Raw genomic sequence first — 57,671 nt, forward strand, 5'->3', positions numbered from 1 at the left:
TGAGCAGCGCGGAAGCCGTCCGGCGCGCAACAAGGCGCAGCAGGATGCTGGGCGCGTCCGCCGTTGCGAAGCCGGAGGCGGATTGGGCCGTCATCAGCTTTCCAGCCAGATGTGCTGGGAGAACTGGTAGCCCATGAAGCCGCCGATGGGGATCGGCTTCAGGCCGCGGATGCGCTTGTCGTAACCGTCGATCAGGCTGATAAATACCGGGATCGCGGTGCCGCCCCGGTCGTGCACGATCTGCTGCATCTCGCCGTAGAGTTCCTTGCGCAAGGCCTGGTCGGGCTGGGACCGGGCTTCCTTCAGGAGGCGGTCGAAGCGCTCGTTCCGCCATCCGCTCTCGTTCCAGTCCGCGCTGGACTTGTAGAACAGGCTGAACAGCAGGTCGGGCGTGGGCCGCGGGTTCACGTTCCCGAAGGTGAGCGGGTGGCGCATCCAGTGCGTGGACCAGTAGCCGTCGGCCGGTACGCGGTTCACCGCCAGTTCCAGTCCGGCTCGTGCGCCGTATTCCTGGAGGATCGAGGCCATGTCCACCGAACCCTCTGCGGCGGGCGAGCAGTAGATCGGGATGCGCACGCCAGTCAGTCCGGCCCGGGCGATGTGCCAGCGGGCGCGGTCGAGATCGAGCACGGTCTGCGGCACGTTCGGGTTGTAGTACGGGTGGAAGGGGGGGATCGGCTGGTCGTTGGCGATCGTGGCATGGCCGCGAAACAGCGCCCGCTTGACGAGCGGCCGGTCCACGAGATGCTTCACGGCCTGAACGAAGTGCGGGTTGCCCGTTGGCATCCCGTCGGCGCGCATGATGAGGTCGGTGTAGAGCCCGGAGGGTGTCGCCATGACCGCATGGCTGCCGCTCTGCTCGATACGGCGAATGGAGCGCGGATTCACCGCGTTGATCATCTGGCAGTCCCCGGCAAGCAGCGCGTTCACGCGGCTGACCTCGTCGGGAATGGCGATCAGTTCGATGCGGTCGAGATAGGGGCGCCCCGGCACCCGGAAGTTGCGGTTCCGTTCGACCACGGTTCGCACGCCGGGCTGGAAATGGGTGATCCGGAACGGGCCGGTGCCGTTCCCGCGCGGGTGCTTCTCGCCCTTGCGGACGATGGCGAACTGCGGCTGCGACAGGATTGCGGGCAAATCGGCATTGGCATCCGTCAGTTCCAGCGTGACTTCGTGGCGGTCGCTCGCCCGTACCGAGGCGAACTGCGCGGCGATGCTGGCGAGTTTCGATCCCACGGCGGCTTCCTTGTGGCGCAGCAGCGACCAGACGACATCGGCGGCCGTGAAGTCGCCGCCGTCGTGGAAGGTCACGCCCCGGCGCAGCCGGATCGTCCAGATGCGGCGGTCGGCGCTTTCGAGGCTCTCCGCCAGCATGGGGACGGGATTGAGCGCGGCATCGGGGCAGGTCAGGCCTTCATAGACCATGCCGAGCCGGACATAGTCGGTGGCGAGCGCGGCCTTCGCCGGATCGAGCGTGTCCGAGGTGGAGCTGGACTGGGTGGCGATGCGGATGCTGCCGCCGCGCCGGGGCACGGCCAGCACGTCCTGCGTCCGGCCCAGGGCCAGCAGCCCGGCACCGGCCAGACCGCCAGCGATCGCGGCGCGCCTCGACAGGGGGCTGGCGCTCAACGCCATGCTCCCGGCGCGCCGCTGCATGGTCCCGCTTCCTGGCGGACCGGCATTTCGACGCGACTGGAGCAGAAATGGGCCATGGGCGTGTTCGTCTCTCTCTCGTGCTGCGGAGGGAAGAGGGCAGAGAGCCGACTTCACCTCCTAGAGCATCACGCATCGATCGACAGGTGCCTTCGTTTGTGCGCCGCCAATTGGACGGATCGGGAACTTTCCGTCCCATCTCACGGCACAGTCTGCCGCCGCTTGTCCGCCCGGCTGCCGCCTGTCTCTATCGGCTAGATGCGCGGGTGCCTGCCCGTGCGCGCCGTTGCGCCGGAAATGCGCGCGATCGGACGCCGCGCCGCGAAGACAGGGGATTGGAAGGCGCGGCACTTTGTTCCATGGGTTGCCGGAAATTTATCACAAAATCCTCCGCGCGAGGGAAAAACGGAGTCTGCATGGGTCTCTACTCCTGTCCAATGCTCCAAAAGGAGCTTCAGGATCATGGCTACCATTGCTCGCAGTGAGCCCTTGCGCTCGCCGGCACCCATAGCGAAGCCCGCCAGCAGGCGGCTGACCAGCATCGATGCCCTGCGCGGGCTGGTCATGGTCATCATGCTGCTCGACCATGTGCGCGAGACATGGTTCCTGCACATGCAGGTGTCCGATCCCATGGATGCGCGAGCGGTGATGCCGGCGCTGTTCCTCACCCGCTACCTGAGCACCATCTGCGCGCCGGTCTTCGTGGGGCTGACCGGGCTTTCCGCCTTTCTCTACGGACGCACGCACAGCGCGGCGCAAGTCTCGCGGTTCCTGGTCGAGCGGGGGCTGTTCCTCATGTTGCTGGAGCTGACGTTCATCAATTTCGCGTGGACCGGGGTCTATCCCCCGCAGACGATCTGGTTCCAGGTGATCTGGGCGATCGGGGTGGCCATGATCGCGCTGGCGGCGATGCTGCACCTGCCGCGCAAGGCGATCTTCGCCATCGGGTTCGTCATCGTCTGCGGGCACAATCTGCTGGACGGGCTCCATGCCGCGCCGGGCAGCGCGCTTTTCGCCCCCTGGGCCATGCTTCATGAGCGTCAGGCCTGGGAATTCGCCGGGATCACTTTCAAGACCACATATCCGGTGCTGCCGTGGATCGGCCTGATCGCGCTGGGCTATTGCATGGGGCCGTGGTTCGCGAACGAGGTTCCCGCAGGGTTGCGGCGCCGGCGGCTTGTGCTGACGGGCTCCGCGATGCTGGCGGCCTTCTTCGTGATGCGGGGCCTGAACATATATGGCGACGCCCCCCGGTTCGTGGTTGAGGGCGATGCCCTGCGAACCGCGATGAGCTTCATGGCGCTGACCAAGTATCCGCCCTCGCTGTTCTACCTCCTGTTCAATTGCGGGCTGGGACTGGTGCTGCTGGCCGGGTTCGAGAAGATCGACGGCGGCCGCCTGTCGCAGTGGCTCTCGGTCATGGGCGGGGCGCCGATGTTCTTCTATCTGCTGCACCTCTACGTGCTGAAAGCGCTCTATGTGATCGCTTTCGCCATCTGGGGGGCGACCCAGGGCAAGTACTTCGGCGTCGACAGTCTTGCGTGGGTATGGGTCTGGTATGTCGGGCTGATCGTGCCGCTCTACTTCCCCACGCGCTGGTTTTCGAACCTCAAGAAGCGCCGCCGGGACATCTGGTGGCTGAAGTACCTGTGAGCGCGGGCAGGCTGGTGCGGCTGGCCGAAACAGGCCGCCGTAAGGTGTCGCTTTTCGTCGACGGCGATCAGATCGAGGCGCTGGAGGGGGACACCCTCATGGTGGCGGTGCTGGCGTCCTGCCCGGTGCTGCGAACCTCGGAGTTCTCGGCAAGTCGCCGTGCGGGTTTCTGCCTGATGGGCGCCTGTCAGGACTGCTGGATGTGGACCGAGGACGGCGGACGGATCAGGCCGTGCTCCACCCCGGTGGAGGAAGGTATCAGGGTGCGCACGTCGCCAGTCGGGGAAGAACAATGGCCCAACCTCGCGTAATCGTCATCGGGGCCGGCCCCGCCGGTGTCCGCGCCGCACAGACCTTGCTGGCCGCCGGGGTGCGGCCCACCGTGATCGACGAAGGCAGCATGGCCGGCGGTCAGATCTACCGCCGCCAGCCTCCCGGCTTCACCCGCAGCTACGAGACGCTCTACGGGCCGGAGGCGGACAAGGCGCGCGCGGTCCACCGCGATTTCGATGCGCTGGCAGGCCGGGTGGATTATAGGCCCGAAACGCTGGCATGGGCGCTGCGCGAGAATACGCTTCACGTGATGCACGGCGGCGTGGCCGAGGCGCTGGAGTTCGATGCGCTGATCCTTGCGACCGGGGCCACCGACCGCCTCATCCCGATGCGCGGCTGGACCCTGCCGGGCTGTTTCAGCCTCGGCGGCGCCCAGATCGCGCTCAAGGCGCAGGGCTGCGCGATCGGTGCGCGGCCGGTGTTCATGGGAACCGGTCCGCTGCTTTACCTCGTGGCGTATCAGTACATGAAAGCCGGTGCGAAACCCGTGGCCGTGCTCGATACCTCTCCCGCTGCCGCCCAGCGCGCTGCCTTCCCCAGGCTGCTTGCCAGACCGGCCCTCGCGCTGCGCGGCGCGGCGATGCGCCTGCGCCTGCAACTGGCCGGGGTCCGCATCGAGAACGGGGTGGAGCCCGTGGCGATCGAGGGCGACGAGGGCGTGGCGGGCGTGCGCTACCGCAAGGTGCGGGGAGGCGAAGAGGCGCTGTCATGCGACGCGGTGGGCCTGGGCTACCATTTGCGCAGCGAAACCCAGCTTGCCGACCTTGCCGAGTGCGAATTCGTCTTCGACGAGACCATCGCCCAGTGGAAGCCCTGGACCGATGCCGATGGTCGCAGTTCGCGACCGGACGTCGTGATCGCGGGGGACGGCGCGCGTGTTCTCGGCGCGGATGCCGCGGAGGCGGCCGGGCGGCTGGCGGCGCTTGCCGTCCTGGCCGATTGCGGATTGCAGGATACGGCGGCGGAACGGGCGCGCCTTCGCAAGGTGCTGGGCCGCATGGAACGGTTCCGGCAGGGACTGGCGCAGGCGTTCCCTTGGCCGGCGCATCTGGCGCGCGCGGTGGAGGACGATGTCGTGGTCTGTCGCTGCGAGGAGATCACGGCGGGCACCCTGCGCGCGGTTTCGCAGGAGAAAGGCGCGCCGGAGCTCAATCGGGCCAAGGCGCTGTCGCGCGTCGGCATGGGGCGCTGCCAGGGGCGCTACTGCGGCCACGCCGCCGCCGAGATCCTTGCCGGTTCGCGGGGCTGCCCGCTCAAGGATGTCGGAAGGCTGCGCGGGCAGGCGCCGGTCAAGCCGCTGTCGCTGGCCACGGTGGGCGCGCAGGCGCAGCCAGACTGATCCGCCGCGAACGGAATCCCGCAAGGGTCGCAAGCGAAAGGGCCGGATCGTTCGAACGATCCGGCCCTTTTATCGTGGTCCCTTGGCGGTGCGGCGATCAGGGACGCAGGATCGCGAAGAGCTTGCGCGTCGGGCCGATCCCCCGCCACGATGCGACCTGCCCTTGCGGAACCACGATGAAATCCCCCGGCCCCACGAGCGTCTCGTTGCCCTCGGCATCGCCAAAGGCGACTTCGCCTTCCAGGAGATACATCGCTTCCCAATGCCCGTAGGTCATCGGCAGGCGATGGTAGGGCGACGAACTCCAGGTGCCGCAATAGAACCCGCCATCGGCGCTGCGAAAGTCCACATGCTGGGCGCAGAGCGGCAATTGCTCTCCTGCCAGCAATCGCGGATCGGGCGTGGCGGAGGGTTCGTGCGGGGCATCCGGCGCGATCCGGACAAGGCGCGCGCCCTGGGGCCCCGGCCGGTCGGCCGAGATCGTGACCGCGCGGACGGGCTCATCCGCGCGCCAGTGAAAATCGCTGCCCATCGGCAGGATCGCGGCCTCGCCCGGCCCCAGCCGGATGGTGGCAGTGTCGGCGGTGAGGGACAGGGCGCCCTCCAGCACCAGCACGATCTCGCTGCCGGTGGCGGAGGCGATGCCGTGGCCCGGTTCGAGCAGGAGCGCCGCGATGCCGAGGCCGCCTCCGGGGACCGGCGCGGGCACGCGGGCCGTGGCCCAGTTCCCGCCGTCGCCGCTGCCGGGTGCAGGGGCGGCTGCGGCTGCGGCGGCGAAAGCGCGCAGGTTAACGAACGGCGCCGGGGGCGCCGTTTCCGTCACGGGTGCCGCATTCACAGGCCGAGCAGGCCTGGCAGCCTGGAGATGTCGGGAATCTCGTTGACCTCGTAATAGGCATTGAGCGGTTCGTGGCCGCGATTGACGAACGCCTTCATCTTCACGCCCATGTCATAGGCGGTCAGCAGGTCGTAGCGGAAGCTGGATGAGCAGTGCAGCACGTCCTCGGGATTGCAGCCGAGACTGTCGAACATGAACTCGAAAGCCTGCATGCGCGGCTTGTAGGCCTGCGCTTCCTCGGCGGTGTAGACCGCGTGGAACGGCGCCTGAAGCGCTTTCACCGCGTGGGGGATGAGATCGACCATCGAGTTCGAGAGGATCACCAGCGGAAATTCCTCGGCGACGCGCTTGAGCGGCTCCACCACATCCGGGTGCGGGCCCCAGTTCGGGATATCGCCGTAGATGTATTCAAGGTCGCTGTCGCGGTACTCGATGCCGAGCTTGCCGCAGGAGCGCCTCAGCGCGCTTTCGATCACGTCGCGATAGGGTTTCCACGCGCCCAGCACTTCGTCGAGGCGGTAGGCGGAGAATTCCCGCACGAAGGCCTCCATGCGGTCGGCCTCGGGGAGGCGGTCGGCGTAGGCGCGGCGCGCGGCCGGCGCCATCTCGAAGTAGATCAGCGTGCCGTAGCAGTCGAAGGTGATGTATTTCGGGCGCAGAGCCATCTTCGCATTCCTTGTTGCGGGTCGGACAGGTCCATGATGTGTGCGGCAGGCGGGGCGGGCGATGGCACCGGCTTTGGCGCGGATCGCCGGCCCTGAAACCGTATCTTCTCTTTCGCGCGGTATATCCTGCCGCCTCGAGATCAGGCCGGACGATAGCCTGCGAAGCGGGTGATCGAATAGGGCGCCAGCGGGGTGTCGGTGGCGCCGGTGGCGATGAGCTGCGCCATCACGTCACCCACGCCCGGCCCCACTTGGAACCCTGCGCCGCAGAAACCGAAGGCATAGAATAGTCCCGCGGTCGTACCGCTTGGGCCCATCACCGGCACGTCATCGGCAAAGTAGCTTTCGACGCCGCTCCAGACGCGGATGATGTTGACCCGCGCGAATGCGGGCATCATCCGCCTGATCTGTTCCATCTGGCCGATGACGTTGCCGGGGATCACTTTCGCGCGCTTGCTGTAGATGGAGGCCGGGCCGCGCGTGGAACCGCCGATGACGATATTGCCCCGTTCGACCTGGCGGAAATAGACCGTCTCGTAAGTCGTGCCGACCGCCATCGAGATGCTGGGTTCGATCCGGTAGGGCAGCGGTTCCGTCACCGCCATGCCGGGCCCGGCCACCTCGATCGGCACGGGCTCTGCGAACATGGTCGAGAGGCGTCCGCCCCAGGCCCCGGCGGTGACCAGCAGGACCGGCGCGCGAAACTCCCCCTTGCCTTCGATCTCGACGATGAAGTCCCCGCCGTTTCGCGTCACCCCCGTCACCTCGGCGTTTTCCATCAGGTCCACGCCCTCACGCACGGCGGCGCGCCCGAATGCCGGGGCGGTGAGGCGGGGATTGGCATGGCCGCCTTCGCGGTCCCATACCCCGGCGGTGATCTCCGGCCCGAGATAAGGGAAACGGTCTCGCAGCATGTTGGTGGACAGCACCTCGAGATCGAGCCCGCAATCGCGTGCGTCGCGCGCGTAAGTCTCGATCTTGTCCACGAATTCCGGCGTATAGGCGGCGCGCAGATGGCCGCGCTTCACATATTCGCAGTCCTCGCCGATCAGTTCGGGCAGGCGCTGCCAGATCGCGTGAGCGCGCAGGGAGAGCGGGAGCTGATGCAGCCAGCGGCCCTGGCGGCGGACATTGCCGAAATTGGTGCCGCTGGCCGCCTGGCCGACGAGATCGCGCTCGATCAGCCGGACCGAAAGCCCCCGGCGTGCCAGGAAGAACGCGCTCGACGCACCCATGATGCCGCCGCCGACCACGATGACGTCGCTGTGCCGGGCTTCGGGTTTCTTCATCGCGGTGTCTCCGGGCATCCGGTTGTGCGGGGTAGGGCAGGCATCCTAGGAACGCCAGTCGAGGAAGCGGTACCAGGCCCCCACAAAAGGCAGGAACCACGGCGGCCCGATGTGCCCGGGGATGGGCTTGAAGGCCTTGCCGTCCAGCGGGTTGGCATCGGCTTCGCCGGCGATGAGGCGGGCCATGCGGTCGCCGATGAAGCCGGAGAACTGCGCGCCGTGTCCGCTGAGACCGACCGCGTAATGCAGCCCATCGTGGACGCCCGCGCGCGGCAGGCGATCGGGAGTCATGTCCAGCACGCCGCCCCAGGTATAGTCGATCCCGATTTCGGCCAGCGCAGGAAAGATCTTGGCCAGCGCGCGGCGCAGGATCGCGCCGCTTTTCGCGTCGCTGGCGGGGTCCGACAAGGCGAAGCGGGCGCGGCCGCCGAAGATCAGGCGGTTGTCGGCGGTGAGCCGGAAGTAGTTGCCGATGTTCTTGCTCGTTACGCAGTTCCGCCGTCCGGTCATGGTTGCGGCGACCTGCGTTTCGGAGAGCGGCTCTGTGGCGACGATGAAGCTTCCCATCGGGATCGTGCGGCGCCGGATCCAGCGGAACGGGCCTTGCAGCGAGGGGCCGGTGGCAAGGAACACGGCATCGGCGGTGACATTGCCTTTCGGGGTCGTCACCCGGTGGCGGCCGCCGGCAAGGCGTTCGATCCCGGTTGCCGGGGCATTGTCGAAGATCGCGGCGCCGTGGCGCGCGGCTGCTTCCGCGAGACCGACGCCGAAGCGGCCCATGTGCATCTGCGCGCCGCGCGGCATGACGATCCCGGCGTGAAACGCATCGGAGCGCACCTCGCCTTGAAGCGCCGCCCGGTCGAGGAAGACCAGGTCAGGCTCGACATGGCGGGCGAGAAATTCGCCCGCCCGCTTGAGACCATCGACATGGCTGGGCTTGGCCGCCAGCTTGATCTTGCCGTTGCGCACGAAATCGCAGTCGATCGCTTCGCCGCGCACGGTCTCTTCGACGAAATCCACCGCGCTGTCGTAAAGGCCGTAGAGCCGCTTTGCCTCTTCCAGCCCGAGGCTGGCGGCCAGCCCGGCAAGGTCGCTCGCCGTGCCGTTGTTGCAATGCCCGCCATTGCGGCCCGAAGCCGCCGCCGCGACTTCGCCGGCTTCGACCAGCACGGTGTCGATCCCGCGCATGGCCAGGGTGCGCGCCGCCGAAAGCCCCGTAAAGCCGCCGCCCACCACGACGACCGAGGCCCGCGCCGGAACCCGACCTTCCCGCGCAGAGGAGAAAGGTGTCCGGGTGTCAGTCCAGTATGGCTTGATCTGCATGTCTCGCATTTGCTCCGGAACGTGGCCCTGATGTTTGCGGGGCCGGTCAGGCGGCGAAGTCGATGAGGGCGGTCTTGATCTGCTGTGCCGCCTCGAAGGCTTGCTTGCCAAGGTCCCTGCCATATCCCGAGGATTTGAATCCCCCGGTCGGCAGCACGAAGTCGCCGCTGCGGCCGTAGCGGTTGATCCAGACGGTGCCGGCCTCGATGGCGCGCATGGCACGCATGGCGCGGCCGATGTCTCGGGTGTGGACGCCTGCGGCAAGGCCGTATTCCGGATGGTCGGCCAGCGCCATGGCTTCGGCTTCCCCGGCAAAGGTCTGCACGGTCAGCACCGGGCCGAAGATTTCCGACCTGACCGCCTCGCTCGACATGTCGACATGCGTGAGGATGGTGGGAGCGTAGAACGCACCCTTGCCGCAGGCCTCGATCCGCTGCCCGCCCACGAGAACCTCGGCGCCCGCCGCGCGCGACCGTTCGACGATGCCTTCGATCCGTGTGCACTGAAGGTCGCTGATGATCGGGGGAAACGTGGTCGCCCCGTCCCAGGTGGCGCCGGGGCGCTCTTGCGCGAAATAGCCCGCGATCCGCTCCACCAGCTCTCCGGCGATGCTTTCGTGGGCGATGAGCCGCGATCCGGCGACGCAGACCTGCCCGGCGTTGCCGGTAATCGATTTGGCGATGGACAGCGCCGCGCGTTCGATGTCGGCATCGTCATGGACGATCTGCGGGCTCTTTCCGCCCAGTTCGAGGGTGGCGGGCTTGATCCCGGTTTCGGCGCAGGCCGCCATGACCCGCGCGCCGGTGGCGGTCGATCCGGTGAAGCTGACCTTGCGGACCCGCGCGTGGCGGACGAGATCGTCGCCCACGGCATTCCCGGTTCCCTGCACGACATTGAACAGCCCGGCCGGAAGCCCCGCCTCGATCGCCAGCTCTGCGAGGCGCAGCGCGCTGTAGGGGGTCATTTCCGACGGCTTGACCACCACCGCATTGCCCGCCGCCAGGGCCGGGCCTACTTTCCATGCAGTGGTCACCATCGGGAAATTCCACGGGATGACGAGTCCGATCACGCCATAGGGCTGGCGCAGCACCATGCCCAGGTTGTCCGACCGGGTGGCCGCCACTTCGCCGCCCTGCTTGTCCGCCAGTTCCGCGAAGAAGCGCAGGCATTCGGCGGCATTGGTCACGTCCCATGCGGTGCTGTCGGCGATGGGGCGGGTGGAGCAGAACGATTCCAGCCGGGCGATCTGCCGGGCATCGCGCTCGATCAGGTCGGCCCAGCGGCGCATCACCCGGATGCGGTCCCGCGGGGGGCAGGTTGCCCATCCGCTTTCCGCGAAGGCCCGGTGCGCATCCTCGCAGGCTTCGTCCACCTGTTCCCAGGAGGCCGAATCGAGATCGCAGTGGATAGTGCCGTCGGAGGGGCGGTTGAGTGGCACCGCCTGTCCCAGCCCCCGCACCCGGCGGCCGCCGATGAAGTTCGATTGTCCCGTGATTTCAACAAGGGATGGGTCGAAACCGGTATCGCTCATGACGCACTCATCTCCGCTGCAAGGCGGCAGGATCGCCTGCCTGGTCCTTCACGGCCGAAGCTAAGGGCCCTCGGTGGCAGGATGTTCCGAATTTGCAGGCGGCCCGGCCGAAGCTGCCGCCTGCCGGGGCATCGTCGGAAGCTCTGTCTTGGCGCGCGGTTCTAGTATCGAGGGGGAAAACCGGATCTACAGGACATGGAGCAGCAGATGGACGCGCACCAGGAACTCGAAACGATCGCAGCCCTGCTGCCCGATGTCACCGCGATCCGGCGCGATATCCACGCCCATCCCGAACTCGCTTACGAGGAGCACCGGACGGCCGGGATCGTCGAGCAGGTCTTGCGCGGCCTCGGCTTCGAGGTTGCGACGGGGATCGGGGGAACCGGTGTCGTCGGTACGTTGCGGCGCGGCACGTCGCGCCGGTCGGTCGGGCTGAGGGCGGACATGGACGCGCTCGGCTTTCAGGAGGAGACCGGGTTGCCCCATCGCAGCACGGTGGACGGCAAGTTCCACGGATGCGGGCATGACGGGCATACGGCGATGCTGCTGGGCGCGGCGCGCCATATTGCCGCGTCGGTCGAGTTCGACGGCGTGGTCCATTTCATCTTCCAGCCGGCAGAGGAAGGGCTGGGCGGCGCGAAGGCGATGATCGACGACGGCCTGTTCGAGCGCTTCGCCTGCGACGAGGTCTATGCCGTCCACAACTGGCCGGACCTTCCCGCCGGGCATTTCCAGACCCGTAGCGGACCGATCATGGCGGCAGCGGACCGTTTCGAGATCGTCATCACCGGCAAGGGCGGCCATGCGGCATTGCCGCACCAGACGCCCGATGCGATCCTGGCGGCGGCCGATCTGGTCCTTCAGCTCAACACGATCGTCGCGCGGCGCGTGCCGGCGAGCGAGACGGCGGTGCTTTCGGTGACGATGGTGCAGGCGGGCAGCGCGCACAACGTGATCCCGGCGGAAGTGCGGGTGATCGGCACGGTGCGCAGTTTCGAACCGGCGGTGCAGGACCGGATCGAGGTATCGCTGCGCGCCATGGTTGCCGGAACCGCACGTAGTCACGAGGTCGATGTCGCGGTGGTGTATGACCGGTATTACCCGGCCACCGTCAACGCTCCGTCCTGCGCGGATCGCGCGCTGGCGGCGGCAGCCCTGATCCCGGGTGTGAACAGTTCGCCAGCGCCCGTGCCGGCGTTCACTTCGGAAGATTTCTCGTTCATGCTCGAAGCGAAGCCGGGTGCCTATTGCTGGCTCGGGCAGGGGGCCGGTGAAGGTTCCCCGGCGCTGCATAATCCGCATTACGATTTCAACGACGCTGTCAGCGGAACCGGGATCGCCTGGTTCGCCAACATCGTCCGCCTTTCGCTTGGCGCGCCTCTGGAAGAAGGCGGCGCCAAGGAGATGGGGGCTCAGTAGCCGCGTTTCCGGTCGACCTCGCCGGGCAAGGCTTGCCCGGCGAGGTCGCGGCGCAAGTTTTCGATCAAGGTATGTACTGCCGTTTCGATCCGCGTCACGCCGGCCACGTGCGGGGTCACGAGAATGCGGGGATCGGTCCGGAAAGGGTGGTCCTGGGGCAGGGGTTCCACTTGCGACACGTCGAGCATGGCCGAGGCGATCCGTCCCTCGTCCAGCGCGGCCAGCAGGTCATCTTCCACGAGATGTCCGCCGCGCGCGGCGTTGACGAGGCGGGCGCCGTGCGGAAGCCGGTCGAACAGATCGCGCGAGAGGATGCCGCGCGTCTCGTCCGTCAGCGGCAGAAGGCAGACGAGGATGTCGGTCCCGCCCAGGAAGGCATCGAGTTCCCCGGCGCCGGAGAAGCACTCGGCGCCTTCGATCCGGCGCGGGCTGCGGTTCCAGCCGCGCAGGCGGAAGCCCAGCGGCGCCAGCATGGTGAGGGCCGCGCGCCCCAGTTCGCCCAGCCCCATCACGCCCACGCTGCGCTCCTCACACAGGAGCGTAGGCAATTGGGTCCAGCCGCCCCGGCGCTGCGCCTCGATGTAGAACGGCAGGTCGCGGTGCAGGGCGAGGACCGAGGCCGCCACGTACTGGGCCATGGTCGTGGTGATGCCGGGTTCGATCATGCGCACGATGCGGACGTGTTCCGGCACGAGCGACAGGTCGAGCTGGTCGATCCCGGCGCCGATGCTGAACAGCACTTCCAGCCGCGGCAGGGCGGCGATCAGCTGCGGGCTCAGGGTCCAGGCCACCAGATAGCGGATGTCCCGGGCATCGCCGATTTCCGGCCAGCAGCGGAATTCAACCTCGGGCAGGGCATGGCGGAATTCGGCCTGCCAGGCACTGGCGCGCTCGCTCGGGCCGACATGAAGGATGGCGATCATGGCATTTCCCGGGTCATAAACTCTTGGATGGCACCCTGCTCCCTCGTGGATTTTTCCGGAATGGCTCGTGCTCGTATCGGAAAATATTGAAATATATACATATTGCCGCGCCTTCCCTCGTTGCGCCGAGCCATTTTGCCGCGAACCTAGTTTGCTCGCCGCCGGATTGCCAAGCCGGCAAGCGATCTGCCGCGCTGTGGAAGGGGGAAGGAGATCGAGGCCGCTCCTGCTTTTTCGGGAGCGGCCTCGGGCGATGCAAGGCGGGCGTCAGAAGGAGAAGTCGGCGCGCAGCGTGATGGTGCGGGGCGTGCCGGGCGTTATCCAGTAACGGTGGTAGGAGGCGGCGTACCAGGTCTTGTCGAAGAGATTGGTGACGTCGAGGCTGAACTTGATCTGCTCGCTCGGCTTGTAGCTGGCCATGGCGCGGACCAGGGTGTAGCCGGGCAGCCAGAAATCGTAGCCGGTCTCGCCCAGTCGCTTGCTGGCCGCGCTGATGCCGCCGCCCAGCGTGAACACGCCGGCATTCCCGGCATCGAATTCCTTCGTCACCAGCAGGTTGCCGGCATGCTTGGGGATGTTGATGAGCGGATCGCCGGGATTGATGGTCAGGCCGAATGCGGGGTCGAGCGCGGATTCGGTCCAGACGGCGTCGGTATAGGCGTATGTGGCGTAGAGCTTGAACCCGCCCGGCAGGTTGGCGTTGATATCTGCCTCGATGCCCCGGCTGCGGGCCTTGCCGCCCGCGAGGCTGAACCCGGCATTGAGCGGGTCGGCGGTCAGCACGCCGTTCTTCTTCATGTGGTACGCCGCGAGCGAGGCGGTGATCGCGTTGTCGGGCGAAACGTAGCGCAGCCCCGCTTCGTAGGACTTGCTGGTTTCCGGTGCAAAGGCGCTTCCCGCCGCGTCCACGCCGCTGTTGGGGCGGAAGCCGGTGCCGTAGCTGGCATAGAGGCTGAAGGTGTCGGTCAGTTCGTAGAGCAGGCCGACGGAGGGGCTGAAGCGGGTGCGGGTGGAATGGATGCCGGTGTCGATCTTCTGGTTGAAGTGATCGAAGCGCCCGCCGCCCCGGATCTTGAACCGGTCGGTGATGTCGATCTGGTCCTGGAAATAGATACCCCAGGCACGCTGCGTCTCGAAAGTGTCCTGGACCACCGAGGATGTCGCCGGCAACTGGCCGTAGACCGGGTTGTAGATGTCGATCGCATTGTTGGCCGCCGTGATCGGCGATCCGGCGGTGTAGGCGGCGGGACGGAACCGCATCGAGAGCGTATCGATCTCGAACTTGTCCCAGTCGGCGCCGATCAGCACGTGGTGCGTGAAGGGCCCGGTGCGCAGCTTGCCCGAAATCTCGGCGCGGGCCGCCATGTAGGTGGTGTCATAGTCGCGGTAGCGGCGCTGGCGGGCGAGATAGTTTCCGGTCTCCTCCAGGGTCTGGCGGCTGCCTGACAGTTCGGCATCGCTGGAGTAGCCGTCGAAAGTGGTCTCGCGGTAGTTGAAGCCGGCCAGCACCACCCAGTCCCCGCCAAGGTCCTGCTGGGCCTGCGCCTGATGACCGAAGACGGTGATGTGATTGGGGCCGTCACCGGGCTCGCCGAAGAAGCGCGAGCGCGGAACCACGCCCAGTTCGCCGTCGACCGCGATCGTGCCGCGATCGAAGAACACGTACTGGTCGACGACCTCCATCTCGTAAGTCAGCGTGGTGTTCGCGCCGGGCCGGAACAGCACGGAGGGCGTGAGCACCTTCTTGCGTGACCAGATGTAGTCGCGGAAGCTGTCGGCCTCCTGCGCGGCGCCGTTGACGCGCAGGGCCAGGCTGTCGGTCAGCTTGAGGTTGTAGTCACCCTCGATCCGGTAGGTGTCGTAGCTGCCGCCGGAAACGGCGAAGCTGCCGAAGCTGTCGTCCGTGGTGGCCTTCTTGGTGATGATGTTCACCGTGCCGCCCGGTTCGCCGCGCCCGAAGACCGCGCCGTTGGGGCCTTTCAGGATGTCGATCCGTTCGATGTTCGATGCATCGCGCGGGCCGCCATAGCCGCGTCCGCCGTTGAACCCGTTGACCAGGAAGCCGCTCGGGAAGTTCTCGTCGCCTGCGAAGCCGCGTATGGCGAAGGCGTCCCACAGGCCGCCGAAGTTGTTCTGGCGGGCAATGCCGCTGGCGAGATCGAGCGCGCTGTCCAGCCGGGTGATGTTGAGATCGGCCAGCATCTTGCCGTCGATCTGCTGGATGCTTTGCGGCACCTCCTTGAGCGGCACGTCGCCGCGATACTGTTCACGCTTGCCGTTGACGACGATGTCGCTCGCCGATGCATTCTCGGGTGCCGCCGCCTCCTCGGCGCAGGCAGGAAAGGCGATCATCGCGCAGCCCGTGGCGAGGGCGATGTTCAATGCGGACTTCCATCGTGTCATGTCGTGACCCCTCATAAGGTGCGTTGTCTGTCCTGCCTGCTTTTTTCGCTCGCCCTATTCCTGTGCCGGGCCTGCATCTGTCCGGTCTTGCGTGGTCGGCGGCTCTGTTCTGCAAGTCCGAGCTTATGGATCGATACGCGTATCTTTGATCGAAACGGGCGGGGCCGGCGGCCGAATATGACGAAAAATGACACCTGGCCGCGCTTTATGCCGCTCGTGGAAAGCGGCCCGGAATCGGCTCGATTCCGGCAGATTCTGCCGCTTCAGGCGCACGGTTCTCCGGGAAAGAAAGAACCCGTGGCAGCGCCGGGGCGGCCACGGGTTCGAGAAGGGGCGCAGCGCCCCGCGTGCGGAGCCGCAGGGCGCTGCGCCTAGTCGTGCGCGGGCTTGAACAGGTCCTTGTAGAAGCCGGTCGTGCGCACGGTGATGGTAACGGGGGTGTCTCCCTTGTTGCGCCAGTACCAGCCATGCGTGCCCTCGAACGGGGCGGTGAACTCTCCCCGTGCGCTTTCGAGCGAACGCTCGGCCCAGTAGCTCGTGAATTCGCCGTCCGGGGCATCGGGGTGTTCGCCGTGCATGTCCACTTTCACCGGTCCGCCGGCAGCGCGCCATTCGAAGACGAACCCGTCGCCCGCCTTCATGTGGGCCTTGATCTCCTGACCGCTGTGCGGGGCAAGGTGGATCGTCATCTCGTCGCTGCGCAAGGCGCCGGTGCGCTCAATGGCAGATCGGGTGGGGATCGGCAGCGCGCCGGCAGCGATGGCACCCGCAGGAGCGGATGCAGCGGCCGTTTCCGCTTCCGGGCTTCCCTGCGCCATGCCCGCGATGCCAAGCGCCTTGCCGATGCCGGTCGGATCGATCCCGGCTTCGGCGGGAAGCACGAAGGCCACGAGAATGACGGCAGCGGCGGCTGCCGCGCCGAGCGTGGCCCTGGCCAGCGCCCGCGGCGATGCGTGGATGGAGGCGGGCAGCGTGGATTTGGGGGTCATCGTCTGGGCCGTCATGTCAGGCTCCCTTGGTGAAATAGCCGGTGAGCTGGAAACCCACGAGCACGAAGCCCGCACACATCAGCGCGGCGTTGGCGGCGATGGCGCTGCGCTGGAAGCTGGGCGTCATCCGCCACAGGTTCATAGCGAGCAGGATCAGCGAAAGCGCCATGAGCTGGCCCATCTCGACGCCGAGGTTGAAGGCGATGAGGTTGGGGATCAGCCCGTCGCCGGACATGGTCAGTTCCTGCAATTTGGTGGCCAGTCCGAACCCGTGGAAGAACCCGAAGATCAGCACAGCCGCCTTGGGGTTGGGCGGGATGCCGAAGACCGTGCGAAACCCGTCGAGGTTGTCGAAAGCCTTGTAGGCCACGGACAGCCCGATGATGGCGTCGACGATATAGGGATTGGCGCGAAGGTCGAAGATGACGCCGATCAGCAGGGTGGAACTGTGCCCGAGCGCGAAGAGCGTGACGTAGGCGCCCACGTCCTTCATCCGGTAAAGGAAGAAGATCACGCCGCACAGGAACAGCAGGTGGTCGTAGCCCGTCACCATGTGCTTGGCGCCGAGGTACATGTACGGGATGATGTTCACCCCGGAAGTGCCCTCGATGAAGGCGGCGTCGTTTTCGGCGACGCCGTGCGCCCGGGCGATGGAACTGACCAGTGCCAGCAGCAAAGCCGCGATCGCGGCGGCGGCGAAGGTCAGGCGCCGCCTGTCCGTGAAGGAACGGCGGCCGAGCCGGGGAATGGCTGCCGGGTGCATGTCAGTTCGTCGTGAACGAGGCGAAGGTCTTGGCCTGGTCGCGCTTGTTGACGAGCGAGACGACGACCTTCGAACCCTTCGGCGCGGCGAGGCCCGGCGCGGAGAACCTGTTGCCCCCTGCGGCGACGAGCGGGGTCTGGGTCTTCTTGCCGGCGGCGGTAACCGTGACCTTCGCGTCGAAGCCGCTTGCCGGAACGGGTTCGTCTTCCTCGCTGACGTAGAAGCTCACGCCCTTGGGCGTCTTCACCATTTCGACCAGGATCTCGCCCGACATGGCGACGATGCCGCCGTGCTGCGGTTTCATGCTGCCATGCGCGAACGCGGTGGCGGGGACCGAGGCAAGAAGGACGGCAGCGAGAGCGGCGACGATAGGCTGGGTGTTCATCGGGAATGGCTCCTGTCGGAAAACGGGGGGATGCAGGGAGGCTCGGTTAGGCGCCTATTCGGGGAGATGCGGCAGCACGAAGGACAGCGAGGCGCGGTGCTCGACCTGCTGGTACTTCACGGGATTGTCGGTCGGGCTGACGAAGATAGCCATCAGCACGTTGATGCCCTGGTTGCGCAACCTGATCGTGGCATAGCCCTCGCCGTCGGTCTTCACGGGCACTTCGTCGGGATCGTTGACGTAGTCCGTCATGACCTGCGCACCGGCCACCGGCTTGCCTTCGAAGTAGACGCGGACCTTCATCGGCTGCCCCATCTTCTGGGGGATGTCGGTTCCGACCGGCACGAGCTGGAGGGTCTGCCCGGCCAGCAAGGGAACCTGCCGGGTGGGCATGCGGGTCAGATGCACCGCGTATTTCCAGTTGTGTTCGCTGAGCGTGGCGCCGGGCACTTCGTCGCGGCCCTTGTTGTGGAATTCGCCGGCCGCATCCTTGGTCCAGATGCCGTAGTCCATCACCGCCGCCACCGCCGCCACCGGTTCGTCGCTGTCGACCACGGGAATGGCGCCGGCGTCGCGCAGCCTGACGTTCACGTCCAGCCAGTCTTCGTCATAGCCCTTCACGAGCGTGAGCTTGCTTTCCCGGGCGACCGCGTCGAGGTCGTCCGCGCCGACGCCGTAGACCAGGGCAAGCTGGCGCGCGCGCTGCGCGAACCAGATCCCGTGGGCCTGCGCGGGAAGGATCGTCGCGACGCTGGCCGCAAGGGCAAGGGCGATGCCCGATGTCTGGATAAGGCGCTTGCACGTCATCATGGCTTGTTTCTCCTTGAACCCGTTGAGCGCAGGCTGCCCCTTTCGCCCGGTCGATTTTGCTTTTGTGAGGCGCGTGCGCGGCACAAACTTGCGAATTCGTGGAAACTCTGGCCGAGCCGCCGCTTTGCGCGATGGGGCGAATGACCCCTTTACCGCTGGGGAAGCACGATTTTTCGTGGAAAACCGGCAGTCCGCGCGCGCGCGCGGGCTGCCGGTCCCGTTTCAGGAGACCTGGCGCCGCCGCGCGGCAAGCGCCGTGATCGCCGGAAGCACCAGCAGGGTCAGCACCGTGCAGGTGACGAGCCCGCCGATCACCACCGTGGCGAGCGGCCGCTGGACTTCCGCGCCGGTGCCGGTCGCCAGTGCCATCGGCACGAAGCCGAGGCTGGCCACCAGTGCGGTCATCAGCACCGGCCGAACGCGTTCCATGGCGCCGCCGACGATCGCCTCCTCGATCGGCTGGCCCTCGTCGCGCCGTTTGCGGATCGCGCTCATCATGACGAGCCCGTTGAGCACCGCCACGCCGGACAGCGCGATGAAGCCGACCGCCGCCGTGATCGAGAACGGTATGCCGCGCAGGAGCAGGGCGAAGACGCCGCCCGCCAGCGCCATCGGCACGGCGCTGAACACGATGGCCGCCGACCCGAACGTGCCGAGCGCCATGTAGAGCAGAGCGTAGATCGCGATGAAGCAGATCGGCACCACTATCAGCAGGCGCAGGCGCGCGGACTGAAGGCTCTCGAAGGTGCCGCCCCAGTCGGTGTACATCCCGGCAGGCAGGCTGAGCGCGTCGACCTTCTCCCGCGCTTCGGACACGAATCCGCCAAGGTCACGCCCGCGCACGTTGACCTGCACCACGACCATGCGCTTGCCGTTTTCGCGGCTGATCTGGTTCAGGCCCTGGGTATAGCTGAACCGCGCGACTTCGCGGAGCGGGATGGACCGGGCGATCTGTCCGCCGTCCGCCGGGAGCATGACGGGGATCGCGCCGAGCGTCTCGAGGTCGTCGCGCTGGGCGTCGGGCAGGCGCACGACCACTGCGAAGCGGCGATCCCCTTCGAACAATAGCCCCGCCTCGCGCCCGCCAAGCGCGGCGGCGACCGTGTTGGCCACTTCTTCCACCGACAGTCCGTGGCGCGCGGCGGCCTGCCGGTCGATCCTGACGTCGAAGGTGGGCGCGCCGGAAGTCTGTTCGGCGCTGACGTCGCCCGCGCCGGGTATCCGGCGCAGCACGGCGGCGATCCTGCCTGCCTGCCTGCTCATCTGCTCAAGATCGTCGCCATAGAGCTTCACCGCGACATCGGCGCGGACCCCGGCGATCAGTTCGTTGAAGCGCATCTGGATCGGCTGCTGGATTACCGCCCGGTTTCCGATCAGCGGCTTCATCTTCTCCTCGATGCGCCGCAGGATATCCGCCTTGCTGCGGACTTCTGGCGGCCATTCGCTTTCAGGTTTGGGAATGACGTAAGTGTCCGAAGCGTTCGGCGGCATCGGGTCGGTGCCGAGGTCGGCATTGCCGTTCTTGGAGAATACCAGCGCCACTTCCGGCAGGGTCTTGAGCGTGTTCTCCAGATGGAGCTGCATCCGGGTGGACTGGTCGATCGAGGCGGACGGCACGCGGAAGTTGGTGACGGTGATGTCCTTCTCGTCGAGCTGCGGCATGAATTCCTCGCCGAGCATCCCGAATGCGAGGACGGCGGCCGAGAACACGCCCGCGCCGCCCAGAACGAAGGGCAGTGGCCGCGCCACCGCCTTCGCCAGCACCGGCGCGTATCTTTCCTTGAACCAGCGGATCGGCCTGACCTCGGTCTCGCTGACCTTGCCGGTGATCACCAGCGCGACCATGGCCGGGACAAAAGTGAGCGAGAGCACGAAAGCGCAGGCCAGTGCGATCATCAGCGTGATCGCCATGGGGGAGAAGGTCTTGCCCTCCACGCCCTGGAACGTCAGCAGGGGGACGAAAACCAGGAAGATGATGAGCTGGCCGTAGACCGTGGGCCGGATCATCTCGCGCGCGGCCAGCGTGGTTTCCTCCATGCGCTCAGGCCGGGTCAGCAGGCGGCCCTCGTGTTCCTGCCGTTCCGCAAGACGGCGCAGCGCGTTCTCGACGATGATGACCGCGCCGTCCACGATCAGCCCGAAGTCCAGCGCGCCAAGGCTCATGAGATTGCCCGAGACGCCCAGTCCGTTCATCCCCGATGCCGTCATCAGCATGGTGATCGGAATGACCGCCGCGGTGATCAGCGCCGCGCGGATGTTGCCCAGCAGCAGGAACAGCACGACGATGACCAGCAACGCGCCCTCGATCAGGTTCTTCTCGACCGTGGCGATCGTGGCGTCCACCAGTTTTGAACGGTTGTAGACCGGCTCCGCGAACACGTCGGGCGGCAGGGTCCGGTTGATCTGCACCAGCTTGTCCGCCGCGCTGGTGGCGACGACGCGGCTGTTCTCTCCCACCAGCATGAGCACGGTCGATATCACCGCCTCGGAGCCCATCCGGCTGCCGGAACCGGTGCGCACGGCCCCGCCGATCACGACTTGCCCGAGATCCCGGACGCGCACGGGCACGCCCGCCCGCGTGGCGACCACCGCGTCCTCGATCTCCTCGGCCGATTTCAGCCGCGCGTCGGCGCGGACCAGGAAGCTCTCCCCGCCGCGCCGGACGTAGTTGGAGCCGGCAGAGAGGTTGGCCCGTTCAAGTGCGTCGGCCAGTTCGGTGATGGCGATGCCGTAGGAAGCCAGCGCGGCGAGATTGGGCTCGACGAGGTACTGCTTCACGTAGCCGCCGTTGGAATCGACGCCGGCCACGCCGGGCACGTTGCGCATCTGGGGGCGGATGATCCAGTCCTGCACGGTGCGCAGGTAGGCGGCTTTCGCCAGTTCGGTGGTGAGCCGTTCGCCTTCGGGCGTGAGGTAGCTGCTGTCGGACTGCCAGCCGGCCTTGCCGTCAATGGTGGCGATGCCCTTGCCGTCGGGGTGGCGGAAGGCGACGGAGTAGAAGAAGATCTCGCCCAGCCCGGTGCTCAGCGGCGAGAGCGTAGGCTGCACGCCGGGCGGCAGGCTTTCCCGGGCCTGCGCCAGGCGCTCGGTCACTTGCTGGCGGGCGAAGTAGATGTCGGTATCGTCCGTGAAGACGGCGGTGACCTGGCTGAACCCGTTGCGCGATATTGAGCGCGTCATGTTCAGTCCGGGAATGCCGGAAAGCGCGGTCTCCACCGGGAAAGTCACCTGCTTTTCCATGTCCACGGGGCCGAGCGCGGGATTGAAGGTGCTGATCTGGACCTGCCGGTTGGTGACGTCGGGCACGGCGTCGATCGGCAGCTTCGCAAGCTGCCAGAGACCGAACCCGGCGACGAGCAGGGTCAGGAAGGCGACGAACCACCGCGCCCTGACCGAGAGTTCGAGGATGCGGGCAATCATTCGCCTTCCTCCCCCTTTTCGAGTTCGGCCTTGAGCAGGAAGGCATTGCGCGTGGCGATCGGCGTTCCGGCTTTCAGGCCCGAGGCGATCGCCGCCAGTCCGCCGCTGCGGCCGCCGACCTGGACGGTCTGCGCCCGGAATCCCCGCTGCGTGCGCAGGAACACGACGGTCCGCTCGCCGATGGTCTGGACCGCGTCCTGCGGCACCATGACGCCGCCGCGCGCGGCGCCGACGCTGGCGAGGATACGGCACTGCACGAGTTGCCCCGGCACCAGCGCGGTGGTTCCCGGCAGGTCGATCACGATGGTGACGGCGCGGCTGCCCGGATCGACGACATTCGTCGCCGAACGCACGCGGCCTTGCAGCGCCGGACCCTCGCCCGCGGAAAGCTCAACGCGGTCGCCCGCGCGGATGCGGCCGGCATCGGCGGCCGGAACGCTCGCGGTCACTTGCAGCCGGGCGGGATCGGCAACGCGGAACAATGCCGTTTCAGCCGCCACGAACTGCCCGAGGCTGGCCGAAGCCTGCGTCACCCGGCCCGTCACCGGGCTGACCACGAGCACCGAGCGGCCATCGCGGGAAATGCGTGCCGTGCCCGCCGCCGCGCTGGCGCGCCGGGCGTCGGCTTGCGCCACCGTGAGGTTGGCCTGAGCGGTTTCATAATCGGCGCGGGGGCTCACCCCCTGGCCAAGCAGCGTGCGTTCGCGGGCAAGCTGGCGGCCGGCGAGCGTGACGCGGGCAGCGGCCGCTGCCTGATCGGCGGCGATCGCGGAGGCATCGCGGCTCTCCACCAGCGCCAGCGTTTCGCCCGCGCGCACGGGATCGCCGATGCGCTTGAAGAGGCGTGTCACCGTGCCCGGCGCCCGCGCCGTCAGCACGGCTTCGGCATCGGGCGCGGCCTCGACGGTGGCCGCTGCGAGAATGGCGGCGTCCAGTTCTCCCACCGCTGCGGCGGCGACTTCGATCTGGGACAGCCTGATCCCTTCGGGCGATATTTCCACCACCCCTGCCGCGGCCGGTCCGGCGCCGTCTGCCGGTTCTGTCGATGCGCTTTCGGGCGAGGCGTTCCCCGGCGCTTCCTGCGTCAGGCGGGCGGCGCCGAAGCCTAGCGTCGCGGCCGCCACCAGCGCCGCAGCGGCGCCTGCGTAGAGACGATTCTTTTCGTTCATTGGACCGGTTCTCCGGTAATCGTGAGGCCCTTGAGGCGGGCAAGGCGGGCGCGGGCGTCGACGCGGGCGGCTGCGGCGTCGAGGATGACGCCGCGCGCCACGCCAAGGCCGTGCCGGGCTGCGAGCAGTTCGATGAGGGGCGACTTGCCGGCTTCGTAGGCGAGGCGGGCCATGCGGTAGGTCTCTTCCGCAGTCTTCAGCGTCCGCTCGGCAGAGGCGGCCCGCGCGTCGGCGGCTTCGTTCAGGGCCATGGCCGCGGCAATTTCGGCCTTGATGTCGAGCAAAGCGGCGGAATCCCGCGCCTGCGCACCGCGCAGCTCCGCCTCGGCGGCATCGATATTGCCGCGATTGCGATCGAACAGCGGAATCGGCACGCTGAGGCCGGCCAGCAGAGCATTCGCCTTGTCCGCCTCCAGACGCCGCACGCCTACGGACAGGGTGACGTCGGGAGTGGCCTGTCGCCGTGCGGCGACAAGCCGGCGCTCGGCGGCCTCGCGCTCCGCCTTCGCGGCAAGATAGGGCGCGGTCTGAAGCGGATCGACCGGACCGTAGCCGCTCCTGGCCTCGAAGCGGGCAAGGAGCGGCTCTGCCAGCGCGGTGAACGAGACCTCCTGCCCCGACAGGGCCGAAAGCCGCGCATAGGCGCCCACGCGCTCGGCCTTCGCGGTGTCTAGCAGGGCGGCCATGGCATTGACCTCGGATTCGGCCTGAAGGCTCCGCAGACGGGCTTCCTTGCCCGCGTCCACCAGCGCCTGCGCGGCGTGCAGGTCCGACTGGGCTTCCTCCAGTTCGTCCTCGGCCAGTTCGATGCGGCGATCGGCGATCTCGGCGCCGGCATAGGCCAGCGCCAACTGGTAGGCATAAGTGATCCGCCCGTCGCGCGTGCGCGCCGTGGCCGCGTCCAGCCCGGCTTTTCCGGCGGCGATGCGCGCGGACCGCTTGCCGCCGATCTCGATGGCCTGATTGAGCTGGAGCGTGTTTTCCGCCCGGTCGAAGCCGGTGTAGGGCTGCCGTCCCGCGACGTTCTCGGTCATCACGCCGATGGTGGGATTGGGGCGCGCACCCGCCTGCCGGGCAAGGCCCTGGGCCCGCTCGACTTCGGCATCCAGTTCGATCTGGCGCGGGGCGTCACGGGTATCGCGGAAAAGCTGGGCGAACGGCGGGGCGGTTTGCGCAAGCGCGCTGGCATAGACCAGCCCGCTGCCCATGGCCGCAAGTCCCGACAGCACGCGGACGCGCCGTCGGCCGATGGAATCGGTCATTTCTGGGGTTCCTCTGAAGTCTGATGGTCACAGTACGCCGCGCGGGCGTGCCGGATTCAGCTTCGAGGGGGGCGCAGCAGGGCCTGGGGCGCTATGCCGGAAAGTGCGAAATCGCGGCCGACGAACCATGCCGCCGCCACGGCGAGAAGCGGAATCGCCAGTTCGATGTCCGGCACCAGGTCCGCAAGGCCGTGGATCATCGAATGGGTGATGTTGTGAAGGTCGTTTGCCGGGGAAGCCGGATCGCCGTCCATCCCCTTGGCTGAGGGACTGTCGTGCCGGTGCCCGTCTTCATGCCCGAAAAGCGCCGCGTCAGCCCCGAAATCGTCGTGATCGACAAGGGCGGAATGCCAGTTCGTTACCGTCAGCATATTGGCCATCGCGAACAGCGCCAGCAGGGCGCCGAGAACGAGCAGCAAGCTCGTCGGTTTGGAACCCCGGCCATGAAGCACCCGCGAGGACATGTCCTTGCGCATAGCCCGGAACGGCGGAGGCGACAATCGCACGTTGTCCGATATCCTTGCGAAGCGAAAAGGGGGCGAGCCTTCAGCCTAGCCGGCTACAGTCATGCAATCTGCCGAATCTGCGCGCCCGGACGGCAGGAAACGCCGCCTGAGGGCGCGATCCGGCCGACCGGAGCCACGCCCGCTTGGGAGCATCCATCGCGGCGTCAGGAAAGGGCGATGGCGAAGGCGATGACATGAGCCAGGATCGCAAGGGCGCCGGCATAGAAGACGGGAGCGATCGGGCGGATATCGGTGTCGGTCATGGGCGTTCTCCAGTATCGGGCCGGAGGTTCCGGCGCCGTCGAAACCGGGAGATGGCAGGGGGCGACCGGCCGGCAACCGCTTTTACGTTACGGATCGGCACGAGCGGCGAACCGCCCGGAAATCGGCGATTTATCCGGTTCGCGAACCGTGGATCGGATCGGGATTTCACCGTAAACCGGACTTATGAGCGGGAAGCGAGCGGATCGGCGCCCTGTCAAAACCCGCGCTTCGGCGTTATTCCGCGGGCCATGCCCGATCCGCTTCCCAAGTCCGCGCTGCCCGCAAGTGTCGATATGAATACGCGCGTGCTGCTGCTGGGCAGTTTGCCGGGGGAGCGGTCTTTGCAGGCGGGCGAATATTACGCGCACCCGACCAATGCGTTCTGGTGGCTGATGGGTGAAGTGCTTGCCGAGCCCGGCTTGCGCGCCCGGCCTTATCCCGAGCGGCTGGACCTGTTGAAGGCGCATGGCATCGGGCTGTGGGATGTGATCGCCACCGCGCGGCGGCAGGGGAGTCTCGATACCGCGATACGCGATGCCACGGAGCGCGATCTTGCCGGGTTTGCTGGCCGCTTGCCGCATCTGCGGATGATCGGCTTCAACGGCGGCACCGCGGCCAGACGCGGGAGACGGCAATTGGCCCATCTCGATGCCGGCTGGGCGCTGGTGGATCTGCCTTCGTCCAGCGCCGCCTATGCGGCCCTGTCCCGCGCTGCAAAGCTCGACGTGTGGCGCGGAATCGCAGGCTATCTGGGGTAGCCGCCCCGTGCCTGCCCTGGCGAAGCCAGGAGGATCCGGGGCGGTTTTTCAGGCAGGCTTTTTAGAAGTCCATCCAGTCATCGGCGGTGGCGAGCGCTTTCAGCGGCTTTCGCGAGGCCATCGTCTGGATCGGCGCGCTGGCCGGGATGTTGGCCGAAATGCCGGCAGGCACGGGGCGAAGCGCCGGGCGCAGGCCCTGCGGTTCGTTGCCGATGCGGAACATCGCGGCGCGGTCCGACAGCGAGGTGACCTCGCTGTTGAGGTTGCGCGCCGCCGCCGAGGTTTCCTCGACCATCGCGGCGTTCTGCTGGGTGGCCTGGTCCATCGTGCCGATCGTGGCGCTGATCTGGGTGATCGTCGAGGACTGGGCCTGGTTGTCGCTGGCGATGTTGCTCAGCAGCGAGTGCACTTCGGTGACATCGCCCGAGATGTTCTGCAGGGCGCCGTCCACGCGCTGGACCGCTTCCACGGCGGTGCCGATGTCGGTCTGGGTCGCGGTGAGCTGTTCGCGGGCGCGCTTGGCTTCCTCTTCCGAGCGCATGGCGAGCGCCGAGACGAGATCGGCCACGACCGCGAAACCGCGACCGGCATCGCCTGCGCGGCCGGCTTCTACAGCGGCGTTCATGGCAAGGACGCGGGTCTGGAAGGCGATCTTGTCGAGCCCCTCGATTACCGAATCGATGCCCTTGGCGCTTTCGCTGACGCGGCCCATGGCCTGCACCGCCTCGTCGGCGATGTCGCGGCCGGAACCGACCACGGTCATCGCCCCGTCGGCGCGCTGCACGGTGCGTCCGGCGGCGGCGGCGGTGGCGCGCAGGCGCTCGTCCATCTGGGTGATCGCGGCCGAAGTCTCTTCGAGGCTGGCGGCGTTGCTCTCGGTGCGGCGGGCGAGGTCTTCGGATGCCTGGGCGATCTCGCTCGAGCCGGTGCGGATGGCGACGGCGCTTTCGGCGACGGCGCCGATGAGGTCGCGCAGGGCACCGAGGGCGGAGTTGAAGTTGCTCTTGAGTTCGCCGTAAGCGGGGGGGAACTCGGCGGAGATGGTCTGGGTGAGGTCGCCCTCGCTGATCGCCTGGAGGCTGCCGCGCAGGGTGGAGGTGACGACTTCCTGTTCGCGGGCGGCCTTGGCGTCGATCTCGGCGCGGGCCTCGGCGGCGGCGCGGAACTGCTCGACGGCGCCGGCGATCTCGCCGATCTCGTCATGGCGCTCGCGATAGGGAACATCGGCGCGCCCGCCTTCCGCCAGCGTCGTGGTGACATCCGCGATACGGCTCATCGGCGCGGCGACTGAGGCGTTCAGCACGAGCCAGATCAGCACGATGCCCGCGATGCCGACAAGCGCCAGTCCGCCTGACAGCCAGATGGCGAAATCTGCGGTCTCTGCGCCTTGCGCGGCCTGTTCCCGCGAACGCTCGCGGGACTCGTCCAGCAGCTTCTCGGTCAGGTCGATGATCTCGTGGGACGCGGTGCGGGATTCGGTCTTGAGCACGGTCATGGCGGCGGGAAGGTCGCCGGCCGCGCGCACCGCGAAGAGATGGTCGTTGGCCTTGTTGAGAGCCTCGACATTGGCGCTGAGGGCCGTGGCATCCTGCGTAAAGCTCTCGTCGGCGACCTGCTTGTACTCGTCCACAGCCTTGGCCAGTGCGGCCTTGGTCTTGTCGAGCCGCTCGCGGATATCGGCTTCTTCCTGCGGCGTGTTGACCGCGGCGTAGTAAGTATAGACGATGATCCGCATTTCCTTGACGTTGCTGATGACGTCAGCGAGCGCGGACATGCCGGCAATGCCGTGATCGACGTGGTTCTGCGCGATCGCATCGAGCTTGCGCGTCGAAACGAGTCCGTTGATGCCTACGGCGCCGAACAGCACCACGAGTATGCCGAAGGCGGCGAGCAGCTTTCTCGGAAGCCGCCAGTCGTTGAGAAATTCAAGCATGTAGAATCCATTTTGCGGGGAGCGGATGGAGCCGCGCTGGGCGTGCCTTGATCGTATTATAGGCGGCCGGTGCGCTTCCCGGCGCTCGCAGACGGCCATGCGCGGGCTTCCGCGCGGCGAATCGGCAGGAGCCGAAGATCGCCGCGGGCGGCCGGGCAGGGCATCGACGCGAGGCCATTGGCGGGCGCCTTGAAAACAATCGTTCCATTGATGGGCTGCGATGCGGCGCGACTTGTTGGCGCGCATCCGATAAAGTCACGAAAATCAGCCGTTCGATCTCTATTTTTGAGACGGTTTTATGACAGCCTGTCCCGTGAGTATTCGATACAAGCGTAACAAGGTTGACATACAGACGTTCTAGCCGACGCCCCGACATCATTGCTGGGGTTCGATCCATGTCCTTTCGCTTTTCACGTTCTTTCCGTTCCGCCGTACTGACCGGCAGTGCGCTTGGCGCCATGCTGGCGGCAGGTTCCGCGCAGGCAGCCGAAGCTGCCGTCGCTGCCGAAAGCGCGGCGGCGGAGGCCGGACCCGGGCTTTCCGACATCGTCGTCACCGCGCAGAAGCGTGAGACCAGCCTCCAGACCACGCCGATCTCGATCGCGGTGATGAACACGGAAGACTTGCGCAACCGCCACGTCGTTTCGCTGGAATCGCTGATGGACGGTTCGATTCCGAGCCTGCGCGTCGCGCCGATGTTCAGCCGTTCCTCGGCGCTCACGGTCGGCATGCGCGGTATCGGCACGATGGGCGACGCAAACCAGCCGAGCCGCGACCAGGGCGTGGGCGTCTATATCGACGGTGTGTTCCTCGGCCGCGCGCAGGGGCTGGGATCGGCGCTCTACGATGTCGAGCGGATCGAAGTGCTCAAGGGGCCGCAGGGCTCGCTGTTCGGGCGCAATACGGAAGGTGGCGCGATCAGCATCGTGACCAGGAAGCCGAGCGGCGAATGGGGCTTGCGCGCCACCGCCGGGATCGGCAATTACGGCGCCCGCGAGGCCAGCGCCCATCTGGACCTGCCCGCCGTGGCCAATATCTCCGTCAAGCTCGACGCGCTGATCACCAGGCGTGACGGCACGGTCGACAATCCGCTGGCCGGCGCGCACGATTTCAATGCCTACAACAAGCGCGGTCTCCACGCCGCGGCACTGTGGCAGCCGAGCAGCAGCTTCAGTGCGCTCTACAGCTTCGACATTTCTCAGGACCGGACGACGCCTTATTACGTCCAGCTTCTTTCGGGCGGTTCCTATGCCCGCGCGCCGCTGATCCAGCTTCAGCCGGATCGCGCGTCGGAGGCGAACATCGGCGTGCCGCAGGCCTGGAGCACGGGCAAGACCCATGGCCACATGGTGACGCTCGACTGGAACCTTTCCGAGGCCATCGAGGTCAAGTCGATCAGTTCCTATCGCGAGCTGACCCAGACCCAGCTCGACAACGGCATGACCAACATCACGGTCTTCGCGCCCAACGCCAATTTCAGCCGCTACAGCCTCGCGAATGTCTGGCAGCACCAGTACAGCCAGGAAGTGCAGGTCATCGGCACGCTGCCCGAAGTCGATTTCGTGGCGGGCGGCTTCTACTATCACGAGCACGTCCGGGACGACGCCTGGACGCCGAACACCAACAAGTGGAACGCCGACGGCACCGGTTATACCGTGCTGCCCGATCCCGTGGCGTCGAGCGCGTTCCCGGACCGCGCCAGCCGTGCAGATACCGACAGCATCGGCGTGTTCGGGCAGGCGACCTGGAGCCCGCATTTCCTGAACGACAAGGCGCACCTGATGCTGGGCGGGCGCTATACGCATGACAAGAAGTCGGGCTCGCTCGACAAGGTCAACGGCGTTGCCACCGCCTACCTGCTCGACGAGAGCTGGGACCGGTTCGATCCGACCATCAACCTCGCCTACGATCTTGCCGACGACATCCACGTCTATGGAAAGTGGAGCACCGGCTACAAGGCGGGCGGCGCCAATTCGCGCTCTCTGACCTATCGCGCGTTCAAGCCGGAAAGCGTTTCCAGTTTCGAAGTGGGCGCCAAGACCGAATTCCTCGATCGCCACGTCCGGCTTAACCTTGCGGCGTGGACGGCGGCCTACAAGGATGTGCAGATCGACTTCTACGCCCCGGTCGCCAGCAGCAACCGCACGACCACCGAGACCACCAATGCCGAAGGGCAAGGCCGTTCGAAGGGTGTGGAGGCGGAACTGACCGTCATGCCGATGACGGGGCTGACGCTCTCGGGCAGCTATACTTATACCGACATGCGTTTGCCGGAAGCGCCGAACCCCTTCGTTACCGGGAATCCGCTGATGGCGGTCTATCCGGTGTTCACCCCGAAACATGCGGCGAGCGGCGCGTTCGATTATCAAACCGAACTGGGCGACGCGACGCTGCGCTTCCACCTCGATGCGAACTATTCGTCGAAGCAGTATGCGCAGGTCAACGATCCCACCCGCAGCCAGAGCGCCTTCCTTGTCAACGGCCGGGTGGCGCTGAGCGAGATCGAGATGCCGGGCATCGGCGCGAAGATGGAACTGTCGGTCTGGTCGCGCAACCTGTTCAACAAGGCCTATACCTACCTGCGCAGCTACAGCTCGGCGATCGGCCAGTACGGCATCTACAACGAGCCGCGCACTTACGGCATTTCGAGCACCGTGCAGTTCTGATCGGGCGGGAAGGGAAATGGACATGAAAATCCGCCGGATCGCCGTTTTCGGCGCATCGATGCTCGCGCTTTGCACGCCGGCGCTGGTCGCCTGGCGCGCGGAGGCGCAGGCTCCCACCGCCTCGGCCGGTTCGCAGGCTCCCGGACACCAGCGGCTGCTGCCGCTGGAAGGCGGGCGCAATTTCCGCGACCTCGGCGGCTATCGTACTGCCGACGGCCGCACGGTGAAGTGGGGCATGCTGTTCCGCTCCGGCTCGATGGCAGGGCTGACCGCAAGCGATCTCGCCTCGCTTGACGCGCGGGGGCTGCGCGTGGTCTGCGATTTTCGCGACCATGCCGAGCGCGCGGCCGAGCCCGCGCCCTGGGGCGCCGATGCCGCCTCCGGGCCGACCGTCTTCGCTGACGATTACGACGGCATGGCCATTGGCCTGATGCCGAAGGACATGGCCCACATGACGCCGGAATCGGCCCGCGCGATGATGACCGCGAGCTATCCGACGATGCTTCGCACGTTCGCGCCCCAGTACAAGCGCATGTTCGCGCAGCTTCTGGCGGGCCATGCCCCGCTGGCGTTCAACTGTTCAGCAGGCAAGGACCGCACGGGCGTTGCCGCCGCGCTGCTGCTCACCGCGCTGGGCGTCCCGCGCGAGACGGTGATCGAGGACTACCTGCTCACCAATCGCTATCTCCCGGCCGCGCTTGCCGCCTCGGCCGGAAAGGGCGGCGCGCTGGACGGCCAGCCCTGGTCGCGCCTGCGGCCCGAAGTGCTGGGCGCCTTCATGAAAGCCGACCGTGCCTATATCGAGGCGGCGTTCGGCGCGCTCGATGCCCATCGCGGCGGGGCCGAGGGCTATCTTGCCGACGAGATGGGGCTTGGCCCGGCGCAGATCGAAAGGCTGCGCGCGCTCTACCTGGACCGAGCCTGAGCCCGAGGCGGGTACTGGAGCCTACGCCGGAGGCGGTGCCCGAAGATTGTCTTTCGGGACTCGCGATCTATGAGGGGCTCATGTCCCGGCGCAGGTTGAAAGTCTTCTTCGATGGCGGTTGCCGCCCCAATCCCGGCCCGATCGAGGTGGCCGTGGTGATGCGCGGCACCGCGCACCTGTTCACCGATCTCGGGCAGGGCGGCAATGAGGATGCCGAATGGCTGGCGCTGATCCGCGCGCTGGAACTGGCGCAGGCTTCGGGTGAGGCCGAGGTCGAGCTGATCGGGGATTCGCGGGAAGTGGTGCGGCGGGCCGATGCGGTTCTCAGGACCGGGCAGGCCGATGGCGCACATGCCGCCGCATTCCGGGCGCTGGCGGCAAAAGGGGCGCCGGCCAGGGTCCGCTGGATCAGGCGCGGGCAAAATCTCGCCGGTATCGCGCTTGCCGCGCGGCATCCGCGATAGGGCACTCCGGCAGCGGCAATTCGGAGGGCATTGCGCCGGTTGTCTCCTGTCCCTAGGCGGCGTTCGCGCGTCTTACCCGGTGCTGACGACTTGCCGCCGGTAAGGAGGGGCGCTGGTAAGGAGATCGCCGTGCGGGTGCAGGCACGCAATGACATCGGAGAATTCGACCGGCGCTGGCGGCGTGTCCTGATGTCGTTCTTTTCGCGCCGTATCGGGGATCGCGCGGAAGCCGAGGACCTCACGCAGGAGGTTTTCGAGCGGATGCTGCGGCACGATTCCGGCGTCGACCACCCCGACGCCTTCGTGTTCCAGATCGCCGTGAACCTGCTGGCCGACCGGCACCGCCGCTACCGCGTGCGCGAGCGTTATCGCCATTTCGTGGAAGCGGAGGAGCGCCGCGACGTCGAGTTTGTCGATCCCCATGCGATCGCGAGCGGACGGCAGGGAGTGGAGCAACTGGTCCGCGCGCTGGAGGCGCTGCCGGAGCGCACGCGGACGATGTTCGTGCTCTACAAGTTCGAGCAGCTCAGCCAGGACACCATCGCCGAGCGCTACGGCATCTCGAAAAGCGCGGTCAAGCAGCAGATCGCCAAGGCCATGGCCTTGCTCGCCTCCCGGATGGGAGACGTAAAATGAAGGATTCCGTCATCACCGATACCGTCGATCCGCGCGCCGAAGAGGCCGCGTCCTGGTATCTTTCCCTCACTGACGGCTCGATGAGCGAGGCCGACCAGGCGCAGTTCGACGCTTGGCTGGCGGTGCCGGACAATGCCGATGCCTTCGCCGACATGGCGCGGATGTCGCGCACGCTGGACGGTCTGGGCGAAGAGCCCGACATCATCAGCCTGCGCACTGCCGCGCTTTGCGACTACGAGGACCGCACCGACAGCGGGCGGCGGCGCGGCGAAGTGCGCAAGTCGCTGTTCGCGGTCGCGCTGGCGGCCTCGCTGCTGCTGGCCTTCCTCGGCGTCCTGTCGGTGTGGGGCGATCATTCGCAGCGCTATGCCACCAGCATCGGGGAGCGGCGCACGGTCCTGCTCGACGACGGATCGCAGCTTGCCCTCGACGGCGATTCCACCGTGGACGTGGATCTGGGGCATTACCGGCGTTCGCTCGTGCTGGTGCGCGGCCGCGCGAGGTTCAACGTTGCCAAGGACCCGCTGCGGCCCTTCACCGTGACGGCGGGCAACCGCATCGTCGTGGCCACCGGCACGTCGTTCTCCGTCGAACTGCTGGGCAGGGACGTTCACGTCCAGCTCTTCGAGGGGCACGTGGCCGTCGTCAATCGCACCGCGGGGCGCGGCATGGCGCCAAGCGAGCAGTTCCGGCCGCGCCGCCTTGCGTCCGAACCGCAGCTCACGCCCGGCAACGAGATGGTTGCACTGGCACAGGGTGTCGAGGCACCGCGCGTTGCGCCGTTCCAGATCGGCGCGGGGCAGGCGTGGCAGGACGGCGAACTGGTCTTCGAGAACACGACGCTGGCCAGCGCGGTGGAACGCGTGAACCGCTATTCGCGCCAGCCGATCGCGCTGGCCGATGCGCAGACCGGGGCGATCGTCGTCAACGGGGTGTTCCGGGCGGGCGATGCGCGCGCGTTCCTTGACGGCGTCACCGCGCTCTATCCGATCGAGGTCAGCGCCGAGGGCGACGGCTGGAAGATCGAGCGGCGCTGAAAAGGCAGGATCGGGGAAGGAAAAAGCGGCGGCTAACGCCCGGGACTGAAAAAAGTTTCCGGCAAAGCGCTGTCCCTCCGGCGGCACCGCGCGTCTCACCCTGCGGCAACAATCAATCAAACAGGGGTCGCAAAACATGGGGAAATTTCTTGCTGCATCCCGCTGGGGTGCGGGCAGCGCCGTTGCAGCGATATTGATGGCGCAGGCGGTTCCGGCCTTTGCCGAGGAACAGCGCTTCGATCTCGACATTCCGTCGCAGAGCCTGGGCAGCGCCCTGCGCAGCTTCGCTTCGGCGGCGCGGCAGCAGGTCATCTTTGACGGCGCTTCGGTGGCGAACCGCACGGTGCCTGCACTCAAGGGCAGCTTCACCGCCCGCGCCGCGCTGGGCCAGCTGCTGCGCGGCACCGGGCTGACGGCGGAGCAGGGCGCGTCGGGCGTCTTCGTGGTCCGCCGTGCTCCGGTGTCTCCAGTACCGGCTTCGCAGGCGCAGCCGGCGGCCGATACCGGAGGCGACGAACCCGAAATGACCGAACTGGTCGTGACCGGCTCGCGCATCCGGCGCACCGAGTTCGATTCCCCGATCCCCGTGGTGGCGCTCCAGAAGGAGGACATCTCCGAGCACGGCTACCGCGACCTTGCCGAAGCCCTGCAGGACATTCCCGGCGTGGATCAGGGCCTCAACCTTTCGGCAGGCCAGACCTCCACGCAGACCAACGGCCTTTCGACCGTCAGCCTGCGCGGCCTCGGCCAGAACCGCACGCTTACGCTGATCGACGGTCATCGCACCGTGTCCAACGTCGGCAATTCGAACGCGGTGAGCCTCAGCACGATCCCGACCTTTCTGGTGGACCGGATCGATGTCAGCACGGGCGGTGCTTCGGCCGTCTACGGGTCCGACGCGATCGCCGGTGTCGTCAACATCATGACCGACAACAACCTGATCGGCATCAAGGGAAGGGCAGCGGGCACCGCCACGAACGACGGCGGCGGCGACGGCACGGAATACTCGCTCGCCGCAGGCGGCAAGTTCCTTGACGACCGGCTTTATCTGATGGCCACCGGGACTTACGAGAAGCAGTACGCCCTCAGCGCAAGGGATCGCGACTGGGCACTGGAATCGGTCAGCTACGATGCCACCAGCAACACGGTCTCCTCGCCCGCGCTCAGCAGCTACACGCCGGGCGGACGCTTCCTCAGCAGCCGCGGCGCCTATTATTATGACGAGAACGGCCTTCAGTCGGGTTTCGTGACGGCCGAGAACGGCTACGATTCCCGCACCAACGGCACGCTCATCGTCCCGCGCGAGAGCATCAGCGCGGCCGGCAAGATCGGCTACGAATTCAGCGACAGCCTCAAGTTCAAGGCGACGGTGCTCTATTCGCGGATCACCACCAATTCGCTTCGCGAACCCTATTACCTGTCCAACTCGTCCAGCTACGGCGTCAACGACGAGTTCACGCTGGGCCGTCTGTCCCGCACCAATCCGTTCGTGCCGGACGTGATCGCCGCCGCCTCGACCAGTTCCGGGATCGATTTCCGCCGCCGCCTTACCGAGGTGGGCCAGATGGCGATCGACAACAAGCGCGAGACCTGGCGGACCTGGGCCGGGTTCGAGGGCACCGTCTTCGGCAACTGGAACTGGGACGTGACTTACGGCTTCGGCCGCTTCGAACAGAACCAGACCCGGACCAACGGCGTCAATTACCAGCACGTCCAGTACGCCCTCAACGCGACCCGGCTGAGCGACGGTTCGATCGTCTGCGCCGACGAGGCCGCACGGGCGGACGGCTGCGTGCCGCTCAACATGTTCGGCATCGGCTCGATCAGCGATGCCGCCGTCGACTATATTCGCGGCAATGTCTGGTATCAGTCGATCAACAGCCAGCACACGCTCAGCGGCAACCTCACGGGCACGCTGTTCGAACTGCCCGCCGGTCCGGTCCAGATCGCCACCGGCTTCGAGCTGCGCCGCGACCATACCGAGACCCATACCGACGAACTGACCGCGAGCGGCTACAGCAACTTCGCCTATATCCCCGAATATGCGGGAACGGTGAAGGTCGGCGAAGCCTATGCCGAGGCGAATGTGCCGCTGCTGCGCGACATTCCGCTGATCTATCGCCTCAGCCTCGACGGGGCGGTGCGCGTGGCGCGCTACAACCTCTCCGGGGTCGGCACCACGCTGAGCTACCGGGCAGGCGCGCAGTGGGAACCGGTTCGCGGCATGAACCTGCGCTCCACGTTCAGCCGCGCCCAGCGCGCGCCGGACACGACGGAGCTCTATTCGCCGCCGCGTGACGATTACGACACCGTGGTCGATATCTGCAGCGGCGTTACCGCCGCCACCGCAGGAACGGTTGCCGACAACTGCCGCAGCAACGCCGGGATTGCCGCAGCCATCGCGGCCGACGGCGTGTTCAGGCAGGACAGCACCAGCGTGAACGCGCCCAATGCGGGCAATGCCGATCTCAAGGAAGAGACCGCCTATACCTTCACCGCCGGCGTGGTGGTGAACCCCGGCTTCCTTCCCGGTTTCCAGGCCAGCGTGGACTATTACGACATCCGGGTGAAGGATGCGATTTCGGCGCTGTCGAACACCAACCAGATGCTCGAATGCTATTCGGATGCGGAAGGCTACGGCAACCGCTTCTGCGATGCGATCACCCGCGATGCCGAGGGTCAGATCACCCGCCTGGTGAACCAGCAGGAGAATCTCGACGAACTGCGCGCCCGCGGCATCGACATGGCGGTGGCGTACCAGTTCCGCCCGGAAGTCATCCCCGGCAACATCCAGTTCTCGCTCAACTACAACCACCGGCTGGAACTGGGCACGAAGTACCAGGGCATCGCCAGCCAGTCGTCGGAAAACTGGCTGGGCGAAGTCGGCACCTCGAAGGACAGCGCCAAGGCCAGCCTCGCCTGGAATTCCAAGCGCTTCATGCTGAAGTGGACCACGGTCTACATCGGCAAGGCCGTGGACAGCAACGAGGCGGCGGCCAGCTTCGCGGCGGCAGGGATCACCGATCCGCTGTTCCTCAATGTGCCGGCCTACTGGCGCCATGACCTGAGCTTCCGCATCACGCCGCCGCTGGCCAACCCGAACCTGCGGATCTTCGGCTCGGTCCGCAACGTGTTCAACAAGTACGGACCGTTCCTTCCGGACGGCACCGAAAGCGGCAGCCAGTACAACTACAACTCGGTCTATGGCGTGACCGGCCGTTCCTTCACGCTCGGAGCCCAGTTCCAGTTCTGAGCCCGGCGCGGGGGAGGGGCGGTTTCTCTCCCCCCGCACATTTTCAAAGTCCATCCCCCTCCCGGCGGTGCCTGCGTGCCGCCGGGCCATTTTGACGCGAGATGCTCATGGTCGCCGCTTCCCGAATGTTCCGTTCCCTGCTTCTGGCCGCCGCGCTGGCGCCTGCCCTGCCCGCCGTTCCGGCCTTCGCCGGAGAGGATGCCGCCGTGCGCGCGCGCGCCACGATGGGGGCGGTGGACCTGCTGAGCATCGCGCGGGCAGGCAGTTCGCTTCCCGCGAACGACGGTTCCTCGATCCTCTACCGGGTGTCGCAGGCGGACTGGAAGAAGAACCACGCGGTGACGGAGCTGTGGAGCGTCGATACCGCGTCGGGCAAGCCGCGCCGGATGCTGGCGGACGGCGGAACCGATGCCGCCTGGTCGCCCGATGGGCGCACGATCGCCTTCGTGGACCGCCGGGACGAGGACAAGGCGAGCCAGATCTACCTGCTTCCCGCCGATGGCGGCGAAGCACGCAAGCTGACCACGCTGCGCACCGCCCCTGCCGATCTGGTCTGGTCGGGCGACGGCAAGTCGATCTATTTCCTGGCGAACCTTCCCGACGGCAAGGAACTGGCGGCGCGCAAGAAGGAGCGCGACGACATGGTCGCCTTCGAATCCCCCGGCGCCCGCCGCGCATTGTGGAAGGCCGATCTCGCCACCGGCAAGGCCGAGAAGATCGTCTCCGGAGACTTCGAGGTGCGCGGCTTTGATATTTCCGCCGATGGCGGCGTCCTGCTCTACCGGCGCGCCACCTCGCGGCTGCTCGACGATCAGGCCGCCTCGGAACTGTGGGTCCGCGTGAACGGCGATAAGGGTAACGGCGCGGATCGCCGGTTGACCGACAACGATTACCAGGAAATGGGCGCGCGCCTTGCGCCGGATGGCCGCTCCGCGCTGTTCCGCGCCAATGCGCGCGACGGGCATTACGGTACGTTCAACGCCAATCTTTTCGTGGTGGACCTCGCCACCGGGAAAATCCGCGAACTCGCCGATGGTCCGCCCTGGGCGATCGAGGAGGCGCTGTGGTCCGCCGACAGCCGCTCGATCTACTTCACCGCGCAGGAAGGCGTGCGCACCGGGCTATACGCGGTGCCGGCCGCCGGTGGCCGCTGGCGCAAGCTGGCGGGCGGGGACAGCGTGATATCCTCCATCGCACTTTCCCGCGACGGGCGGATGCTGACTTATACCGAACGCAGCGCGCTCCAGCCCGAGGAAGTGCTGCGGCTGGACCCGCGCAGCCCGCGCCCGGTTCGCGTCACGCACCTCAACGACGGCATCGCCGAGCGCTACCGCCTGCCCCGGCAGGAAGCGATCCACTGGACCGCGCCGGACGGACAGGCACTGGAAGGGCTGGTGACCTACCCGCTCGACTATGTGCCCGGCCATGCCTATCCCATGATCGTGCAGAGCCACGGCGGTCCGCGCTCTGCGGACCAGTTCAACGTCTTCGCCTATGGCCGTTTCCTGCCGCTGCTGGCGGCGCGCGGGGTGCTCGTGCTCAGCGTCAACTATCGCGGCGGCACCGGCTACGGCGACACGTTCCTCCAGGGCATGAATGCGGGCTACTTCCGCCATGCCGACAAGGACGTGCTGTCCGGCGTCGACGAACTCGTGCGGCGCGGCATGGCCGATCCCGACCGGCTCGGCATGATGGGCTGGAGCGCGGGCGGCCACATGACCGCCCGGTTGGAGACGGTCACCGACCGTTTCAAGGCGGCGGTTGTCGGCGCGGGCGCGGTGGACTGGCCATCGATGTATCTCGGCTCGGACACGCGCTGGCAGCGCAAGGAGTGGTTCGTGACGCCGCCTTACGGCACTACCGCCCGGCGTGATCTCTATCAGGACTATTCGCCGCTCGCCGCCGTCGACAAGGTGACAACGCCCACGCTGATCCTGGCCGGTGCGCAGGACGAACGCGTACCCTCGGCGCAATCGGTGATGTATTACCGCGCTCTCTCGGCGCTCGGGGTGGATACCGCGCTCTACCTTGCCCCGCGTGAGCCGCACAACTTCCGCGAACTGCGCCACCGCCTGTTCCAGATCAACGTGCAGATGGACTGGTTCTCCGCCCGCGTGTTCGGCGGGACTTACGAGGCGGAAAAGGCCCCGGCTTCCGGCAAGGGCGAAGATGCGGCCGAAACGGATGCCGCATTCACGGGCGCGCCGGCCGAGTGATCGGCTTCAGGCGGCGCGCCGGTCGAACGCCTGGCGCGCCGCTTCGACTTCGTCGAAATTATCCACGGTCCAGCGGTACAGCGTCTTGAACGGCGCGTGGAGCGAGCGGCCGAGCCCGGTGATCTCGTACTCCACACCCACCGGCGATGTCGGGATCACCCGGCGCGAAAGCAGGCCGTTGCGCTCCAGCTTGCGCAGGCACTGGGTGAGCGCTTTCTGCGTCACGCCTTCAAGATGGCGCTTGATCGAGTTGAACCGCATCGGGCCCGGGTCCAGCACGGTGAGGACCATCATCGACCACTTGTCGGCGATCTGGTCGAACAGCAGGCGGCTCGGGCAGTTGATGTCGAAGTGCTGGCATTCGGGCAAGCGGTATCCTCCAGTATACCTAGGCTATCAAAGGTGCCTCATTGACGCTAGGTTTCCAGATTATACCTAATGGCCACCTGCTTCAACGGAGACTTTTCGAGCATGTCGGCATCCGCCACCGAAACCCTGTTCCGCCCGATCACCATCGGTTCGCTCTCGCTGCCCAACCGCATCGTCATGGCGCCGATGACGCGCGGCTTCGCGCCCGAGGGTATTCCCGGCGCCCCGCAGGCGGCCTATTACCAGCGCCGTGCCGAGGGCGGTGTCGGCCTGATCCTCTCGGAAGGCACGGTCGTCGATCGGCCCGCGTCGCGCAACATGGCGGGCATTCCGCTGTTCCACGGCGATGAGGCGCTGGCCGGCTGGGAACAGGTTATCGGCGCCGTCCACGCCGCCGGCGGCAGGATGGGCCCGCAGATCTGGCACACCGGATCGACCGTCGGGCCGGACGGCTGGGACCCCGGCGTGCCGGTGGAAAGCCCCTCAGGCCTGCTCGCCCCCGGCCAGCCGCGCGGAGAGGCGATGAGCGAGGAAGCCATAGCCGATACCGTTGCCGCCTTCGCCCGCGCCGCCGCCGATGCCAAGCGCCTCGGCTTCGATACCGTCGAGATTCACGGCGCGCACGGCTATCTGATCGACCAGTTCTTCTGGGCCGGTACGAACGAGCGGACGGACCGCTACGGCGGCGCGACCATCCGCGAACGTTCGCGGTTCGCGGGCGAAGTGGTTTCGGCGGTCCGCGAGGCGGTTGGCCCCGGCTATCCGATCATCCTGCGCCTCAGCCAGTGGAAGCAGCAGGACTACCGCGCCCGTCTGGCCGAAACGCCCGAGGCGATGGCCGATTGGCTGCAGCCCCTGGTCGATGCCGGTGTCGATGTCCTGCACTGCTCGCAGCGCCGTTTCTGGGAGCCCGAATTCGCCGAAATCGACGGTGAAAAGGGCCTCAATTTCGCGGGCTGGGCCAAGAAGCTGACCGGTGCGACCACGATCAGCGTCGGTTCGGTGGGGCTCTCGGGGGAGTTCCTGGCGGCCTTCGGCGGCGAAAGCTCGCAATCGACCGGCCTCGGCGATCTGGTCGAGCGTATGGAGCGCGACGAATTCGACCTGATCGCGGTGGGCCGCGCGCTCATCAGCGATCCCGACTGGGTGGCCAAGGTGCGTGACGGCGAAGGCGAAAAGCTCAAGGGCTTCGACGCAGCCGCGCTCGGCGAACTGGTCTGATCGGTTCCCTGCCGCGGAGCATGACCTTCATGCTCCGCGGCAGGAAATTCCCCCTCTCCGCTCAGGCCGCGCATCCCTCCGCGCCTGCTGATGGCCGTCTTGTAAGCCAGCCGTAAGGTAAGCCGAACTAGGCTGCGCGAACGTGCAGACCGGGCCGGTTCCGGCTGGCTGCGTGTTATCGGATCAGCGCATGCAAGTGGGGGATGGTGTCCAAGATGATCTCGGCCGTCGGTCATTCCGGGGAAGATTTCGGCACGCTAGGTGACGAGGGGCGTGAGCGGCACGCCCATGGCGCAAGCCTGCTTGCGGGCGGGTTGTTCGCGGCGAAGGCCCTTTCGGTTCGGGGCCCCGCGCGCGGGCTGCGGCTGCTGGCGCTGGCGCTGTTGGGCGGCGTGGCCAGTTGCGGCCCGGCGAAGATCGTCGAGGCACCGCCGCCGCCGCCGCCGGTCGTGGTGATCCCGCCCCGGCCGATGCCTCCGGTAGGCGCCGCGCCCAACATGGTGATCCCCGCGCTGGCGGCGGACGGCCTGCGCCATACCGTCAACACCGGGGTTTCGCCCGCGCAGGCCGTGTGGAACCTGCGCTCCGCCTACAATGTCGCGGCGCTCAACTGCATGGGCGCGCAATATGCGCCGATCCTGCCGGGCTATGCCGATTTCCAGAAACGCCATGCCAAGGCGCTGGCGGCCGCGAACAAGACGCTGGACAAGGAGTACCGCACCCGCTTCGGCGCCAAGGGCGTGCGCGAACGCGAGGCGTACCAGACCCAGGTCTACAACTTCTTCGCCCTGCCCCCGGTGGTGCCTGCGCTCTGCAATGCGGCGCTGGCGCTGACGGTCGATCTCGAAAACGTGCCGGCGGGCCAGCTCGATGCCTTCGCGCCTTCCGGCCTTGCGAAAGCGGAAGCGCCGTTCACGGAATTCTACAACAGCTACGAGCAGTACCGTGCCGACCTGGCGGCGTGGGAAGCCCGTTTCGGTGCGGCCAGCGCCGCTGCGGTCGAGGCGACCCCGCTGGCGGCGGCGAGATAGCGGCGCGCACGACGCCGATCTCTCCCGGTGCATTTCTCCTTTCCGCGTACTATAGGGTATGCGGATAATGCACGCCCAAAGGGCGGCACGACAGGAGAAGTGGGCAATGACGCGTCTGACGCGAAGTGAAAGCCAGGCGTTGACACGCCTGCGGCTGTTGAAATCCGCGCGCGACCTGTTCCGGCGCGATGGCTATGCGGTAACTTCGGTGGACCGGATCGCCGAAGCCGCCGGCTACAGCAAGGGCGCGGTCTATTCCAACTTCGAGGGCAAGGAGGCGATCTTCCTTGCCGTGCTTGAAACCGAGTCCGAGGAGAACCTCGGCAAGCTGCTGAAGCGCCTCGATCGCGCCGAAACGCTGGACGCGGTGGTCGATGTGCTGGCCGAATGGGCGGATGAACGCTCGAAAAGCGGCGGATGGTCGCTCACCGTGCTCGAACATGCGCGGGTCGCGCCGATGGGTTCGGCCTCGCTCCGGCGGCAGGAGGAGATCGTGCGCGCGCAGTGGCGCAGGCTCGGCGCCTATCTGCTCGGACGTTTCCCGGGGGGCGCCTCCGATGGCGAAGTGCTGGGCGCGCTGCTGTTCGAGATCGCTTATGCCCCCGCGCTCACTTTCGTTACCGCGCCCGGTGCCGGGGCGCTCGTCCGCTTTGCCCTGCCGCCGCTGCTGGCCCGCGAAAGGCAGGGCGAGTTGGCGATCGCCGGATGATAATTTCGGGTCGGGGTTGAATTTCAAAGACCGGGTAGTATCCTGAATCCCATCGGTGTCCGGTTCGCGGATGCCACGGAGATTACCTCATGAACGATCGCAACAGGCGCTTCGGCGCCCTGTGTCCGCGCGCCTCCGGCAGGCCGCCGTCGCCCCGCGAACCGGCGCGTCAGAACCGCCGCTGAGCCTGCAAAGCCGGCGTGCGCGAACCGCCGCCGGTCTTTCCGTCCGCTCCGACAACCAGAATGCCCATCCGGTCGTTATCCAGGTTTCGGCCCGTGATGACGCGCACCTCCCGTATTGATCCATCCGGCAAGGAACCATCATGTCGATCTCGAATTCGCCCGGTCCGCTCGACCAGCCCGTCACCCTCCACGTCTGGAAGGAGAAGTACCGGCACGCCGACGAGCAGAGCCCCTCGGACACGTTCCGGCGCGTGGTGGCGGGCGTCTATGCGAAGGACGACGGCGCGCACGCGGCTCAGGCGCTCGCGGCGCTGGAGGCGCGGGACTGGGTGCCCGGCGGGCGCATCTTCGCGGGTGCGGGCACCGGCAAGCGGGTGACGTGGATCAACTGCTTCGTCAGCCCCACGATCCAGGATTCGATGGATACCGAGCCGGACCTGCCCGGCGCCGGGATCATGGACGCGCTCAAGGTCGCGGCCTTCACCCAGCAGCAGGGCGGCGGCATCGGCATGGATTTCGGCACCATCCGGCCCGACGGGGCCGTGGTGGGGCGGACCAATTCGGTCTCTTCGGGCGTGATCCCGTTCATGGTGATGTGGGACGGCATGTGCGTCACCATCCGCTCCAGCGGATCGCGGCGCGGGGCGATGATGGCGATGCTGCCCATCTGGCACCCTGACGTGATCGCCTTCACCGAGGCGAAAACCCGCAAGGACGTGCTCAGGAACTTCAACGTCTCGGTCGCGGTGACGGACGATTTCATGGCCGCACTGGACGCCGATGCCGACTGGGACCTGGGCTTCCACGTGCCGCGCGCCGATGGCGCCCATGTTGCGGTGACCGAGCGCGACGGCCGGCCCTGGTACGTCTACCGGCGGATCAGGGCGGCGGACCTGTTCGACCTCATCACCCGCACGACTTACGAATATGCCGAACCGGGCGTGGTCTTCATCGACCGGGTGAACCGGCTGAACAACCTCTCCTATTGCGAGACGATCTCGGCCACGAACCCTTGCGGGGAGCAGCCGCTGCCCCCCAATGGCGACTGCGATCTGGGCCATGTGAACCTTGCGAACATGGTGCTCGAACCTTTCGGCGATGCGGCGCGGGTCGACTGGGAACGGCTGAAGGAGACCGTGCGGATCGGCGTGCGGTTCCTCGACAACGTGTTGGAAACCTCGCCTTTCCCGACCGAGGAACAGCGGCTCGAAGCGCAGGACAAGCGCCGTGTCGGCCTTGGCTTCACGGGGCTGGGCAACCTGCTCCAGCAATTGCGCCTGCCCTATGGCCGCGATGCGGTGCCGATGGTGGAGGAGATTTGCGCGTTCATGGCGGCCGAGGCCTATCGCGCCTCGATCGAACTGGCGCGCGAGCGTGGCAGCTTCCCTGCCTATGACGCGGAGGCGTTCGGGCGCGCGCCGATGCTGGACCGTCTGCCGCAGGACATCCGCAAGGCCATCGCGAAGCACGGCATCCGCAACGGCGTGCTGCTGACGATCGCGCCCACGGGCACGACCAGCATCTTCTACGGCAATGTCAGTTCCGGCATCGAGCCCAGCTTCTCCTGGCGCTACAACCGCGCCGTCGTGGTTGAGCAGACCGCGACCGAGCAGAAGACCGAGAGCTTCGCGGTCGAGGACTATGGCTGGTATCTCTACAGCCGCCTGTCGGAATTCGATCCGGCAGCGTCGCTGCCGCCCTATATGGTGACCGCGCTTGAGCTTTCGGTGGAGGATCACATTGCGGTTGCGGCGGCGGCGCAGAAGTGGATCGACGCGGCGATTTCCAAGACCATCAACTGCCCGGCCGACATGTCCTACGATGCGTTCAGGGCGGTCTACCTCACCGCCTGGGAAAGCGGGATGAAGGGCTGCACCACTTACCGGCCCAGCGGGGTGCGCGGTTCGGTCCTGTCGGAACCCGTGGCGGAATCGTCGGCGGAACCGAAGCGGGAAGCCGGGCAGCTTGAACCGGCGAAGCCCGCCTTTCCGGGCGACACGCCCGTGCCCGCTCGCCCGCAAGTGCTGCCCGGCAAGACCATCAAGATCAAATGGCCGGTGGACGGCGAGAACTACTATCTGACGATCAACGACTATGTTGCCCAGGATGGTCGGCGCATTCCCTTCGAGATCTTCATCAACACCAGTTCGGCGGAGAACTTCGAGACGATGGCGGCGCTGACCCGCACGCTTTCCGCCGTCTGCCGCCGGGGCGACGCGCGCTTCATCTTCGAGGAACTGGAAAGGGTCCACTCGGCCAAGGGCGGGGCTTTCGTGGCGCTCGATCACGATACCAAGGGCAGCTACGCGCCCAGCCTGATCGCCCTGATCGGCCGCATCCTGCGCGAACATGCGCAGGGGCAGGAGGAGGGTGCCCCCGCTTTGGCCCCCGCTTCGGCCCCCGCTTCGGGGGCGGGCGAGGGGGAGGAGTGCCCCAACTGCAGGCAACCGGCCGCGCACATGCAGGAGGGCTGCCTCACCTGCACGCAGTGCGGCTTCAGCAAGTGCGGCTGAACGGATGCGCCCATCGCAGGCGGAGATTGACGCGGGTCATTTCGCGCCTCTCGTCCGCCTGCCATGGGAAGCCATCAACCCCTTTCGAATGGCTCGGAAATTCGCATGACGAGATATGACGTGATCGTGGTTGGCGGCGGGCCGGCGGGGCTTGCCTTTGCCCGCTCGCTCGCCGGGACCGGGCTGAAGCTGGCGCTGGTCGAACGGCAGCCGCGCACGGTGCTTGCCGAACCGGGATGCGACGGGCGCGAGATCGCCCTCACGCACCGTTCGGAAGCCTCGCTCAAGGCGCTGGGGGCATGGCAGGCGATCGATCCGGCCGAAATCTCGCCCTTGCGCGAAGCCCGCGTGCTGAACGCAGGCTCTCCCTTTGCGCTGGCCTTCGATACCGGCGGCACGGGGGAGGACCGGCTCGGCCAGCTCGTGCCCAATCACCTGATCCGCCGCGCGCTGTTCGCGGTCACTCACGCGCAGCCGGGGGTGGACCTGCTGGCCGGCGCGGCGGTGTCTTCGGCGCGGGCCTCGCGGGAGGGGGCCGTGGTCGAACTCGCGGATGGCCGCAGGCTGGAGGCGCGCCTGCTGGTCGCGGCGGATTCGCGGTTCTCGGCGGTGCGCGAACAGCTCGGCATCGCGGCGGAAGTGAACCGCACCGGACGCGCGATGATGGTCTGCCGTGTCGCCCATGAACGCGACCATGAAGGGATTGCCACCGAGTGGTTCGACTATGGCCAGACCATCGCCATGCTGCCGCTTCGCGGGCGGATGTCCTCGGCGGTGCTGACGCTGGATGCGGCCGGGATCGAGGCGCTCGCCGCGCTGGACGCCGAGGCGCTGGGGGCCGAGATCACCCGGCGCTTCCAGTCGCGGCTGGGGCGGATGACGGTGGTGCCCCAGCCGGGAATGGCGGGCCCCGGAGTCTATCCGCTGGCGACGACTTATGCGCGCCATTTCGCGGCGGAGCGTGCCGCGCTGATCGGCGATGCCGCCGTGGGCATGCATCCGGTGACGGCGCATGGCTTCAACCTGGGGCTGGCCGGGGCGCTGCGGCTGGGCGGGCTGGTGGCCGATGCGGCGCGCTATGGCCGCGACATCGGCTCGCCCTGGCTGCTGCGCCGCTACGAGGCGGCGCACCGTTTCGCCAGCCGCCCGATCTATGCCGGGACGAACGCCATCGTCGGGCTCTATACGGCGGAGCATCCCGCGGCGAAGGCGGCGCGCCATGTGGCCTTGCGGGCGGCGCAGCGGCTGCCGCGCCTGCGCCATGGGGTTAGCCGGATGCTGATGCAGCCCTGACGCCTTTGGACATACTTGCGAGGACCGCCCCCGGCCCGCCGTATCGGCGGCCGGGGGCGTCCGGTTTGCCTCAGGGACGCTGGGCGGCCGTGGCGTCGCGGGTGGCGCGGAATTCGCTGTCCTGCGACCAGTTCGGCCAGACATGGCCGTTCGCAAGGCGATTGCCGAGGTTGTAGAGCAGCGTCATGTCGCCGACCCAGCTGCTGGTGTTCCAGCTGGCGTCGTACTCGTCGGCGGGCTGGTGATAGCGATCGCGCGTGTAGATGTCGGCCAGTTCCTTGCCGCGCGCCGCGCCGCCGTTCACCAGTTCGTTGCCCGCATCGTAGGAAATGGCGGGAACGCCGCGCTTGGCCATCGGGAAGTGGTCCGACCGGTAGAAGCTGCCCGCTTCCGGCCGCGAGTCCGGGGTGTAGTGCCGGCCCAGCTTGCCGCCTTCCTCGGTCAGCATGGTCAGCAGATCGAGCTTGGCCGCGCCGGAGATGCTGAAGTCCGTGGTCTTTTCGATTGCGAAGGGGCCGTCCATGTTGATGACCCCGGCGGTGGTGGCCAGCGGGCGCAGCGGGTTGTCGGCATAGAATTCCGAGCCGAGCAGGCCCTTTTCCTCGGCCGTCACGGCCAGGAACAGTACCGAACGCTGCGGCGGCGGGCCGCCGGCATAGCTGCGGGCGAGTTCGAGCAGGGCGGCGGTGCCGGAGGCGTTGTCGAGCGCGCCGTTGTAGATGCGGTCGCCCTTCGCATCGGGCAGGCCGACGCCGAGGTGATCCCAGTGGGCCGAATAGATCACCGTCTCGTCCGGGTACTTCGAACCACGCACGAGACCCGCCACGTTGTAGGACGTGATGATGTCCGACTTGACCGCATAGTCGGCGCTCATCGTCGCCTTGAGCGGGATCGGCTGGAAGTCCTTCTTGCGCGCGGCGGCCTTGGCCGCTTCGAAATCGATGCCCGAAGCCTTGAGGAGCTGCGCGGCGAGATCCTTCTGGATCCAGCCTTCCATCTGCGTGTGCGCGGCCCTGGGATCGGCGCGCACGATGTCGAACATGGTGTTGGTGTTGGAGTTCTTCACGGTGGCCCAGCCGTAGGAGGCAGGCGCGCTTTCATGGACGACCAGCACGCCCGCGGCGCCCTGGCGGGCGGCTTCCTCGTACTTGTAGGTCCAGCGGCCGTAATAGGTCATCAGCTTGCCGCCGAAATCGCCTTCGCCGCCCTCGAAATCGGGGTCGTTGACGAGCACGACCATGATCTTGCCCTTGAGATCGACGCCCTTGAAATCGTCCCAGCCGCGTTCGGGGGCCTTCACCCCGTAGCCGACGAAGACCAGCGGCAGGTCCTTGAAGGCGACCGAGGACTGGCCGGTTTCGGCGGCGCGCACGGCGATCTGTTCACCTTGCGAAAGCGGGGTGGCGGCGCTGCCGATGGTCATCGCAAGGTTGGGCGTGCCGACGATGTTCGACATGCGCAGCGGCACGCTCTGGAACCAGGAACCCTTGTCTCCGGCAGGCTGGAGCCCGGCGGCCTTCATCTGCGCGGCGATGTAGTCGATGGTCTTCTTCTCGCCGGGGGTGGCCGGGCCGCGTCCCTCGAAATCGTCGCTGGAAAGCGTCTTGATGTCGTTCGAGATGCGGGCGACGTCGAACTTCGGCGCCGGCGCGGCCAGGGCGGCGGTGGATGCCGAAAGCAGCGCGCCAAGCGCCAGCGTGCGCAGCGACTTGCGCGGGAAACGGAAGGTGAGGGAGGTCATCGAAGCTCCTTGGCCGGTCGGCCGGACAGAGGTCTGGATCGGATCGATCCGCTGCCGCCCAAAATGCCGATCCGGCGGGCAATGTCGATAGGGCGGATGACGGTTTTTCGACAGTTTGCGTGTTCGGCGGCAGCGCAATCGATTTCGCGGGAGAACCATGGCGCAAGCGGAAATCGCGCCTTGCAGCGCTAGCGTAATATCGTATACGATCGTATTTTCTGCTTTGCGCTCCCATCGCATACGAGGTTTTCCGCCAGATGTCGTCTCTTGCCCGCGCTCCGCGTTTCATCGGAATTGCCGCGGTTTGCGCCGCGATCCTGTCGTCCGCCGGCGCCTTGGCGGCGCCCGGACGCGCCGATATCGACCGCTCCATCGCCCTGCGCGAGAACTGGCAGTACCTCACCCGCGACGTGGCCTGGCCCGCGCACTGGACGCCGGACGGCGCCGCCTTCTCCTATCGCAAAACGGTGGAGGGCGGCTTCGCCTTCGAAACCGTGGACGCCCGCACGCTTGCGCGCAGCCCCGCCTTCGACCAGCAGCGCCTTGCCGCCGCATTGACGGCGGCGCTGGGCCGCCCGGTGCAGGCGCTGCGCCTGCCGTTTGCCGATTTCGACTATGCCGGAGACCGCCAGACCATCCAGTTCTGGCTCGACGAGGACGGCTGGCGCTGCACGCTGGCGGACTATGTCTGCGGGAAGCAGGAAGACCCGCGCCGTCCGCGCGGCTTCGGCGTCGTGCGCGATCTTTCCATTCCGGCGGACAATCACCCGCGACTTTCACCCGACGGCAAGTGGGAAGCCACGGTGGAGGACGACAACCTTGTGCTGCGCGCCGCGGGCACCACGCAGGCCGTCCGCCTGAGCACGGACGGATCGGCGGGCAATTTCTACGATCCCGAAACCATCGCCTGGTCGCCCGACAGCCGCCACCTGATGATCTACCGCGTTCGCCCCGGCTACGCGCGCCATGTCCTTCGGGTCGAGGCGGCGCCGGAGGGCAAGGGGCAGCCGGGCCTGCGGACCCAGCTCTATCCCAAGCCCGGCGATGCCGTGGATCAGGAGCAGCCGGTGCTGTTCGACGTTGCCGATAGGCGCCAGACCGTGGTGGACCCGGCGCTGTTCCCCAACGCCTACGAACTGTCCGGCCCGCGCTGGCGGGCAGACGGCAGGAGCGTGGAATTCGATTATGTGCGGCGCGGCTTCGGGCAGGCGCGGATCGTCTCGGTCGATGCCGCCAGCGGCGCGGCCCATGCCGCCGTCACCGAGGACGCGAAGACCTTCGTCTATGCCGATCGCCGCTATTCCCACGATGTGAAGGGGCTGGGCAACGAGATCGTCTGGGCTTCCGAGCGCGACGGCTGGAACCATCTCTACCTGATCGACGGGCGCACCGGCAAAGTGAAGAACCGCATCACCACCGGCCAGTGGGTGGTGCGCGAGGTCGTCAGGGTCGATGACGAAAAGCGCCGGATCTGGTTCGTCGCCAGCGGCATGAATGCGGGCGAAGACCCCTATTTCCGCCATTACTACAGCATCGATTTCGATGGCCGGAACCTGACGCCGCTCACCCCCGAGCGTGCGGACCACACCGTCAGCTTCTCGCCCGACATGCAGTTCTTCGTCGATACCTATTCGCGCGTGGACCTGCCCAATGTCAGCGAACTTCACCGCACGGCGGACGGCGCGCTGGTGCAGACGATCGCCAAGGGCGACATCAGCCGCCTGACCGCTGCCGGGTTCCGCGCGCCGGAAGTCTTCACCGCCAAGGGGCGTGACGGCAAGACCGACATCTGGGGCCTCGTCGTGCGCCCGCGCGATTACGATCCGGCGAAGAAGTACCCGGTGATCGAGAACATCTACGCCGGGCCGCACGACAGCTTCGTGCCCAAGAGCTTCTGGCCCTTCGGCTATCATTCGGGCGGCGACAAGGTGATCGGGATGCAGGCGCTGGCCGATCTCGGCTTCATCGTCGTCCAGATCGACGGCATGGGCACGGCCAACCGGTCCAAGGCGTTCCAGGACGTGGCGTGGAAGAACCTCCAGGATTCCGGCTTCCCCGACCGCATCCTGTGGCACAAGGCGCTGGCCGCGAAGGACCCCGCCTACGACATCGGCCGCGTCGGCATCTACGGTGCCTCGGCGGGCGGGCAGAGCACGCTCAACGCGCTGCTGTTCCATGGCGATTTCTACAAGGCGGGCGTCGCCATGGCGGGGTGCTACGACAACCGCATGGACAAGATCAGCTGGAACGAACAATGGCTCGGCTGGCCGGTGGACAAGAGCTATGCCGATGCCTCCGGCGTGGACAATGCCGCGCGGCTGCAGGGCAAGCTGTTCATGATCGTGGGCGAGCAGGACAGCAATGTCGATCCCGCCTCGACCATGCAGGTCGCCGATGCGCTCATCAAGGCGGACAAGGACTTCGACCTGCTGGTGGTGCCCGGCGGGGAGCACAGCGTGGGCCGTTCCACCGGCCCGATCGACTATGTGACGCGGCGCTTGTCCGAGTTCTTCGTGCGCAGCCTGCAGGACTGACGGCCGCGGGGCCTGCACCGGCCCCGCTACTGGCGCTGGTAGATCCGTTCCTCTCGCGCGAAATCGCGGAAGGCTTCGGCATGCGCGGAGAAGCGCAGGCTTTCCTTCGCGCCGAGGCCGAGGAAGCCCTTGCGGATCAGCGAATCCCGGAACAGGCCCACCGCCCGGTCCTGAAGCGCGCGGTCGAAGTAGATCATGACGTTGCGGCAGGACACGAGGTGCATCTCGGAGAACACCGCGTCGGTCACGAGGCTGTGGTCGTGGAAGACCACGCGTTCGCGCAGCGCGGGATCGAAGGCGGCGCCGTCCCGGCCTTGCGTGTAGTAGTCCGTCAGCGGCGCGGCGGCGCCCGAGAGCCGGTGGTTCTCGGCAAAGGCGGCCATCCGGTCCAGGGGGTAGAAGCCGCGCGCGGCGGCGGCCAGCGCATCGGGGTTGATGTCGGTCGCGTAGAACTGGGTGCGTTCCTCCAGCCCTTCCTCGCGAAACAGGATGGCGAGCGAATGGAGTTCCTCGCCCGTGCTGCATCCCGCCACCCAGACTTTCAGCGAGGGATAGGTCCGCAAGTGCGGCACCACTTTTTCGCGCAGGGCGCGGAAGTAGCCGGGATCGCGGAACAGCTCGCTGACCTGCACGGTGAGAAAGGCCAGCAGGCGCGGGACCATGGCGGGATTGTGCAGCACGCGGTCCTGCATCGCCGAGAAGGTTTCCAGCCCCATCAGTTCGCGCGCCTGCCGCAGCCGCCGCTTGACCGAGGCCTGCGCATAGTTGCGAAAGTCGTAGTGGTAGCGCCGGTACAGCGCCTCCAGCAGGAGGTGGATCTCGATATCCTCGACGGCTTGCTCGTCCATGGCGCGATCCGTGTCCACCGGGCTCAGCGCGGCATCCAGACGCGGACCAGCGAGAGCAGTTTGTCCACGTCCAGCGGCTTGGCCATGTAGTCGTTCGCACCGGCGGCGATGCAGCGTTCCTGGTCGTCCGGCATGGCCTTGGCGGTGAGGGTGATGATCGGCAGCTTCGCCCAGCGCCCGTCCTTGCGGATTTCGCGGGTGGCGGTGAGGCCGTCCATCACCGGCATCATCACGTCCATCAGCACCAGATCGATCCGGCGGGCGGCGTCGTCCCCGGCGCGGGCCAGCGCATCGATGGCTTCCTGTCCGTTGCGGGCGATCTCGATCACCGCCCCCTGCGGTTCGAGGATATGCGTCAGCGAGTAGATGTTGCGCACGTCGTCCTCGACCACGAGGATGCGGCGGCCTTCGAGGATCGCGTCGCGGTTGCGCGCCTGCCGGATCATCGACTGCTGCTCCTCGGGCAGCTCGGTCACGACCTGGTGCAGGAACAGGGATACCTCGTCGAGCAGGCGCTCGGGCGAGCGGGCGCCCTTGATGATGATCGAGTCCGAATAGCGGCGCAGGCGCTGCTCGTCGTCCGCCGAAAGATCGTGGCCGGTATAGACGATCACCGGCGGGAAGGCATAGGTCCCCTCCCGGGACAGCGTTTCCAGCAGTGTGAAGCCGCTGGCATCGGGCAGGGCAAGGTCCAGCACCATGCAGTCGAAAGTCTGGTCCCGCAGCAGTTCGAGGCATTCGGCGCCGGTGGCAGCGCCCACGGTCTCGACATCGCCGGAGGCCAGCAGGCGGCCCATCGCCTCGCGCTGGACCGGATCGTCCTCGACGATGAGGATGCGGCGCGTGGCCGAGGCCAGCCGGGCGGCGAGCGCTTCGAGCACGCCGGCCAGTTCCTCGCGCTTCACCGGCTTGACGAGATAGCCGACCGCGCCAAGCGTGAGCGCGGTCTGGGTATGATCGCTGCCGGACACGACGTGGACCGGGATGTGCCGCGTCTCCACATCGCGCTTCAGGTGGTCTAGCAGGGCGAGGCCGGACTGGTCGGGCAGGCCGATGTCCAGCACGACCGCGCTGGGCCTGAAGGTTCGCGCCAGCTTCAGCGCTTCGGCGGCGGTGCCGCTGACGAGGCACTGGAAGCCCATTTCGCGCGACAGGTCCCGCACGATCCCGGCGAAGGCGGCATCGTCTTCCACCACCAGCAGGATGCGCTGGTTGCTCACCAGCCGGTCGCGGTCGTCCTCTATCTGCTGGACCGGGCTGGCCGGGGCGGGCTGACTGCCGCCATGCGGGGCCAGCGGAAGCAGGCGGGCGGGAAGATCGGAATGCCCGCCCATCTGAACCTGCGCCTGAACGCGGGCCTGAACCGGGGCCTGAACCGGGGCCTGAACCTGCGGTCCGGCCAGCGCCGCGTCGTAGGCGAGCGGCAGCGACAGGGCGAAGCGGCTGCCCCGGCCGGGCGTGGAGGACAGCGAGATGCCGCCGCCCAGCAGGCGGGCCAGTTCGCGGGAGATGGAAAGGCCGAGCCCGGTGCCGCCGTACTTGCGGTTCACCGTGCCGTCCGCCTGGCGGAACGCCTCGAAGATCGCCTGCTGCTGGCTTTCGGGAATGCCGATGCCGCTGTCTGTCACCGAAAGCAGGATGCGCGCCTTGCCGTCCGCTCCGGCGGCTTCCGGCTCGATGGCGAGCCTGACGCTGCCGCTTTCGGTGAACTTGAAGGCGTTGGACAGCAGGTTCTTGAGGATCTGCTCCAGCCGCTGGCGGTCGGTATCGAGCGTGGCCGGGCAGCCGGGCGCGACGTGGATCTCGAAATCGAGCCCGCGATCGGCGGCGACCGGCTGGAACACCTGCCGCATGTCGCTGGCCAGACGCTCGACCAGAACGGTTTCCGGCCTGACCTCGAGATGCCCGGCCTCGATCTTGGACAAGTCGAGGATGTCGTTGATGAGCGCCAGCAGGTCGTTGCCGGAGGACTGGATGGTGCGCGCGTACTGGACCTGTTCGTCGGAAAGGTTGGCGCGCGGATTGTCGCCCAGCAGCTTGGAGAGGATCAGCAGCGAATTGAGCGGCGTGCGCAGTTCGTGGCTCATGTTCGCAAGGAAGTCCGACTTGTAGCGGCTCGTCTGCTCCAGTTCGCGGGCCTTGGCCTCGACCGCGGCGTTGGAACGGGCGAGATCGTCGCGCTGGACCTCCAGGAGCTGCGCCTGTTCCTCAAGCTGCGAATTGGTCTGTTCCAGCTCTGCCTGCTGCAGTTCCAGCCGCCCTTGCGATTCCTTGAGATTGCGGCCCTGTTCTTCCAGTTCCTCGTTGGAGGAGCGCAGTTCCTCGCTCTGGACCTGCAGTTCCTCGGCATGGTGCTGAAGGTCGGCACGGTAGCGGGCAGAGCGCAGGGCGATCCCCACCGACGCGGAAATCTCCGCCAGGAAGGCCATGATCTCGGGGCCGACGGGATGCAGGAAGCCCAGTTCGATCACGCCGTGGACGACATTTTCGGCTATGGCGGGGGCGATGACGAGATGGCGGGGCTTGTCGCTGCCGAATGTCGAGCCGATGGTCAGGTAGCCGTCCGGAATGTCCGACAGCAGCACGGGTTCGCCGTCCGCCGCGACCTGGCCGAGCAGCCCTTCGCGGTGGGAGAAACGCTCGACGATCCCGGCGCCTGCGGGAACACCGTAAGCGGCGACGCGGCGGTAATGGCCGCGTTCCCCCGCGAAGACGGCGCCGGCCTGGGCGCCCGCGAACCGGGTAAGGAAGGCCAGGATGCTCTCGCCCAGCTGCTCCGCCGGCTGGTCCCCGATCACGGCGCTGGCAAGGCCGACCTGCCCGGATTGCAGCCACGCACGCTGCTCGGCCGCTGCCGCCGCCTTGCGGATCAGGAAGCCGACGGTCAGCGTCAGCGCGATGCCGAGGCAGCAGGACAGCACGCCGCTGATCCATGCGGACCGGTAGGCCTGCTCCATTTCCGCGAGCCGGGTCTGGCGCAGCCGCGCCTCTTCCTGCTGCATGTCGGCAAGCTGCGCGCGAACCGCGTCCATTTCCAGCTTGCCGCGATCGGTGGCGACGATGGCGAGCGCGCCCACCATGTTCCCGGCCTTGCGCGCCGCGATGGTCTCCTTCAGCTCGGAAAGCTTGGCGTCGATATGGCGGCGCAGGGGCGCGATGCGGGCCTGCTGCTCGTCGTTGTCCTCAGTCAGCGAGGCGATCTTCGCAACCCGCGCATCCACGTCCGCCAGCGCTGCATTGTAAGGGTCGAGATACTTGTCGCTACCGGTGAGCAGATAGCCGCGCTGGCCGGTTTCCGCATCCTGAAGCGAGGACAGCAGTTCGTCCAGCGCCACGATCACCGAATGGGAATGGACGATCCGCCGCGCATCGTCGCGCAGCACCGTCACGTTGAAATAGGCGAAAGTTCCGCTGACCACGAAGAACAGGATGGCGACGGCGAGGCCGAAGGTCGTGCCGGGATCGAGCCGGAAGCGAGCCTTCAGGCCGGAGGTCGTAATCGTCGATGGCATGCGTGCGCCCTGTTGTATCGGCCCGTGGAATCCGGCCTTCGGAACATCCGGTGTGCTCGATTGCGGCGGATGCGAACGGATAGCAAGAGCATCTTGTTCACGTTCGCATCCGCCGCTGCGGGAACATCGCGCGCGGCCGGGAGTTGACGTTGGCGTCAAGCAATTCTCGCTTGCGAAGAGGGTGGTGGACTTGAATTTTCCAGGGGGCGCCGGCGAACTTTCCGGTCTTGTCAGGAACCACGATTGGGCCGCGACGCCGCTTGGTCCGCTGGAGGCGTGGCCGGCGGGGCTGAAGGCCGTGGTCGATCTGGTTCTTTCGGCGAAGGTGCCGATGGCGCTGCTCATGGGGGAGCGCGGGACGATGATCTACAACGATCCCTACATCCCCATCGCCGCCGGGCGCCATCCGATGTCGCTGGGCTCCAGCGTGCTGGAAAGCTGGCCGGAAGTGGCGGACTTCAACCGCGGGATCATTGCCGATGTGCTCATGGGCGGATCGCGCAGCTTCGCCGACCAGGAATTCCTGTTCGAGCGCAGCGGGTGCCCCGAACCGGCCTTCCTCGATATCGACTATTCCCCGGTCCGTGACGATGCTGGCGCCCCGGTGGGGGTGCTTGCGGTGCTGCACGAATGCACCGAGGCGCATCACGCGCGCAGGAAACTGCGGCGCACGGCGGAGAAGCTCGCCTTCCTCGACGCGCTCGGCCAGGCGACCATCAACTGCCGGGACGCCGACGACGTGCTGGCCGTCACCACCCGGATGACCGGGGAGCATCTCGGCCTGTCGAACTGCGCCTATGCCGACATGGACGAGGACCAGGACGGCTTCACCATCCGGGGAGACTGGCACGCGCCGGGCGTACCCTCGATCCTGGGGCACTACAGCCTCGCCGATTTCGGCAGCCTTGCGGTGCGCGAACTGCGGGCCAACCGCCCGCTTATCGTCAACGACAATGCCCGCGAACTTCCCAGTCACGAGGCCCGCACCTTCCAGGACATCGGCATTGCCGCCACGATCTGCATGCCGCTGGTCAAGTCCGGCCGCCTCACCGCGCTCATGGCGATCCACGACAAGGCGCCGCGCGTCTGGAGCGACTACGACCTGGAGATCATCGCCGAAGTGACCGAGCGGTCATGGGTCCATGTCGAACGCGTCTCGGTGGAGGCGGACCTGCGCCTGAGTGCGGATGCCTTGCGCGAACTGAACGAGACGCTCGAACGCCGGGTGGAGGACCGCACCCGCAAGCTGCTGGAAGTGGAAGCGGCGCTGCGGCAGGCGCAGAAGATGGAGGCGGTGGGCCAGCTTACCGGCGGCCTGGCGCACGATTTCAACAACCTGCTGACCGGGCTGGGAGGCAGCCTCGAAATGCTGTGGCTGCGCGTCCGGCAGGGGCGACATGACGATCTGGAGCGCTATTTCGACGCAGCCGAAGGCGCAGTGAAGCGCGCGGCGTCGCTGACGCACAGGCTGCTGGCGTTCTCGCGGCAGCAGACGCTGGACCCGCAGCCGACCGGGGTGGACCGTCTCGTCGCCGACCTGGAGGAACTGGTGCGCCGCACGATGGGACCGGCGATCCGGGTCGAGGTGCGCGGCTCCACGGGGTGGCCGGTGCTGATCGATCGCAACCAGCTTGAGAACGCGCTGCTCAACCTCTGCATCAACGCGCGCGATGCCATGCCGGACGGCGGCACGCTGACGATCGCCACGCAGGGACGGACCATTGAGGGACACGATGCCCGCCGGCTCGGCCTGGCGCCGGGCGATTACGTGGTTCTCGATGTTTCCGATACCGGCACCGGCATGTCCGCCGAAGTCGCTTCGCGGGCATTCGATCCTTTCTTCACCACCAAACCCTTCGGGCAGGGCACCGGCCTTGGCCTCTCGATGATCTACGGCTTCGTGCGCCAGTCCGCCGGGCAGGTGGTCATCGACAGCGAGCCCGGGAAAGGCACCAGGATGTCGATCGTTCTTCCCCGTCACGGCGTTGCGGCGGCGCCCGAGGTTTCCCCGGCAGAGGACGGCGCGCCCGACGCCGCCGGCGAAGGGCAGGTCATCCTCGTGGTGGACGACGAGCCGATGATCCGCATGCTCGTGGTCGAAGTGCTGGAGGAAGCCGGTTTCGTCGTGCTCGAAGCGGGTGACGGCCGCTCGGCGCTGGGCATACTGGAGGCCGCGCCGCGCATAGACCTGGTGGTCACCGATGTCGGCTTGCCGCACGGCATGACCGGGCGCGAGGTGGTGGATATGGCGCGGGTGCAGCGGCCCGATCTCAAGGTGCTGTTCATCACCGGCTATGCCGAGAACGTCGTCGCCTCCAACGGCCAGCTCGAAAGCCTTTCGGCGATCATGACCAAGCCGTTCGAGATCGCCGCGCTGGTGGGCAAGGTCCACGAACTCCTCGCGCCCACCGCTGCCGACGCGCGCCCGGCGGGCGGATAGGCACTGGGTGAGGCGGCGGCAGGTTCAGCCGGAATCGGAACCGGTGCCGTGCAGCATGAAGTCGAGCATCGCCGCGTCGATCTCGTCATCGCCTGCCAGACCGGCGGGGAACAGCATGTCGCGGAACAGGACGTTGCCCAGCACCGCCGCGAAGGACACCCGCACCATCAGCCGCGGATCGACGACCGGCTGCGTTCCGCCATCCTGCGCGCCGTCATCCTGCGACTTCGCGCCTTCTCCCGCCTCGTTCCGGCGGCGCACGCGATGTGCGCGCGTGGCCGCGCCGCGTTCGAAGTAGGCGTTGAGGCTGTCGATCGCCCGCGCGCTTGCACCCTGATCCTCGCCATATGTCCCGGCCGTCAGCGCCGCCATCAGCAGCGGGGCATGATCCTTGAGAAAACGCCCCAGCTCCGAAACGTAAAGCCGCGCATTCTCCCGCCGCGCGGCTTC

At 67.1% G+C, this 57,671-nt stretch carries 42 protein-coding genes (2 of these 42 only partly in view); 19 read left to right on the forward strand and 23 right to left on the reverse strand.

What is annotated here, in order from left to right:
• Together ACLIMP_RS16885 and ACLIMP_RS16890 are read right to left on the reverse strand one after the other, a co-directional pair.
• A protein-coding gene (locus tag ACLIMP_RS16885; RefSeq protein ID WP_324699909.1) for an ABC transporter permease crosses the window boundary here: on the reverse strand, nt 1–94 show its start. The gene continues 899 nt to the left of window position 1, outside the view; 94 of the gene's 993 nt are visible here — the first part of the coding sequence; the start codon lies at nt 92–94; its stop codon lies beyond the left edge, outside the window.
• Complete coding sequence (locus tag ACLIMP_RS16890) at nt 94–1,656, reverse strand: ABC transporter substrate-binding protein (RefSeq protein WP_324699908.1); 1,563 nt, start codon at nt 1,654–1,656, stop codon at nt 94–96. Before ACLIMP_RS16890 ends, ACLIMP_RS16885 begins: the two co-directional genes overlap by 1 nt.
• Before the next feature lie 459 nt (nt 1,657–2,115).
• Here ACLIMP_RS16890 and ACLIMP_RS16895 point away from each other — a divergent pair, with 459 nt between their 5' ends.
• From ACLIMP_RS16895 to ACLIMP_RS16905, 3 genes are read left to right on the forward strand one after another with little or no spacing between them, the layout of a single operon-like run.
• Nucleotides 2,116–3,306, forward strand: coding sequence for an acetyltransferase domain-containing protein (locus ACLIMP_RS16895; protein WP_443478601.1), 1,191 nt, complete (start codon nt 2,116–2,118; stop codon nt 3,304–3,306).
• Nucleotides 3,288–3,617, forward strand: coding sequence for a (2Fe-2S)-binding protein (locus tag ACLIMP_RS16900; RefSeq protein WP_324699906.1), 330 nt, complete (start codon nt 3,288–3,290; stop codon nt 3,615–3,617). Before ACLIMP_RS16895 ends, ACLIMP_RS16900 begins: the two co-directional genes overlap by 19 nt.
• Nucleotides 3,599–4,978 (forward strand): FAD/NAD(P)-dependent oxidoreductase, encoded by a 1,380-nt coding sequence (locus ACLIMP_RS16905; RefSeq protein ID WP_324699905.1) that lies wholly within the window; start codon nt 3,599–3,601, stop codon nt 4,976–4,978. The genes ACLIMP_RS16900 and ACLIMP_RS16905 overlap by 19 nt, the downstream gene beginning before the upstream one ends.
• Before the next feature lie 97 nt (nt 4,979–5,075).
• Here ACLIMP_RS16905 and ACLIMP_RS16910 read toward each other — a convergent pair whose 3' ends face one another.
• The 5 genes from ACLIMP_RS16910 to ACLIMP_RS16930 form a co-directional block, all read right to left on the reverse strand.
• Nucleotides 5,076–5,801 carry a cupin domain-containing protein gene (locus tag ACLIMP_RS16910; protein WP_443478602.1) on the reverse strand — a complete coding sequence of 242 codons (726 nt, stop codon included), beginning with the start codon at nt 5,799–5,801 and terminating at the stop codon, nt 5,076–5,078.
• Between the two features lie 11 nt (nt 5,802–5,812).
• Nucleotides 5,813–6,481, reverse strand: coding sequence for a haloacid dehalogenase type II (locus ACLIMP_RS16915; protein WP_443478603.1), 669 nt, complete (start codon nt 6,479–6,481; stop codon nt 5,813–5,815).
• A 140-nt stretch (nt 6,482–6,621) separates the two neighbouring features.
• Nucleotides 6,622–7,770, reverse strand: coding sequence for an NAD(P)/FAD-dependent oxidoreductase (locus tag ACLIMP_RS16920; protein ID WP_324699900.1), 1,149 nt, complete (start codon nt 7,768–7,770; stop codon nt 6,622–6,624).
• Nucleotides 7,771–7,815: 45 nt separating this feature from the next.
• Nucleotides 7,816–9,093 (reverse strand): NAD(P)/FAD-dependent oxidoreductase, encoded by a 1,278-nt coding sequence (locus tag ACLIMP_RS16925; RefSeq protein WP_443478604.1) that lies wholly within the window; start codon nt 9,091–9,093, stop codon nt 7,816–7,818.
• Nucleotides 9,094–9,139: 46 nt separating this feature from the next.
• On the reverse strand, nt 9,140–10,624 hold the full coding sequence (locus ACLIMP_RS16930; RefSeq protein WP_324699898.1) for an aldehyde dehydrogenase family protein: 1,485 nt from the start codon (nt 10,622–10,624) through the stop codon (nt 9,140–9,142).
• Between the two features lie 195 nt (nt 10,625–10,819).
• On the opposite strand from ACLIMP_RS16930, the gene ACLIMP_RS16935 reads away from it, so the two are divergent.
• A complete protein-coding gene (locus ACLIMP_RS16935) occupies nt 10,820–12,043 on the forward strand; it encodes a M20 aminoacylase family protein (protein ID WP_443478605.1) in 1,224 nt (407 codons plus the stop codon).
• Here ACLIMP_RS16935 and ACLIMP_RS16940 read toward each other — a convergent pair.
• The 10 genes from ACLIMP_RS16940 to ACLIMP_RS16985 all read right to left on the reverse strand — a co-directional run bounded on the left by ACLIMP_RS16940 (nt 12,037) and on the right by ACLIMP_RS16985 (nt 24,673).
• Nucleotides 12,037–12,966 carry a 2-hydroxyacid dehydrogenase gene (locus ACLIMP_RS16940; RefSeq protein WP_443478606.1) on the reverse strand — a complete coding sequence of 310 codons (930 nt, stop codon included), beginning with the start codon at nt 12,964–12,966 and terminating at the stop codon, nt 12,037–12,039. The genes ACLIMP_RS16935 and ACLIMP_RS16940 overlap by 7 nt on opposite strands.
• 267 nt (nt 12,967–13,233) lie before the next feature.
• Nucleotides 13,234–15,369 (reverse strand): TonB-dependent siderophore receptor, encoded by a 2,136-nt coding sequence (locus ACLIMP_RS16945; protein ID WP_324699893.1) that lies wholly within the window; start codon nt 15,367–15,369, stop codon nt 13,234–13,236.
• Between the two features lie 371 nt (nt 15,370–15,740).
• Entirely contained in the window at nt 15,741–16,373 is a 633-nt protein-coding gene (locus ACLIMP_RS16950) for a hypothetical protein (protein WP_324699891.1), read from the reverse strand.
• Between the two features lies 1 nt (nt 16,374).
• Nucleotides 16,375–17,121, reverse strand: a complete 747-nt coding sequence (locus ACLIMP_RS16955; RefSeq protein ID WP_443478607.1) for a HupE/UreJ family protein — start codon at nt 17,119–17,121, stop codon at nt 16,375–16,377.
• A gap of 1 nt (nt 17,122) precedes the next feature.
• On the reverse strand, nt 17,123–17,506 hold the full coding sequence (locus tag ACLIMP_RS16960) for a hypothetical protein (RefSeq protein ID WP_324699890.1): 384 nt from the start codon (nt 17,504–17,506) through the stop codon (nt 17,123–17,125).
• Between the two features lie 54 nt (nt 17,507–17,560).
• Nucleotides 17,561–18,316 (reverse strand): DUF4198 domain-containing protein, encoded by a 756-nt coding sequence (locus tag ACLIMP_RS16965; RefSeq protein ID WP_443478608.1) that lies wholly within the window; start codon nt 18,314–18,316, stop codon nt 17,561–17,563.
• 222 nt (nt 18,317–18,538) lie between these two features.
• Complete coding sequence (locus tag ACLIMP_RS16970) at nt 18,539–21,736, reverse strand: efflux RND transporter permease subunit (RefSeq protein ID WP_443478609.1); 3,198 nt, start codon at nt 21,734–21,736, stop codon at nt 18,539–18,541.
• Nucleotides 21,733–22,905, reverse strand: coding sequence for an efflux RND transporter periplasmic adaptor subunit (locus tag ACLIMP_RS16975; RefSeq protein WP_443478610.1), 1,173 nt, complete (start codon nt 22,903–22,905; stop codon nt 21,733–21,735). The genes ACLIMP_RS16970 and ACLIMP_RS16975 overlap by 4 nt, the downstream gene beginning before the upstream one ends.
• Nucleotides 22,902–24,167 carry a TolC family protein gene (locus ACLIMP_RS16980; protein ID WP_443478611.1) on the reverse strand — a complete coding sequence of 422 codons (1,266 nt, stop codon included), beginning with the start codon at nt 24,165–24,167 and terminating at the stop codon, nt 22,902–22,904. The genes ACLIMP_RS16975 and ACLIMP_RS16980 overlap by 4 nt, the downstream gene beginning before the upstream one ends.
• A gap of 56 nt (nt 24,168–24,223) precedes the next feature.
• Nucleotides 24,224–24,673, reverse strand: coding sequence for a hypothetical protein (locus tag ACLIMP_RS16985; RefSeq protein WP_185999106.1), 450 nt, complete (start codon nt 24,671–24,673; stop codon nt 24,224–24,226).
• 512 nt (nt 24,674–25,185) lie between these two features.
• On the opposite strand from ACLIMP_RS16985, the gene ACLIMP_RS16990 reads away from it, so the two are divergent.
• A complete protein-coding gene (locus ACLIMP_RS16990; protein ID WP_186000045.1) occupies nt 25,186–25,695 on the forward strand; it encodes a DNA-deoxyinosine glycosylase in 510 nt (169 codons plus the stop codon).
• A 61-nt stretch (nt 25,696–25,756) separates the two neighbouring features.
• On the opposite strand, the gene ACLIMP_RS16995 is transcribed toward ACLIMP_RS16990, so the two are convergent.
• Nucleotides 25,757–27,628, reverse strand: a complete 1,872-nt coding sequence (locus ACLIMP_RS16995; protein ID WP_443478612.1) for a methyl-accepting chemotaxis protein — start codon at nt 27,626–27,628, stop codon at nt 25,757–25,759.
• Nucleotides 27,629–28,023: 395 nt separating this feature from the next.
• On the opposite strand from ACLIMP_RS16995, the gene ACLIMP_RS17000 reads away from it, so the two are divergent.
• From ACLIMP_RS17000 to ACLIMP_RS17030, 7 genes are all read left to right on the forward strand, one after another.
• On the forward strand, nt 28,024–30,294 hold the full coding sequence (locus tag ACLIMP_RS17000) for a TonB-dependent receptor (RefSeq protein WP_443478613.1): 2,271 nt from the start codon (nt 28,024–28,026) through the stop codon (nt 30,292–30,294).
• A 22-nt stretch (nt 30,295–30,316) separates the two neighbouring features.
• Nucleotides 30,317–31,219 (forward strand): tyrosine-protein phosphatase, encoded by a 903-nt coding sequence (locus ACLIMP_RS17005; RefSeq protein WP_443478614.1) that lies wholly within the window; start codon nt 30,317–30,319, stop codon nt 31,217–31,219.
• Between the two features lie 80 nt (nt 31,220–31,299).
• The gene (locus ACLIMP_RS17010; RefSeq protein ID WP_443478615.1) at nt 31,300–31,683 is read left to right on the forward strand and encodes a ribonuclease HI; all 384 of its coding nucleotides are present in this window, start codon (nt 31,300–31,302) and stop codon (nt 31,681–31,683) included.
• A 129-nt stretch (nt 31,684–31,812) separates the two neighbouring features.
• Nucleotides 31,813–32,319 carry an RNA polymerase sigma factor gene (locus ACLIMP_RS17015; RefSeq protein WP_292636631.1) on the forward strand — a complete coding sequence of 169 codons (507 nt, stop codon included), beginning with the start codon at nt 31,813–31,815 and terminating at the stop codon, nt 32,317–32,319.
• Complete coding sequence (locus tag ACLIMP_RS17020) at nt 32,316–33,356, forward strand: FecR family protein (protein ID WP_443478616.1); 1,041 nt, start codon at nt 32,316–32,318, stop codon at nt 33,354–33,356. The genes ACLIMP_RS17015 and ACLIMP_RS17020 overlap by 4 nt, the downstream gene beginning before the upstream one ends.
• 136 nt (nt 33,357–33,492) lie before the next feature.
• Nucleotides 33,493–36,609, forward strand: a complete 3,117-nt coding sequence (locus tag ACLIMP_RS17025) for a TonB-dependent receptor domain-containing protein (RefSeq protein ID WP_443478617.1) — start codon at nt 33,493–33,495, stop codon at nt 36,607–36,609.
• Nucleotides 36,610–36,716: 107 nt separating this feature from the next.
• The gene (locus ACLIMP_RS17030) at nt 36,717–38,825 is read left to right on the forward strand and encodes an alpha/beta hydrolase family protein (protein ID WP_443478618.1); all 2,109 of its coding nucleotides are present in this window, start codon (nt 36,717–36,719) and stop codon (nt 38,823–38,825) included.
• 6 nt (nt 38,826–38,831) lie between these two features.
• On the opposite strand, the gene ACLIMP_RS17035 is transcribed toward ACLIMP_RS17030, so the two are convergent.
• Complete coding sequence (locus ACLIMP_RS17035) at nt 38,832–39,194, reverse strand: winged helix-turn-helix transcriptional regulator (RefSeq protein ID WP_132469677.1); 363 nt, start codon at nt 39,192–39,194, stop codon at nt 38,832–38,834.
• A 102-nt stretch (nt 39,195–39,296) separates the two neighbouring features.
• Between ACLIMP_RS17035 and ACLIMP_RS17040 the strand changes: the two genes are divergently transcribed.
• The 5 genes from ACLIMP_RS17040 (at nt 39,297) to ubiM (ending at nt 46,146) form a co-directional block, all read left to right on the forward strand.
• Complete coding sequence (locus tag ACLIMP_RS17040; protein ID WP_443478619.1) at nt 39,297–40,415, forward strand: NADH:flavin oxidoreductase; 1,119 nt, start codon at nt 39,297–39,299, stop codon at nt 40,413–40,415.
• A gap of 215 nt (nt 40,416–40,630) precedes the next feature.
• Complete coding sequence (locus tag ACLIMP_RS17045) at nt 40,631–41,446, forward strand: hypothetical protein (protein WP_443478620.1); 816 nt, start codon at nt 40,631–40,633, stop codon at nt 41,444–41,446.
• A 106-nt stretch (nt 41,447–41,552) separates the two neighbouring features.
• Nucleotides 41,553–42,155, forward strand: coding sequence for a TetR/AcrR family transcriptional regulator (locus ACLIMP_RS17050; RefSeq protein ID WP_443478621.1), 603 nt, complete (start codon nt 41,553–41,555; stop codon nt 42,153–42,155).
• A 325-nt stretch (nt 42,156–42,480) separates the two neighbouring features.
• Nucleotides 42,481–44,853, forward strand: a complete 2,373-nt coding sequence (locus ACLIMP_RS17055) for an adenosylcobalamin-dependent ribonucleoside-diphosphate reductase (RefSeq protein ID WP_443478622.1) — start codon at nt 42,481–42,483, stop codon at nt 44,851–44,853.
• 105 nt (nt 44,854–44,958) lie between these two features.
• Nucleotides 44,959–46,146, forward strand: a complete 1,188-nt coding sequence (gene ubiM / locus ACLIMP_RS17060; protein WP_443478623.1) for a 5-demethoxyubiquinol-8 5-hydroxylase UbiM — start codon at nt 44,959–44,961, stop codon at nt 46,144–46,146.
• 70 nt (nt 46,147–46,216) lie between these two features.
• Here ubiM and ACLIMP_RS17065 read toward each other — a convergent pair whose 3' ends face one another.
• Entirely contained in the window at nt 46,217–47,887 is a 1,671-nt protein-coding gene (locus ACLIMP_RS17065; RefSeq protein WP_443478624.1) for a M28 family metallopeptidase, read from the reverse strand.
• Between the two features lie 257 nt (nt 47,888–48,144).
• On the opposite strand from ACLIMP_RS17065, the gene ACLIMP_RS17070 reads away from it, so the two are divergent.
• The gene (locus tag ACLIMP_RS17070) at nt 48,145–50,421 is read left to right on the forward strand and encodes a DPP IV N-terminal domain-containing protein (RefSeq protein WP_132469673.1); all 2,277 of its coding nucleotides are present in this window, start codon (nt 48,145–48,147) and stop codon (nt 50,419–50,421) included.
• Nucleotides 50,422–50,447: 26 nt separating this feature from the next.
• On the opposite strand, the gene ACLIMP_RS17075 is transcribed toward ACLIMP_RS17070, so the two are convergent.
• Nucleotides 50,448–51,269 (reverse strand): CheR family methyltransferase, encoded by an 822-nt coding sequence (locus ACLIMP_RS17075; protein WP_443478625.1) that lies wholly within the window; start codon nt 51,267–51,269, stop codon nt 50,448–50,450.
• Between the two features lie 23 nt (nt 51,270–51,292).
• A complete protein-coding gene (locus ACLIMP_RS17080; protein ID WP_443478626.1) occupies nt 51,293–54,781 on the reverse strand; it encodes a response regulator in 3,489 nt (1,162 codons plus the stop codon).
• A 190-nt stretch (nt 54,782–54,971) separates the two neighbouring features.
• On the opposite strand from ACLIMP_RS17080, the gene ACLIMP_RS17085 reads away from it, so the two are divergent.
• Nucleotides 54,972–57,221 (forward strand): response regulator, encoded by a 2,250-nt coding sequence (locus ACLIMP_RS17085; protein ID WP_443478627.1) that lies wholly within the window; start codon nt 54,972–54,974, stop codon nt 57,219–57,221.
• Between the two features lie 24 nt (nt 57,222–57,245).
• Here ACLIMP_RS17085 and ACLIMP_RS17090 read toward each other — a convergent pair whose 3' ends face one another.
• Nucleotides 57,246–57,671, reverse strand: partial view of a TetR/AcrR family transcriptional regulator gene (locus tag ACLIMP_RS17090; RefSeq protein WP_185999093.1) — the 3' portion only. 291 nt of this gene lie beyond the right edge of the window; the window shows 426 of its 717 coding nt (coding positions 292–717); its start codon lies beyond the right edge, outside the window — the gene reads right to left on this strand; it ends in the stop codon at nt 57,246–57,248.

Source organism: Novosphingobium aeonii, assembly GCF_052279045.1.
Lineage (GTDB): Bacteria > Pseudomonadota > Alphaproteobacteria > Sphingomonadales > Sphingomonadaceae > Novosphingobium.

Bases quoted from the DNA above. Each gene is read 5' to 3' on its own strand.
- ACLIMP_RS16915 (WP_443478603.1), bottom strand. From the start codon at position 6,481: ATGGCTCTGCGCCCGAAATACATCACCTTCGACTGCTACGGCACGCTG.
- ACLIMP_RS17005 (WP_443478614.1), top strand. From the start codon at position 30,317: ATGAAAATCCGCCGGATCGCCGTTTTCGGCGCATCGATGCTCGCGCTT.
- ACLIMP_RS17050 (WP_443478621.1), top strand. From the start codon at position 41,553: ATGACGCGTCTGACGCGAAGTGAAAGCCAGGCGTTGACACGCCTGCGG.
- ACLIMP_RS16990 (WP_186000045.1), top strand. From the start codon at position 25,186: ATGCCCGATCCGCTTCCCAAGTCCGCGCTGCCCGCAAGTGTCGATATG.
- ACLIMP_RS16995 (WP_443478612.1), bottom strand. From the start codon at position 27,628: ATGCTTGAATTTCTCAACGACTGGCGGCTTCCGAGAAAGCTGCTCGCC.
- ACLIMP_RS16935 (WP_443478605.1), top strand. From the start codon at position 10,820: ATGGAGCAGCAGATGGACGCGCACCAGGAACTCGAAACGATCGCAGCC.
- ACLIMP_RS16905 (WP_324699905.1), top strand. From the start codon at position 3,599: ATGGCCCAACCTCGCGTAATCGTCATCGGGGCCGGCCCCGCCGGTGTC.
- ACLIMP_RS16980 (WP_443478611.1), bottom strand. From the start codon at position 24,167: ATGACCGATTCCATCGGCCGACGGCGCGTCCGCGTGCTGTCGGGACTT.
- ACLIMP_RS16955 (WP_443478607.1), bottom strand. From the start codon at position 17,121: ATGCACCCGGCAGCCATTCCCCGGCTCGGCCGCCGTTCCTTCACGGAC.
- ACLIMP_RS17055 (WP_443478622.1), top strand. From the start codon at position 42,481: ATGTCGATCTCGAATTCGCCCGGTCCGCTCGACCAGCCCGTCACCCTC.
- ACLIMP_RS16975 (WP_443478610.1), bottom strand. From the start codon at position 22,905: ATGAACGAAAAGAATCGTCTCTACGCAGGCGCCGCTGCGGCGCTGGTG.
- ACLIMP_RS17040 (WP_443478619.1), top strand. From the start codon at position 39,297: ATGTCGGCATCCGCCACCGAAACCCTGTTCCGCCCGATCACCATCGGT.
- ACLIMP_RS17020 (WP_443478616.1), top strand. From the start codon at position 32,316: ATGAAGGATTCCGTCATCACCGATACCGTCGATCCGCGCGCCGAAGAG.
- ACLIMP_RS16945 (WP_324699893.1), bottom strand. From the start codon at position 15,369: ATGACACGATGGAAGTCCGCATTGAACATCGCCCTCGCCACGGGCTGC.
- ACLIMP_RS16890 (WP_324699908.1), bottom strand. From the start codon at position 1,656: ATGCAGCGGCGCGCCGGGAGCATGGCGTTGAGCGCCAGCCCCCTGTCG.
- ACLIMP_RS16950 (WP_324699891.1), bottom strand. From the start codon at position 16,373: ATGACGGCCCAGACGATGACCCCCAAATCCACGCTGCCCGCCTCCATC.
- ACLIMP_RS17010 (WP_443478615.1), top strand. From the start codon at position 31,300: ATGTCCCGGCGCAGGTTGAAAGTCTTCTTCGATGGCGGTTGCCGCCCC.
- ACLIMP_RS16960 (WP_324699890.1), bottom strand. From the start codon at position 17,506: ATGAACACCCAGCCTATCGTCGCCGCTCTCGCTGCCGTCCTTCTTGCC.
- ACLIMP_RS17065 (WP_443478624.1), bottom strand. From the start codon at position 47,887: ATGACCTCCCTCACCTTCCGTTTCCCGCGCAAGTCGCTGCGCACGCTG.
- ACLIMP_RS17070 (WP_132469673.1), top strand. From the start codon at position 48,145: ATGTCGTCTCTTGCCCGCGCTCCGCGTTTCATCGGAATTGCCGCGGTT.
- ACLIMP_RS16895 (WP_443478601.1), top strand. From the start codon at position 2,116: ATGGCTACCATTGCTCGCAGTGAGCCCTTGCGCTCGCCGGCACCCATA.
- ACLIMP_RS16940 (WP_443478606.1), bottom strand. From the start codon at position 12,966: ATGATCGCCATCCTTCATGTCGGCCCGAGCGAGCGCGCCAGTGCCTGG.
- ubiM (WP_443478623.1), top strand. From the start codon at position 44,959: ATGACGAGATATGACGTGATCGTGGTTGGCGGCGGGCCGGCGGGGCTT.
- ACLIMP_RS17075 (WP_443478625.1), bottom strand. From the start codon at position 51,269: ATGGACGAGCAAGCCGTCGAGGATATCGAGATCCACCTCCTGCTGGAG.
- ACLIMP_RS16925 (WP_443478604.1), bottom strand. From the start codon at position 9,093: ATGCAGATCAAGCCATACTGGACTGACACCCGGACACCTTTCTCCTCT.
- ACLIMP_RS17000 (WP_443478613.1), top strand. From the start codon at position 28,024: ATGTCCTTTCGCTTTTCACGTTCTTTCCGTTCCGCCGTACTGACCGGC.
- ACLIMP_RS16970 (WP_443478609.1), bottom strand. From the start codon at position 21,736: ATGATTGCCCGCATCCTCGAACTCTCGGTCAGGGCGCGGTGGTTCGTC.
- ACLIMP_RS17045 (WP_443478620.1), top strand. From the start codon at position 40,631: ATGATCTCGGCCGTCGGTCATTCCGGGGAAGATTTCGGCACGCTAGGT.
- ACLIMP_RS17030 (WP_443478618.1), top strand. From the start codon at position 36,717: ATGGTCGCCGCTTCCCGAATGTTCCGTTCCCTGCTTCTGGCCGCCGCG.
- ACLIMP_RS16930 (WP_324699898.1), bottom strand. From the start codon at position 10,624: ATGAGCGATACCGGTTTCGACCCATCCCTTGTTGAAATCACGGGACAA.
- ACLIMP_RS17080 (WP_443478626.1), bottom strand. From the start codon at position 54,781: ATGCCATCGACGATTACGACCTCCGGCCTGAAGGCTCGCTTCCGGCTC.
- ACLIMP_RS16965 (WP_443478608.1), bottom strand. From the start codon at position 18,316: ATGATGACGTGCAAGCGCCTTATCCAGACATCGGGCATCGCCCTTGCC.
- ACLIMP_RS16920 (WP_324699900.1), bottom strand. From the start codon at position 7,770: ATGAAGAAACCCGAAGCCCGGCACAGCGACGTCATCGTGGTCGGCGGC.
- ACLIMP_RS17025 (WP_443478617.1), top strand. From the start codon at position 33,493: ATGGGGAAATTTCTTGCTGCATCCCGCTGGGGTGCGGGCAGCGCCGTT.